The following is a 57671-nucleotide window of genomic DNA, read 5'->3' as shown; positions in this document are numbered from 1 at the left end:
TACTCTGCTGCAATGGTTTGGCAGCGAGTTTAAGCCTCACACCATTCGCAACCAGGAGCAGAATATTCAGGTGAGTTATCAGCTGGATTTTACCGGGCGCCTGCAACAGTTCCAAATCATGTTATTAGTGCTGTTTTTGCTGCCCTTTGTGATTGGCTGGCTGCCAATCCTGATGAGTAAAAGCAGTATTAACCGCAGTTACCGTCGCACTACCGCTGCGGTAAACGAGTTGATTGACCGCTTTATTACCGATCCGCAAAAAGCCGAGCCGGACTGGCAGAAAATTCCGCCTGAGTTTTCGGATATTAATACCGCCTTGCAAAAACTGGCCAACTATACCCGCAGTCAATATAACCAGATGGCCTCCAATGCCCATCAAATTGCCGAAGAAGCCTATAAAGACTCGGTTACCGATTTACCTAACCGCAATCGTTTTGTGCAGCACTACGAAGAAAATATCCGCCAGAATGAACAAAATGATTTTGGTGTTTTTGCTATCACCCGTTGTACCGAGTTACAAACCCTGAACCAAACCCGTGGTTATCAGGAAGGCGACAACTATGTGCGTGACGTGGCTGACATAGTGAAAAAACTGGCCGGTACTTATAAAGACTACCGTATTTACCGCTTGAACAGTTCTGACTTCGGCATTCTGCTGCCGCGTGTTACACCAAAAGAAGCAGAAAACTTTGCGCTGCAACTGCAAAGCCGGTTTAACGAATACCAAAAAACCTCTGAGCTGGACTCGGTGGCCTACACCGGGCTGGTAACCTATGAATCCGGTAAAGCGCTGGGGGAATTGCTGGCCGTTGCCGATACCTCCATCAGTCTGGCGCAAACCAAGCAGCCTAATGCCTGGCATTTACAAAAAGAATCGGTCGGGTTGGACATGGCCAATGGCAGCTATGGCAATCAAAACTGGCGTAATGTGATAGACGATGTGTTAACTAACCATCGTATCAGCCTGTTAGTACAGCTTATTCAGCCGTCTAACCGCTCTGCCAAAGCCTATTCCGAAATTCTGGTGCGGTTTAAAACCCAGGAAGGCCAGATCCTGCCTACCGCCTCTTTTCTGGCAATGGCCGAAAAGCTGGATCGTATAGTCGCGGTTGACCGCTTAATTATCGAGACTGCACTCACTACAATTAAAAACAAAAACTTACAGGATCAATATTTTGGCCTTAACCTGTCAGCCCGCTGCGTGCATGATGACCAGTTTATTATTTGGTTAGAACGCCGGCTGTTAAAAGATGCTCATATTGCGGCAAAGTTAATCTTTGAAGTGACCGAGTTTGGCTTACAACAAAACCTTAAAACCAGTAAACGCTTTATTGATATGGTACACCGCGCCGGCGCCCGTATTACGGTGGAAAAATTCGGTGTCGGTATTACCTCGTTTAAGTTTTTCCGCGATTTAAAGCCGGACTTTGTCAAAATGGACGGCAGCTATACACGCCACATTAACGAAGATAAAAATAACCAGTACTTTATGCGGCTGATGATAGACCTGGCGCATCGCATTGGCGTAGGTGTATTTGCTGAAAGCGTGGAAACCCAGGAAGAGAAACATATGCTGGAGTCGTTATTTATTGACGGCAACCAAGGTTACTACGTTGGCAAGCCGGCCCCCATTTAACCAGCTGCACCGCCGTGTATTAAAGCGGCGGTTGCTATAGCCTTACACTTTATCCGGTTGTGTCACAACCGGCTTAATTGCATAATATAGCCCTTCATTTTCCCTGAGCGATACGATGACTGAATTTCTGCTGTTGTTAATCAGTACCGTACTGGTGAATAACTTTGTGTTGGTAAAGTTTCTTGGCTTGTGCCCTTTTATGGGCGTATCGGGCAAGCTGGAAACCGCCATTGGTATGTCACTGGCGACAACCTTTGTCTTAACGCTGGCATCCTTGTGCAGTTATCTGGTCGATCATTATCTGTTAGCCCCGCTGGATTTACTCTATTTACGCACGCTGAGCTTTATTCTGGTGATTGCTGTGGTAGTGCAGTTCACTGAAATGGTGGTGCATAAAACCAGCCCTACTTTATACCGTTTGCTGGGTATTTTCTTACCGCTAATCACCACCAATTGCGCCGTGCTGGGTGTGGCCTTACTGAACGTTAACGAGCGGCATAATTTTGTCAATTCTGTGGTGTATGGCTTTGGCGCCGCCGTGGGTTTCTCGCTGGTATTAATTTTGTTTGCTGCCATGCGCGAGCGCTTAGCCGCCGCCGATGTGCCCCTGCCGTTTAAAGGCGCAGCCATTGCGATGATTACCGCCGGTTTAATGTCATTGGCTTTTATGGGCTTTACCGGGCTGGTGAAAGCCTGATGACACTGATGACTGCCCTTATTGCTATAGGTAGCCTGGCGCTGATCTTCGGTGCGGTACTGGGCTTTGCCGCCATTCGCTTTAAAGTAGAAAGCGACCCGCTGGTAGAGCAAATTGACGATATATTGCCGCAAACCCAATGCGGCCAGTGCGGTTATCCTGGCTGTCGGCCTTATGCTGAAGCTATCGCCAACGGCGATGACATTAATAAATGCCCGCCCGGTGGTGAAAGTACTATCCGCAAGCTCGCCGATTTAATGGGTGTTGAGGCAACACCACTGAACGAAGCCCAGACTGAGAGCGTAAAACGGGTGGCCTATATCCGTGAAGACGAGTGTATTGGCTGTACCAAGTGCATTCAGGCCTGTCCGGTCGATGCCATTGTTGGCGCGTCTAAATTAATGCATACGGTATTAGTTGATGAATGCACCGGCTGTGACTTGTGCGTTGAGCCCTGCCCGGTAGATTGTATTGATATGGTGCCGCTGGCGGCCACACCAGAGCGCTGGAAGTGGGATTTGGCCGCCATACCTGTAAAGATGGTGGAGTAAGATAATGCCGGGATTATTTTCGCAAATTCAGGCCGGCAAGGTGTGGGACTTTCACGGTGGTATTCACCCGCCCACGCGTAAACAACAAACCAGCCAGAAACCGATTGCCGTAATGCCGCTACCGGACCGGCTTTACCTGCCGCTGCGCCAACATATCGGTGTGGCCGGGCAAATTCTGGTGCATGTAGGCGAGCGGGTACTGAAAGGCCAGCCGCTTACCGCAGCCGATAATTCTATGGCCGTGCCGGTGCATGCGCCCACATCCGGCACTGTACTGAGTATTGAGCCGCATACCAGCCCGCACCCGTCTGCCCTGCCCGAGCTAACCCTGGTGTTGGCACCGGATGGTCTGGATGAGTGGCGCGCGCGCGCGCCGTTAAACCTGGTCAACTGCGACAAAATGGCGCTGCTTAGCCGCATTCAGGACAGTGGCATCGCCGGCATGGGCGGTGCAGGCTTCCCTACCCATTTAAAAACCGGGGTGTCGCAACCGGTAGACTATCTGATTATCAATGCCGTAGAGTGCGAGCCTTATATCAGCGCCGATGATTTGCTGATGCAGGAAGCGGCCACCACCATCGTCAAAGGCATTGATATTCTGTGTCATCTGCTGGAGCCCAAAGCGGTATTAATCGGCATTGAGGATGACAAACCTATCGCCTATGCCGCCATGCAGGCAGCCTGTAGCCAGCGTGAACATTATTACGTCCGGGCTGTGCCCACCAAATACCCGTCCGGTGGTGAAAAACAGCTTATTCAGCTGCTGACCAATAAAGAAGTGCCCAATGGCCGCCGCCCGATTGATATTGGTATTGTGATGCAAAACGTCGGTACTGCCTTTGCCGTGGCGCAGGCGGTGCTGGACGATCACCCGCTGATCTCGCGTATTGTTACTGTGGCCGGCGATACCTTAAGCCAACCGCAAAATGTACTGGCGTTGCTGGGCACACCGGTATCGGCCTTATTAGATGCCTGCGGCTTTGCCGCCGAACCACAGCAAAGAGTCATTATGGGCGGGCCGATGATGGGCTTTACCCTGCCTGATCTGAGCGTACCGGTAGTAAAAACCACTAACTGCATTTTAGCGCCGACAGCAGCAGAGTTGCCGGCGGCACAGCAGGAAATGGATTGTATCCGCTGCAGTGCCTGTGCCGATGCCTGCCCGGCCAGTTTATTGCCGCAGCAGCTGTTGTGGTACAGCAAGGCCAAAGACAGCGATAAGTTAAAACAATATAATCTGGCAGACTGCATTGAATGCGGTGCCTGCGCTTATGTATGTCCGAGTGAAATTCCGCTGGTGCAGTACTATCGCGTAGCTAAAGCCGATATTCGTGAACAGCAGCGCGAGGCATTAAAGGCCGAGCAAGCCAAAGCCCGGTTTGAAGCACGAAATGCCAGGCTGGAGCTGGAGAAACAACAACGGCTGGAGCGCAACCAACAATTGGCGGCCGCCAGGCAGCAGCAACAGCAACAAAGCGGTGGCAACAATGCTGTTGCTGAGGCACTGGCGCGGATTAAAGCCAAACAAGCACAAAGCGCCGTCGCTGATCAGCCATCTGCAGCTGATATTCAGGCCGAACGTGAGCAGAAAAAGCAGCAGGCCCGCGAGTATCAACAGCAAAAGGCACAGGCTGACACTGCCGGTGCTGGTGCTGATACCGGCACTGCTGCCGCCGGCGACAGCAAAGCAGCTGCGGTTGCAGCTGCTTTAGCGCGCGCTAAAGCCAAAAAAGCACAGCAACAGGCTACGCCTTTCTCAGAACATGCTGACTCAAAACAAGCTGATGCAGCACCCACTGACACAGCACAAGCCGCAGACAACAGCGCTGCATCAGTAACTGCGACGCCGGTACAAACGCCGGCGGCCGCTGATCCGCGCAAAGCCGCCATTGCCGCCGCTATAGCCCGTGCCAAAGCGAAGCAACAGCCGCAAAGCGCTGCCACTGAGCAGGAAGCACCGGTTACAGCAGCTACTGAGCAACTAACCGAAGCCGCAGCCGATCCACGTAAAGCCGCCATAGCCGCGGCTATTGCACGGGCCAAAGCGCGTAAACAAGCCGATAGCGAGAACTCATGAGTTTTAAAATTGCCAGCTCACCACACCAGCATAATCAGCGCAGCACTGCGCAGATCATGCGTATGGTTGTCCTCGCCTGCTTACCCGGTATAGCGCTGCAAGCGGTATTGTTTGGTTATGGCGTACTGCTGCAATTGGCGCTGGCCATTATTACCGCCTGGTGCAGCGAAGCCCTGGTGCTGAAGCTGCGTGGTAAAGCCGTGTTGCCACGGTTAAAAGATCACAGTGCCTTGTTAACGGCCGTGCTGTTGGCCATTGCTATTCCGCCCTATGCGCCCTGGTGGCTGATTGTTATCGGTACTGCCTTTGCCATCATTATGGTAAAGCAGTTATACGGTGGCTTGGGCCATAACCTGTTTAACCCGGCCATGGCCGCTTATGTGCTGTTACTGGTGTCATTTCCGCTGCAAATGACACAGTGGCTGCCGCCATTATCATTACAAAGCATTGAACTGGCGCCATGGGATGCAGTATGTGCGGTGTTCAGCCAATACAGCTGCAGCGGCTTTAGCCTAACCCAGCTACAAAGCAGTATTGACGGCGTAACCATGGCCACACCACTGGACACACTGCGCACCGGTTTAAGCCGCGGTTTAACCCTGGAAGAAAGCCTGCAAAGCCCGGTATTTTTTGCCTTTGCCGGTACCGGCTGGTTATGGCTTAATCTGGCTTATTTGGCCGGCGGCTTGCTGCTGATCCAGCAAAAAATTATCAGCTGGCGTATTCCGGTTGCTGTGCTTGGCAGCTTGTTTGTGTTATCGGCTATTGCCGCTCTGGCGGAGCCTGATACCCTGGCCGGGCCGCTGTTCCATCTGTTTAGCGGCGGCACTATGCTGGCAGCATTTTTTATTGCGACCGACCCGGTATCCGCCTCTACCACGGACAAGGGCCGGTTGTGTTACGGCGCCCTGATTGGCTTGCTGGTGTTTTTAATCCGTAACTTTGGTGGCTACCCGGACGCCTACGCCTTTGCCATCTTGCTGGCAAATATGGCGGTACCGCTGATTGATTACTACACCAGGCCGCGAACTTATGGCCACCGCACCCGGAGCGAACTGAAATGATCCGTGCTATCAGTAAAAATGCGCTGGCACTGGGTGCAGCAGCAGCAGTCTGTGTTGCCATACTCAGCCTGGTTAATCAGCAAACTGCACCGCGGATCAACGAACAGCGGCTGGCGGCCAAGCTGGCAATTTTATCTGAAGTGTTACCCGGTGTGGATGCCGGCCAGACATTATTGCAGGATTGCCTGCAGGTAACAGATGAGCAGTTGCTCGGTAAAGCCGCTGCCCAAACCTTGTATCGCTGGCGTCAGGATGGCGAGCTTAGTGCTTACATTATTGAAACCACAGCACCGGATGGCTACAGCGGCAATATTGATTTAATTGTTGCCCTTACCCCTGATGGCACTGTGTTGGGTAGCCGCGTGCTGGAACACAAAGAAACACCGGGCCTGGGCGATAAAATTGAAGCCAGGCGCTCACCATGGATTTTCAGCTTTAGCGGCAAAGCAGTAACTGATGACAACGCCGGCCGCTGGGCAGTACGCAAAGATGGCGGCGATTTTGATCAATTTACCGGTGCTACTATTACGCCGCGTGCGGTAATTAATGCCGTGCGTAATGCCGTGCTGTATGTGCAGCAACATCCGCAGCTGGCCACCCTGCCCGCCAACTGCAAGGGTTAATAAGGTACAACACACTGATGAGCCAATTTAAAGACTTAACCATCCAGGGCTTGTGGAAAAATAACCCGGGGCTGGTGCAATTACTCGGCCTGTGCCCGCTGTTGGCGGTTACCGCCACTGTGACCAACGCATTGGGCCTGGGCGCCGCTACCTTATTGGTGCTGCTTGGCTCCAATATCGCCGTGTCGCTGGTGCGTAACCATGTAGCCAGTGAAATTCGCATCCCGGTGTTTGTGTTAATTATTGCCAGCCTGGTGACTGTGGTACAGCTGTTGATGAACGCCTATACCTTTGGTTTGTACCAATCGCTGGGTATTTTTATTCCGCTTATCGTCACCAACTGCGCCATTATCGGCCGTGCCGAAGCCTTTGCTTCAAAAAACGCCGTACTGCCCTCGTCCATCGACGCCATTATGATGGGCTTGGGTTTTATGCTGGTGCTGCTGGTGCTTGGTGCTATGCGGGAAATACTCGGCCAGGGCACCTTGTTTGACGGTGCCGATTTATTGCTGGGCGATTGGGCCAAAGCGCTGCGCATTGAGTTATTTACGGTAGACAGCCACTTTTTATTGGCGATGTTGCCGCCAGGCGCCTTTATTGGTATGGGGCTGTTAATCGCGCTGAAAAACGTGATAGATAACAAACTTAAACAAAAACAGGCCATTGAAAAAGGCAGCATCGCCCGCGCCCGGGTTACCGGTGCGGCGCAATAAACTGCCGGATAACGCATGAATAAACAAAAACGTATCGAGATGCTAAGCCGGCTGCGCGCCGCTAACCCGCAGCCTACCACAGAGCTGGAATACAGCTCGCCGTTTGAGCTGTTAATCGCTGTGCTGTTATCCGCCCAGGCTACCGATGTGGGTGTAAATAAAGCCACCAAACTTTTGTTTCCGGTAGCGCGCACACCGCAAGCGATGCTGGATTTGGGCGTCGACGGCGTAAAGCACTATATCAAAACCATTGGTTTGTTTAATACCAAAGCCGAAAACGTAATTAAAACCTGCCGCATGCTGGTAGAGCTGCATAATGGTGAAGTGCCGGAAAATCGCGAAGCGTTAGAAGCCCTGCCGGGCGTGGGCCGCAAAACCGCTAACGTGGTGCTGAACACAGCGTTTCGCTGGCCTACCATCGCAGTAGATACACATATTTTCCGCGTATCTAACCGCACTAAACTGGCACCGGGTAAAAATGTCGACGAGGTTGAACACAAATTGCTTAAGGTGGTGCCAAGTGAGTTTAAACTCGACGTGCACCACTGGCTTATCCTGCACGGCCGCTACACCTGCGTCGCGCGCAAGCCGCGCTGTGGCAGCTGTATTATTGAAGATTTATGCGAGTTTAAAGACAAAACTGAAGCGTAACATTGCATTTTTCAGCAAAAAGTGGACATTACCCCTGCCTGCAGGCGCGAGCTTGCGAGCGTCCGGCAGCCGAAGGCTGCGTAGTGCTGCTCCTGGTTATGCACATGACCTAATATGTGCAGCCAATTTTGCAAGCTCAGCATCATCAGCTCGCTCACAATCATGCGTTGATAAAAAACCTTCGTACTTTAGAATGAATGGCCCCATGGTTCCGTCAATTGGTTTGAAATTAGAATCATCACCGGTACCATGCATAGGAATCAGCTTGCTATGTAAGTGATCTACTTCGTATCCTTCATAAACGATACCTGTTCGCGCCACACCATCAAGCGCCTTATCAAGCAACAGGGCAACTTTCTTGCTTGCCAAAGTAAGGTTGGCAACGACGCTGTCATCTTGTGCAAAGATATAACTCGAATAATGTTTCTTCGGTATCACCACCGTAAACCCTCTGGTATTTGGGTAAATCGACAAGAAAGCGAGATGCTCACTATCTTCCCAAACCTTATGGCACGGCGACGAACCAGCAACTATGTCACAAAAAATACAATTCATATCAGACCTGATAATGCATAACGCCCAGCTCAGCGGGCAATTGAAGCGCAGCGTAAATTGATCCGCTGCAGCTGCTTGTTATATTTTCTTACGTTTTGAAAACCAAAGATAATAATGGGCTGTGTGCCCTGACTTCAATTGATTCTCCAGATATCTATCTAAATCCGGAATTTTGTAGTCCTCGAAATCTCTGTCTTTAATTGATACAAGGTGATAAAACTCCTTCGGGAGTCTGTTGCAGCTATTATTTATGTCACCTATCACAGATTTGTGCATTCTAATAGCTTCATATTCATAAATTTCATGCGCCAATCCAAACTCTTCTTTTGTTTTAATAAACCCTTTGTCCACAAGTAGATCTATTTTTTGGTGCTCTGGATTAAAATACACATTACTCATTTCAAATATTATTGTCGAAATTTTCCTGGCTGGCGACAGCTCAGGGTTGACATGTATCTCTAATCTTCCATTTCTAGCATATGTATTTCCAGATTTAGCAGAAATGGAATCTTTAATGATATAGGTGCCGAATGCAGGTCTGGCTCTGATATCTTTGATCATTTCTCTGTATATAGAACTTTTTATGGTTAGCCACGCATCGATCTCATCGTTTGAACGCTTAACATAAAAATCACAATCAGCAAAACAAAAGGACGAAAAAAGTCCTATTACTGCCGAAATTAGAATTCTCATAAATCTGCCTTGAAAATATAACGCTTATTAGGCGGTTCAACCCGCTTTTAAACACGGGTTAACCTGCCTTTGTAAATTTAATGTACAGAACATTACACCGCTTCTTTAAAACTTACAACAACTTACAGGTACAGCTGATATTTTGTACTGCCGACAAATACGGGTTAATCCTCCTAACAAAGCACGAACCGGGCTTGGGCATTATATGTATGCAAACACAGCGATTTTCAGAAGTTGAGTACCAGGATGAATATCTGCTTTTAGTACAGAGCTATCCTGCATGGGCAGCAGAATATATTACCATTACCGCCTGCACTGCGAGTTTAAAGACAAAACCGACTAGGCAAATGGCGGCAAGATTACTTAAGCAAACCTTGCTTATTGCTACTAAAACCTAATCTGACGCCGGGATCAGTGAGCCACCGGCTTTAAGTAACGCGGCCAGCGACTGCGGCTCCATCGGAAAACCGAAGTAATACCCTTGTCCTTCGTCGCAATTCTCAGCCAGAAGGAATGCATACTGCTCTTGTGTTTCCACGCCTTCCGCTATCACCCGTTGATGCAAGCTTTTGCCCATGCTGATTACTGCCTGCACAATGGTGGCATCGTCTGGGTTGGCATTGAGCTGGTTGACAAAACACTTGTCGATCTTCAGGGTATTGATCGGAAACCGCCGCAAATAGTTCAAGCTTGAATAACCGGTTCCAAAGTCATCGATCGACAGCCTGATGCCCATGTCCGAAAGCGAATGCAGCACGGAGTTGGTCGACTCCACATCCCGCATCAGAATGCTTTCGGTCAGTTCTATTTCCAGAAGGTGCGGGTCCAAACCTGTGGTTTTGAGCGTTGCGCGGACATTTTCCAGAAATGCTTCCGAGCGAAATTCGAGCGCGGAGGTGTTGACTGCCACGGTAATGGCAGGCAGCCCTGCATTGAGCCAAAAACCCGCTTGTAAACAGGCTTCGCGCAGCACCCAGCGACCAATTGGCAGGATCAGACCACAGTCTTCTGCAATGGACACGAAGTGTCCTGGCAGCAGCAAGCCACGCTGCGGGTGTTGCCAGCGAATGAGCGCCTCCACGCCGACAATAGCACCAGTGTGCAGGTCTATTTTAGGCTGGTAGTGCAGCACAAATTCGTTTCGTTTCAGCGCCAGGTGCAGGCTGGCCTCGATAGATTGCCGCTCCACGGCCCGCTCGATCATTTCTTGCGCAAAAAATTTGTAATTGTTACGCCCGCTTTCCTTAGCGTAAAACATGGCAATGTCCGCATGTTTGAGCAAGACTTCCGCATCCCCGCCGTCAGCGGGATAAATAGCGATGCCAATACTAAAAGTGATATGAAGATCATGCCCGCCAACGTTATGGGGATGCGCCAACACCGTCAGGATCTTCCTGGCGGACAGCTGTGCACCATCCGGACCTTCAATGAAGGGCAGCAGCAACACGAATTCATCACCGCCTTGCCGACTAACGGTGTCCGAGACACGAACACTACTCAGCAGCCGCTTTGCTACCGACTGCAGCAGTTGGTCACCAACGGCATGTCCTAAGGAGTCGTTTATGTTTTTAAAACGGTCAATATCCATAAACATGACGCCGAGCTGTCGGCCTTGGCGATTTGCCGCTTCAATGGCCTGGCTCAGGCGGTCTCTTAGCAGCACTCGATTGGGCAAGTTGGTAAGCGCGTCGTGATGGGCCAAATGCTCAAGCTCAACTCTGACCTTTTCGATTTGTTCTGCTTGCCCTTGTGCGGCCAGGGTGGCTAAAACTAAGCGGGTGTTCGCTTCTTGCAGCATGGCGTTGTGCTCAGACGACTGCAGCTGCAGCTCCAGCTGTGTCAGTTGCAGCGCGTCCTCAAGCTTGGCGGCGATATCTTCGCGTGAACTGGTTTCTTCTTCCCGCGTCTGGGCGGCGCCTTCGCGCACCAACACCGTATGTTCACGTGCCTCAGAAGCGTTTTCGCGTGCCTCGGAAGCGTTTTCACGCGCATTCATTGTATGCTCTCGTGCAGCGACCAATTTTTTTCGGCACAGCAAGGCCGCTTCGTCGTCGCTTAGCGAATTTTTCCGCTTTGCTCTCTCATTTTCCAGGGGGGCACTATCCCCGGTGGCGCTGTCCCGGGTAGCGCTGGCCCGGCTGGCCGGAATAGGTTTCTTTTGCTGCTGAGTCAGATCCGACGGTGGCTTAGCGCCACCCCTGGCGACAGCGCGGCTTTTATTCTTTGTCATATCGGTCGATCCCGGGGCTACCTGTCGTGATGCCACTATAGTCAGATAAAACTTCGCCAATGACGATGCCGTCATCGGTAATCTCAAATAGTCGAATGTCTTTGCTGTGGGCACTGCTGCGCACCTTAACAACCGAGATGACGCGCTTAAATTGACCGGCAAGTTCAATGTAGCGTTGCATGATGATGGCGTCCGCCAGAAAAGCATTGCCAAAGGGACTGAAACGCAAATCGGTGTAGCGGTCTTCCAGTTCCGAGGTCATTAATATGGTGACGCGCAAGTCGGTCAATTCGGCAATCATCCGGTACAGGGAGGCGCGGAAGTTTTCGCTAAATTCAGGCGCCAGTGCCAGCTCAAATCCGGACAAAGAGTCAATGACCACGCGCTTTGCTTTCATTTTTTCAATCATTTTCAGCATGTCATGCAAGGTTTCGTCAATCGACAAATCCAGCGAGCGGGTGTTGATCACGCCCACGTCTCCCGACTCCACCAGCGAATACAGCCTCTTATTACCCAACAATTGGCTGGGACTTTTTTCAAAGGCCGCAATAACACCCGGCTCACCCTGGCGTACTCCTTCAGCGAGAAATTGGGTCGCCAATATGGATTTGCCGCACCCCGAAGGGCCTACCACCAGCAACGAATAACCCACCGGCAAACCGCCGCCCAGCATGTCATCAAGGCGGGGCGTTCCCACCGCCACCCGAGTCTCTGAGCCGGGATTCCCGGGAGCAACTTTGGTCGATATCGAGCCTTTGACAATAGCCCGTGGGAAAATCCGCACGCCATCATCATCAATGCGAAAGGTGTGCAAACCGGAGCGTTGCGCCTGGCCACGCATTTTGATCACCTGAATTTTTCGCAGCATTGAATTTCGATGCAAACTCTGTGACAGACATACAATGCCATCGGCCATGGCAAAAAGGGGGCTGGTCTCTGACTCCGGCAATACATATTCGCCGATCAAAAATGAAGTTGCCTGCCAACTGTTCATTTGTATACTCAGTTGTTGCACAAACTGCGGTAAGTCCAAATCACCTTGGGTATGTTCTTTTGCGGAGCGCGCCAGCGAGCGAAACGAATCGACAAAAATAAATTTTGGCGCATAGGCTTTGATTTTTTCGGCGATGTGCGACAACACCCGGTCAAAAGCGCCATCCAACAGCTCTGCTGACAGGTTGACGAATTGGATCGACTCCTCAATCTTGCTGATATCAAAAAATGCAAACTGCTGTTGATAACGCAGCATCTTCAATGCAGGTTCTCCGAGCACCGTGAAGTACAGTGCTTTGCTATCAGGAGTGGCCAGCGAGAACATCATTTGGTGGGCGAGCGTGGTTTTGCCGCTGCCCGGCGTGCCAACGATCAGATTGAACGAAAACTCCGGCAAGCCCCCACCCAACAGGTTGTCTAAACCGGGTACCTCTGTGCTTAGGCGGCGTATATTTGCTTTTTTAGTCATTTTTTAACTCCTTTTCGATCAGGAGACGCGTTTTTTCCCAAAGCAGATAGAAAAATACGGGTGGTAAGCTGCGCGCCGATAAGAGACTCCAAAATGGCAGTAAAATTGGCCAGCAGCAGGCCGTCTGCTGCACTGGCAAGCGCCGTCGTTTGGCTTTCCAGGCTTGCCCTTAAGGCGATGAATCGCTGCTCTGTTGCTGGCTGCCATCCGCTGCTCAACAGCCAGGGAAATGTCGACCGGGTAAGGATGACACTGCGTTCATAAAGTGAATTGAACCCTCCCTCACCAAGAATTGAAATCATATGGGCCGCTATCAGCTGCCACCGATCAATCGCGGTATCCAGCATTTTTTCTGCATCAGGTTCGGTCAATTCAATGATTAGCTGTCGCAGCGGCAAATCATGTATCTGCATAAAAAGTACCTATGGACCTCGCACGTGGCTGGATTAAACCTGTTCGGGTTCTGCAGCGTAGTGGCAATCGACTTGCACTTCTGTTCGCTATCGAACACTGGCGGCTTATTGAAGATTTGTGTGAGTTTAAAGAAAAGACGGAATAATAGAACAGCTGATTAAGCGAGAAGCGGATATTAGCGCTTTGCTAATTGACTGCGCCACAGCGCAGCTTTAGGCAGTCCAGTGAAAACCACGCTGTTTCTGGCCGGGACGAAACTAATCACCTTGTTATATTCCTTTAACCCCGGATACAAAATTATGGTAGGTCGACCAGTTTTGATCTTGCTCTATCTCGATCTCAACAGGATAAACTTTGTGACCGGAAAGTAGTTCGTTCAATTTTCCCATCCAACCCTCTACATCTTTGACATACCAAATCCATTCTTTGCGTCCGTTACCTGTGACTACCAGCATTAGATGACTAACACCATTTTGATCAAGTGAGTCAATCGCGTCCTCAAATGCAATCTGATCCGCATTTGTTTGAGAATCAGGCATGCCATTATTTGCATCTGACTCAAATGACCAATAAATATTTATTAGGGTTGGAAAGTCAGCCTCAGTTTGACCTTCAGGTACTTTTTCCATGCTTCGATAGATAATGGGCTTACCGTCTTGCTCTCCTTGAGCAGTGAAGTAAATGTTTTCAGCTACGGCTTCTGCCATAAACAAACTCCATATAAAAAATATCCTTAAAATCTTCAATGTATTTTGTTCCTATATAGGAATAGCGCATTGTTATACATTTACTGCACCGCCGAATTAAACACAATGGACAGGCTGCTGAGAATAACCGTGGAAAATGCGACAAATTGCATGCGCTTTTTAAATTTAGTTGGCTCCATCGCAAAACGCTGAGTCCGCTGCGCGCTTAACATAAAGAGTATTATTGACATCATAAGTAGCGCAGGAGCAATAAAAGGCCCGTTACCTATTAGTGCTGCAATTGCAGCTGATACAACAGCAAGTCCGAGAACAAGCCAAATAACTGTAAGAATTGGATTCTGAGCTGGTGCTAAATTGCTCACGCTAAACTCTCCAAAATGTATAACGCAAAGCACACGGGCGACGACCGCGATGCGGTTGGCGTCCCAGCGACCGAAGGCCGCGAGTGATGCGTCTTGTTAAGTGTTTACCGCCTTGCAGCCACTTCATAGTGGTTCCCCCCCACCCATACATGCAGAAACCCAGGGGCTTTACGAACATGAAGTGATGCGCATGGAAAGAATACAACCTGCTCCCAGCTAGGCCCCGGCGCACCGAGAATTCTGATCTGACCATACCCTCCTTCCAACACATTGATATGGTTTCCCTTTCCGCAAGACTCACATTCATACCAAAATGCGCCCATCTCCGGCCACGAGAAGGGACTCTTACCAAGAGCCTCTTCTATTTCAAACTTTTCGTGACAGCTAAGGCAGTTCATAGAGGACACTTAACGCACGCCTAAACGGCGAGCAACTTGTTGCGAGTCCAGCGGCCGCAGGCCGCGATGTTTAAGGCGCTTGTTAAGTGTTTGGATAATGCACATCACTTAAACCTTGCCGCACAAAACTGACATAAACCACGCTCATCCAAATTCATCACAGGGAACATATTCTCGAAGTTTGCTTTTGGAATATTATCAGGCGTTTTTGGATATCTGCCATACTGCCCGCAAGCTGCACACTGCCTAATCCATTTTTTGGTTCTCGGATCTTTCAAGAACCATTCTTGAGTTTTGGTTTCAGTTCTCATGACACTTAACGCACGCCTAAACGGCGAGCAACTTGTTGCGAGTCCAGCGGCCGAAGGCCGCGTTGTTTAAGGCGCTTGTTATACAACTAGTTTACGCAAATATCCGTAAAGTTGTGCCTGTAAAACGCCCAATCGTCAGAGAAGCAAATACGGCTAATTAACCTCATATAAACTTCTTCATATTTTTTATTTTGAGCCAATAAGTTAATTAAAGCCTTACCATATTCAGCAGCAGAGTCTTCTTTTTTTAATATGAATGTTAATTCTAAAGCCCCGTAATAAGCGTTTACTTTTTGACTGTAATCTAAAGCTTCATCAAGCTCAATTATTGCTAAATATGACTTATAAGATTGCTCAAAACTTTTCTCTGTCTTTAGTTTAAACGCTTCAACTAGCAGGTCATCGATGTCTATGTGTTGCTCGCTACTCGATGAAAATGTGATCAATAGACAAACAAGATTAATTAACCCGGATAATTTCTTCACGGCTATCCCTAGTTGTATAACGCTTATTGGGCGGGTCGACCCGCTTTTAAGCACGGGTTAACCTGTCTTTGTAAATTTAATGTACAGAACATTACACCGCTTCTTTAAAACTTACAACAACTTACAGGTACAGCTGGTATTTGTGCCGGCGACAAATACGGGCTAACCCGTCTAACAAAGCTTGAGCCGGGCTTGGGCTTTATATGCATACAAATACAGTGATTTTCAGAAGTTAAATACCAGCACGAATATCCGCTTTTGGTACTGAGCTATCCTTCCGGGGCTGCAGAATATGTTACCATTACCGCCTGCACTGCGAGTTTAAACACCAAACCGAACAGGAGTTTGTATGAGAATGCTACATACCATGCTGCGCGTGGGTAACCTGGAAAAATCCATCGCCTTTTATACTGAAGTACTGGGCATGAAGCTGCTGCGCCAGTCAGAAAACACCGAATACAAATATACGCTGGCGTTTGTTGGCTACGGCGATGAGAGTGAACACACCGTGCTGGAACTGACTTATAACTGGGATACCGACAGCTACGATTTAGGCAATGCTTATGGCCATATCGCGTTGGAAGTGGAAAACGTGTACGAGGCCTGCGATAAAATCCGTGCTAAGGGTGGTGTGATCAGCCGTGAACCCGGCCCGGTAAAAGGCGGTACCACCGAAATTGCCTTTGTGCGCGATCCGGATAATTACGCCATAGAGTTGATTCAGAAAAAGGCCAGTTACGATACGCTTTAATGCTACAAGTACATAAACAGTATAAAGCCAGCGTCAGCTGGCTTTAGTATTTTGGCTGAACGGCAAAATCTTCCAACCGCTGAATAATGGCTTCGGCATACACCGGCTGATATAGCTTGCGCATAGTGCCATCGCGATAGCTCTGCTCTAACGCCTGCTGCCAGCGGGCAATGCGTTCATCGGCAATATCACGGGAAAACGCCAGATAGCGTTTACGCCCGGATAAGTACTGCACCAGTATCAGCTCGTGACCAGCTTGCTGTACACTGGCGATAAATTCCGGCAGAGACAACTCACTCACTGCGGTTAAATCAACTCTGCCTAATAACAGCATATTCAGACAGTCGCCGGATTTGCTTGTTAATACCAGGGTTTTCCCTTCAATAAAACCCCGTTGTTTCAGCTCATCTACCGTAGCAGAATTACGATAACTGCAGGCCGTATAGTTAGCGGCTAACGCATTAAGATCCGGCCGCTCACCTACCCGCTCTTTTAAGCCATACAACGAAATTTGATAATGCTTTAGCGGGCCAACCCATTTAAACCAGTGTTCACGCTCAGCTGTGCGTACTGTTTCAAACAGCGCCGTATTTTCTGCGGTTCTGGCGATATTAAGCGCCCTGCCCCATGGCATCAATTGCATAGTACCGGGCTCGTCCAACCGCTGTTGCAAAACCCGGATCAGCTCTGCGGTAACACCGGTTATTTCGCCCTGCGCATTCAGATATTCTCCGGGCGGGTTGTGTTCAGTCAGCAAATGAAGCGGTTGTTGGGCAAGGCAGTAGCCCGAAAAAAACAGCCCCAACAACCATTTGTAACGTATTGAAAAAAAACGGTATTCAGACTTCATCTTGTACCACTGATAAACAGCATTGAATTCTTATAACAGTTTAATAACACAGCAATTGCTAAAAGAAAACCTAAATAATCATCATGATACAGATGTCAGACCAAGCAAGATCACTCCAGCGTAATAACAACTTTTTCATTTAATGACATAGCCAGATTATTATCATAGTAGGCCGCTTCGTTGATAAAGGTCGGGTATACCGTGCTATCACCGTCGTAATAAATTTCTGTGCCATCAAATAAGGTAAAGATTGGGTCGCCGGGATTAATCGGCTGATAGTCTCTGTCCTGCACATTTTTATGCACCATGCCCAAGCGCTCGCCTTTATCATTTACCGGCAGTTTAATGCTGTGTAAATAGCGAAAAGCTTCAGTCTGTTTGGGTAGCGGCGGCAAACTGTCGCTATTGTACAGCTCAACAAAGTCGAGGATATGCTGCGTCATACAATGCATCAGATCCAACACATCCTGGCGCAGCACCGATTGCGGTTGCGGGCCAACCTCGACCAGCACACCATAACGGCCCAGGGTACACATTAGTGCATGCTCTTCGGCGGCAAAGTGATCTTCATCGCGGGAGATAATAGCCTCCGGCATCCGCATTTTTACGTACGCTGCCAGCTTATTATAGAAATCGCCGGCCTGCGTCAGGATTAAGCAGGCGCCCATATTGCTGGTGGTGTTGTGTAAATCTATCAGCAGGTCAGTTTTGGCGTTGCCCTTGGGCCCCAGCTGCGCATTTAATACTTTAGCGCGGCTTTGTTCGTAGTTGGTCAGGTGCGGGTTAGCTAAATCGACATTTTTAAACTGGCGGTTTAAATCACTGTGCAGATAGCGCTTGTTAGCGTGATGCGCCTCCGGGTTAGCCCATACCAGTTCAGTATTAAAGCCGGCACGGCTGGCCAGCTGCGGTTTGGCCTGATACTGCTTAACTAAATAAATGCCCGAGAATTCATTACCATGCACGCCGCCAACAATGGCGACCTGTTTAATTTTATCCATAGTTTTGTCCATAACCGCTATTGTTGCGCCAATGTTGCGCCAAACCTGAGCTTAGCCTAATTCAAGAGCGTTATTATGACCAGTAGCGGATGGAAAAAGAATAGATTCAGAATTTAAATGCGAAAAATAAGCATATAAATGCAGTTTAAGCAGCGGGCTGTGCCAGGTTCAGATTGTTAGCCGATAATTGCACCAGTTCGTTATGCAAAATTTGCTGCGCCTGGCAGGTACATTTACCGCATTGGCTGCCCACACCGGTGCACATTTTCAGTTCACGCATGGTGGATACGCCTTCGGCCACTTTTTGTTTAATGGCTTTATCGGTGACAGCTTTGCATAAACATACGTACATAACAGCACTCCGCTAACAGAACGCCGCCATTTTAATATTATTAAGAACTATTATCAATAGTATTTGTGAAATGGAACCTGTCGTAATAACAACGCCGGCTAAAGCCGGCGTTGTTGGTTTGGTTAACTGCGCGCTTAGCTAGCGAAACAGCACTTTTTCTTGTTGGAACCAGTGCACACAAAAACCGATAGCAACAGTAGCCAGCACCAAAGTGGAACCAAAAATCAGTGCCAACATGGCGTAATCGGCGGTGCCTTTGATCAGCTCTTTAATCGCCAGCGCCACATTCATTATCGGCACCAGCGCAGTTTTACTGTTCAGCTCTACCCCCGGCAGCATGGCGGCTATCAACGGTAAAAAGATCAGTATCGACAGCGGGCTGATGTAGTTTTGCGCCTCTTTAAAGGTGCGGGCATAGATAGAAATAGCCAGCAACAAGGCAGCAAATACTGCGGATATTGGCAGCAACAGCGAGAAAATCAGCACCAGCTCAGTAATAGCGATAGCAGACATCGCCTCCTGTACTACCGCCATGCCACCCAGAGAGCCGATAATAGCGCCCCAGATACCAAAGCTTGCTACGGTAATAAGCGCGCCTACCAGCCCGGTCGTTAACACCGTGAAAAATTTACCCAGCACTATACTGACACGGCTGATAGGGCAAATTAACAGCGTTTCCAGCGTACCACGCTCTTTCTCGCCGGCGCCCATATCAATAGCTGGGTAAGAGGCACCCAGCAAACATAGCGGGATCAGGATATAGGCAATAACGGCACCAAATTTTTCACCGATGTTTTCGCGCTTATCAGCGGTATCCACTTTTTGCACATCGACCGGTTTAATAATGGCCGCCAGTTTGGTTTGATCAACGTTCAGCTGTGTCAACGTATCACGTTGCAGTTGCTCATTGAAATCCGCCAGCAGTTCAGAAAAGTAGCGATACATAAAATCAAATTGTGATGACTGGTTATAAATAATCTGCCACTGCGCCTGCTCTACTGCTGCGCGCTTAGCGGAGAAATCAGCAGGCACTACTATTGCTACATCAAACTCGTCGTTACGGATAGCTGCGACTAAATCTGCCTCAGCAGTTTTGTCGGTTTTAATCTGCCTGAAGTTTTTATGATAAAACAGCGCATCAGCAAACTGCGGTGCCTGCTCTGCGTTCACAATCACATAACGGTGCTCTGCCTGCATAGCGGTGTTGGTGGTGCTGGACAACACCAGCCCCATTACAGCAAAAATTACCGGGAAGATAAAAATCGGTAGCAAGATAACAAAGATCAGCGTTTTTTTATCACGCATTAACTCTGTAAGTTCTTTCAGATAGACTTGCCACATTTATGCTGCTCCCTGCTGTTGTGTGCTTACACTGCCGTGTAATACTGACAAAAACGCCTCGCGTAAATCACCATTACCGGCTAAAGCTTTAAACTGATGAATATCACCGGAAAAGGCGCTGATGCCTTTATCAATAACCACTACCCGATCACACAGTGCCGCCACTTCATCCAGATGGTGAGTAGAGAAAATCACCGGTGTACCAGCGGCTTTTAAACCTTTGATAAAATCCAGCACGGTTTGCACTGTCATAATATCCAGCCCGGTGGTGGGCTCATCCAGAATTACTACTTTAGGGCTGTGCACCACGGCACGGGCAATAGCGGTTTTTTGCTTCATCCCGGTCGACATATTATCAGCGCGGCGGTTAGCAAAATCATGCATATTTAACAGGGTAAACAGCTCGTCAATGCGCTGCTTTAATACCGCCTCTTTCATGCCGTGCAAACGGCCAAAATAGGCAATATTTTCAAACGCGGTCAGCTTGCCATACAGGCCGGTATCGGCGGATAAAAAGCCGATTTGTTGCCGGGCTTTTACCGGCTGTTGCAACACGTCCACGCCGTTTAACAGCACTGAGCCGGCATCAGGTTTTAATGCGGTAGACAACATCCGTAAGGTGGTGGTTTTGCCGGCACCATTTGGCCCCAGCAGCCCCAGCACTTCACCGGCGCCACAGCTGAAGCTGACATTGCGCACCGAGTGAAACGCCTCTTTGCTGTAACGCACATCTTGTTTTTCGGTATCGGATAACTTGCTGTTTTTACCAAGCGCAAACGCCTTGGCCAAATCCTGAATATCAATCATGCAACTGTCCTGTTGTCGGGGCTTTAGCGCTGTCGCTGCGGCCGGAAATAGTCAGTATTGTGGTAAAACCCCGCTGTTTCATTATCGTTATACCAGCGCGGTACGCCCAGTAACGGCAAAGGCGTTAGCTGTTGATTATCAAGAAGTACCGCCTCGTTAGCAATTTGTTCATGCAATTTCGCATCAACAAAACTGTAAGCAGCTGTTAAAGGCCAGCGGCTGAAGCCGTCCGGCACATTAATAAATAACGCTTTGGCCGTTAAACCAATAAAAGGCGTCGTCGCCATTTCATACATGGCATGGCCGAAAATCATTGGCCGCACGCCATGCCACCAGTCGCTACGCTGCTGCACAAAGCTTTGCTGCCACTGATGCGTGCGCAGTAACGCAGCATGTTGCTGTTTATCCGCTTCAAGACAAATCACTACGCCACACTCGTCAAACAGCGTTAACTTATTACGCAGCTTACTGCGCTGCTGCAAGCCATAACGGCCGATTTCGGCCATATGCAGCTGATTTAGCAGCGCCTTGGTTTTGGGATATAAACACCAGATTAAGGCGCCAAAAAAGTCATGCCAGTTGTCTTTGCGGGTTGGAATTTGCCTGGTTGCATAAATATACTCTTCGTAATAGCGGCCATCCTGCTCCAGTGCGGCATTGTCGACAAAGCTTATGCCCGACAGCGGCAGGCACTGATTAAGCCAGCTAATATCAGGGTAATGTGTTAACTGGTCAAAACGGAAACACTGACATAAATCAGCAAATATCGGGTTGCTAACCAGCAACGCTGCGTTCCAGTCTGCCGGTGGCGCAAAGCGGATTTTTACTTCAGTTTTTTGCATAAGCTGTCTTTTCTGTTGCTGTAGCTGAAAACCCTCAGCATAAATTACTTCCAAAAAGCGCGAAAAAGCGCTTGCAATTTTAGCATGGCGTGGCACATTCAGGGGGTGCGTTTAGACGTACATACTGCCAAACAATGTGTTTAAACCAGTCGGTTTATTCGAATTAATTTAATAGAGGTTATCATGTGTTCGATATTCGGGGTGCTTGACATCAAAACTGATGTTAAAGCCTTGCGCCAACAGGCGCTGCAGTTATCCAAGTTATTACGTCATCGTGGCCCGGACTGGTCCGGTGTGTGGAATAACGACAATGCCATTTTAGTGCACGAGCGCCTGGCGATTGTAGATACTGAAAATGGCGCCCAGCCCCTGATTAATGATAATCGAAATCACATTCTGGCAGTGAATGGTGAGATCTACAATCATAAGCAGCTCGAAAAAGCGCTGGCAAGCCCTTATCCATTCAAAACCAAGTCAGACTGTGAAGTGATATTACCGTTATACCTGGAGCACGGCGCTGATTTTATTGATCAGCTGCAAGGCATGTTTGCCTTTATTTTGTATGATGCCGAGCAAAACCGTTACCTGATTGCGCGTGACCATATCGGTATTATTCCGCTGTACTACGGTTACGACGAGCACGGCCAGCTGTTTGTCGCGTCCGAGCTAAAAGCCCTGGTGCCGGTATGTAAGCAAATTAAAGAGTTTCCGCCAGGCCACTACTTTGACAGTAAAATTGGCGAGCTGCGCAAGTACTATCAGCGTGACTGGCAAAGCTATGATGCGGTAAAAGACAACCCTGCCAGTTTAACTGAGTTAAAAGCCGCGCTGGAGCACAGTGTTAAAAGCCACTTAATGTCAGATGTACCCTATGGCGTACTGTTGTCCGGTGGGCTGGATTCGTCACTTATTTCAGCTATCGCCCAGCAATTTGCCAAGCGCCGTGTAGAAGATAACGATGAGTCTGAAGCCTGGTGGCCTCGCCTGCACTCTTTCGCGGTCGGCCTTGCCGGTTCACCGGACTTAATAGCCGCGCAAAAAGTGGCCGATGCTATTGGTACCGTGCATCACACGGTGCATTTTACCGTGCAGGAAGGCTTAGACGCCCTGCGTGATGTGGTGTATTTCCTTGAAACCTATGATGTGACTACCATTCGTGCTTCAACACCTATGTATTTGATGGCACGTAAAATTAAAGCTACCGGCATTAAAATGGTGCTGTCGGGTGAAGGCTCGGACGAGCTGTTTGGCGGCTATTTGTACTTCCATAAAGCCCCCAACGCTAAAGAGTTTCATGAAGAAACCTTACGCAAGCTTGACCGCTTACATATGTTCGACTGCAACCGCGCCAACAAGGCGATGTCGGCTTGGGGCATTGAAGCACGCGTGCCGTTTCTCGACAAAGACTTTATGGATGTTGCCATGCGCTTAAACCCACAGCAAAAAATGTGTGGTGGCGGTAAAATGGAAAAACACATTCTGCGTCAGGCCTTTGATGGCCTGCTGCCGGATGAAATTTTATGGCGCCAGAAAGAGCAGTTCTCTGACGGTGTAGGTTACAGCTGGATTGACAGCTTAAAAGCCCATGCCGAAAAAGAAGTCACTGATCAGCAAATGGCCACCGCCAGCTTCCGCTTCCCGGTGAACACCCCGGACAGCAAAGAGGCTTATTACTACCGCGTGATCTTTGAAGAACACTTCCCGCATGCCGGCGCTATTGCCTGCGTACCGGGCGGCAAGTCTGTGGCCTGCTCAACGCCCGAAGCACTGGCTTGGGATGCGAAAATGGCACAAATGACTGATCCGTCCGGCCGTGCCGTACGCGATGTGCATACTCAAGCTTATTAAGCGCTAAGCTAAAACAAAAGGCCACGCAATTGCGTGGCCTTTTTTATCCGCGCAAGCCTTACTGCTCTTGTTGCACTTGCGCTATGCGGGTATCAATTTTACGCTCTTTGCTGCGAAACAGGTTTTTCACATCTTCCAATATTACATACAGCGCCGGGATCAATACCAACGTAATAATAGTGGCGAACAAAATACCAAACGCCAGCGACACCGCCATCGGTACCACAATTTTTGCCTGCAAGCTCTTCTCCAGCACTATCGGCGCCAGGCCGACAAAGGTGGTAAGCGAGGTAAGTAATATCGCGCGAAAACGCTGTGCACCGGCCTGCGATACTGCCTGGCGGATAGACAAGCCTTCCTCGCGCGCACGGTTAACAAAGTCGACCATGACCAGCGAGTCGTTTACCACTACCCCGGCAAGCGCCACCAGGCCAAAGATCGACATAATGCTCATACTCAGGCCAAGCACCATATGCCCTACCACAGCGCCGACCAAACCAAACGGGATCACGCTCATAATAATCAGTGGCTGGCTGTAAGATTTCAGCGGCACTGCCATTAAGGCATAAATACAGAACAGCGCAAATACCCCGGCTTTTAGTAAATCAGCCTGAGCATCCATTTCATCCTGACTGGCACCATCGAGCTCGCCGGTTACGCCTTCATATTTGTCGGTGATCTCTTTGATCACTTTGTTTTTCATCTCGCCAACAACCTTGCCCGGTTCCACAGTGGCTTTATCCGCCGCGGCGGTGATAGTAACAGCACGTTCACCATTGACACGGTTAATAGCACTGAAACTGGGCTGCATGGTGTAGCTGGCAACCTGAGCAAACGGAATTTCACCGCCATCGGCGGTACGAATGCGCATATTCTCCAGGCTACCGACAGAGCTGCGTTCAGTACGCGGATAACGCACCATCACTTTTACTTCTTCGCCATCACGCTGCACGCGCTGCGCTTCTGCGCCGTAAAAGCCATAGCGCACCTGGCGCGCCACATCGGCCAGAGTTAACCCCAATATATGCGCCTCGGGTTTTAACTGCAGTACGATCTCATCATTGCCGCCCAGCAGGTTGTCTTCAATATCATACACCCCGGCATACTCGCCTAAACGGGCTTTTAACTCCTCCGTGGCTAACTTCAGGTTATCCAGATTAGTACCGCGCAATTGCAAGGCGATATCGGCCCCGCCACCACCACCGGTTGAGGCGTTAATTTTAAAGGCTTTTAAACCCGGAATTTCCGGCATTTCATCGCGCCAGCGGTTGGCAATTTCAAAGCCATCAATTTCGCGACCTTCGCTTTTTTCCAGCTCTACCACCAACTGGCCACCGGTATCGCTTTCAAGAAACATCAGCCGATGCTTAACAATATCCTCGTCGTACTCGGCATTGAGTTTTTCGTTGGCGCGTACCAGTGCAGCTTCGGCTTCGCGCATGGCATTTACTGTTGCCTGGTTGGATGAGCCTTCCTGCATGGTCAGGTTAGCGTTGATAAAGTCACTGGGAATATTCGGGAAAAATACCCAGCGCACCAGACCGCCACCCAACACACCAAACATCAGGATCAGCATGGCAAAAAACGCTGCCATAGTGATATAGCGATACTGAATACACCGCTCTACAAAAGGCTGATAGGTTGTGGTAACAAAGTGGTTCATGCCGGCAGCGACCTTTAACCGTATCGCTTTGAGTACATTGCTACCACCACGGCCAAGGCTGTAAAACACTCCGCGGCGGTCAGGATCCCACGGCTTGGTATCCATATTAACGATGTGCGCCGGCAGGATCATTTTCGATTCGACCAAAGAGAAAATCAGACACAGTACCACTACCCAGGCAATAGAACCCCAGATTGGCGCCTGAGCACCGCCCACCATCAACATCGGTACAAACGCAGCAATAGTGGTTAACACACCAAAGGTGGCCGGCATGGCCACTTTTTTTGCCCCGGCGATAACGGCTTCGGCAGATTTACCGCGTTTTTCAATTTCGCTGTAGGCACTTTCGCCGATAATAATGGCGTCATCCACCACTATACCCAGCACCAAAATAAAGCCAAACAAGCTGATCATATTGATCGACACGTTAAACAGCGGCAACGGCAGCATCGCCATAGCGCCGAGGAAACACACCGGAATACCAACCATTACCCAAAACGCAATGCGGAACTCGAGGAACAGCGTTAACGCTAACAGTACCAGGAAGGCCCCCATCAGCAGGTTATTGCTCATCAGGTCCAACCGGCCCTGCAGGTAGTAACTGGAGTCGCCCCAGTGGGCAATAGATACCGAGGGCGGCAATTCTTTTTGCTTACGTTCCACGTAGGCTTTAACCGTCGCGGCAATTTTTAATGTATTGTCATCGCCCACAGCGTCCACCCGAATGGACACCGAATTTTTGCCATCGAAGGTGGATAAATCTTCCCGTTCAATAAAGCCGTCATTAATGGTGGCGATATCTTTTAATGCTAAGCGGGTGCCATCGGCAAAGGTCAGCAGCACTATGTCTTCAAAATCCTGCGCAAAGTAAGCCTGGCCTTTGGTACGCAGCAAAATATTGCCGCTTTCTGATTTAATCGAGCCACCGGGTAAATCGACCGAACTGCCGCGAATAGCGCTAACAACCTGGTCAAAGGTCAGGCCGTATTCTTTTAGCTTGAGCTCAGACAGCTCAATAGCAATTTCGTAGTCGCGTGCACCAACCACATCAACTTTGCTGATGCCGGGCAGCTTTTTCAGCTCATCGCGCACATCTTTTGACACCTCTTTCAAGGTGCGCTCATCGGCATCACCATATAGCGATAACCACATCACGTTACTTTGAAAGCGTACACGGTATACCACCGGCTTTTCGGTTTGCTCCGGCAAGGATGAAATGGCCGAGACCTGGGTTTTTATCTCATCCATTACCTCTTGTATATCGTAGTTACCGGCAATCTCGGCACGCACCGTTGCCAACCCCTCAACCGCAGTAGAGCGGATGCGCTTAATACCGTTAACGCCACGCAGGCTTTCTTCAATTTTCTCAATAACCCCACTTTCCACTTCCTGTGGTGCTGCCCCCAGGTAGGGCACACGGATGTTAACCTGCTCCAACACAATTTCCGGAAAAATCTGCTTCTTAATGGTAAAAAGCGAGGCCAAACCGGCCACCAGAATAATCGCCATCAATAAATTAGCCGCCACACTGTTGCGGGCAAACCAGGCAATAATGCCCTTATTGGTATCCATGCCTTACTCCTTAACCTGGCTGGTCAGCACTGCAGCATCAGTTTTTTCCGCATCTTCTGCCACCTGCACTGCTTCATCAGCAGCAACCCGCACCAGGGTGCCGGCCAGCGGGTTGGCGATAGCCGAGGTGGCCAGCCTGTCGCCTTCTGCAAAGCCGGAGCGGATATAAGCCGAGTGTTCATCTGTGCGTTCTGTTACTACCGCACGGAACTGCAACTGGTTATCTTTATCCACCACCAGTACCTGCTGCTGTGCTAACAGTAAATGCCGTGGCACCACAACCACCTGCTCGGTGGCATCGCCGAGTATCTGCGCCTGGACAAAACGACCGAAGCGCAATGGCGCTTGTTTTTTACTCAGACGCTGGTAAGGGTCGGTCACTTCAGCCACGGCATAAATAACCCGGCTGCGCGCATCCAGTAAGCCTTCGGTACGCACCAGCTTTGCCGGCCATTGCATAATTCGGCCGGCTACTGCGGCGGTTAAAATCACTTCCGGTTCAATGCTGTCGTCAGTGAAATCCGGCACTTGTAAAAAGGCTAAATCGTTGTCGGTCAGCGGCAGACGAACTTCAGCCACGTCGGTGCCGTAAATCATGCCGACACTGGTACCACGGCTGATAAACTGCCCGAGGTTAGCATCGCGGCTTTTTACCATTCCCGAATAAGGCGCACGAATTTCAGTACGGGCCAAATCGCGCTGTGCGCGCTCTAATTCGGCTTCAGCTGAGCGCACTGTGGCCAACGCGCCCGCCAGTTGTGGCCGGCGTAAGCCTAACTCAGGTGCTTTACCGGCAGTAAAGGAGCGCCACTCTTCTTCAGCAACACGGCCACGGGCTTTTTCTTCTTCTAATGCCGACTGCGCATTGGCCAGGCTGGCCTCTGCCGCTTTAACGTTAGTTTGATAATCTGCCTGCTCCACCCGCACTAACAAATCACCTTTGTTAAAAAAACCGCCTTCAACAAAATTGTCTGCCACGGCAACAATACGACCGTTAACCTCAGAGCTTAAGTTGGTTTCTAACTTCGGTTGCACCGTGCCTTGCGACTGAATGCGATAGACTAAATCTTGTGGCGCTATTGCATCAGCATTTACCAAAATAGCCGGGCGTTGTTCTTCTTTTTTCTCCGGCGGTTTGCGCATGCTGGTTAAGCTCATTGCTGCCACCACGGCCACGGCGATAATGACCACCGGAATAGCGATTTTTATAATTTTTGCTGCCATATCTTCATCTTCCACAATGCTGTTTTACCGCCGACATACTAAAACGTCGCCGGATGAAAGTAACGCGGTGAATGTTACGCTTTGTATCAGTCCGGGTATAAGTGTAGGTAACAATAAGCCAAAATACTCTGTGCCGGGCCAGCTAACTTTACTGTGCTGACATAACCAGATGCTTGCAGTTGCTGGCGCGCAGCATAATTCAGGCAATACTAATGCAAAATTTGCCGGCGGTTATCTCAGCGCGGCCGGATAAAGTACATAATATCTTGTTACAACTACGGCGATGCTATGCTGCAGAGAGCGAAAATCAGCTTTTGTTATATCAACCTTTAAAAGGGTTATTTGCGCAACCGCAGAAAATTCCCTAAGGTGATTTGAAAAACAAAGTGGTCATTATTTCATCACAAAGACACGACATGATAGACAAGGTTATACCGTTTTGAGCACACATTAAGGGAAACATTATGAGCATCAATAAACAGTATTTGAAAACTAAACCATTGTGCAAAGTCACCTTTACGCTTCCGGCGCACCGGTTGGACAATATTGACCAGGTGGCATTACTGGGTGAGTTTAATGACTGGGATCCGGCTGCGTTACCGATGAAAAAAAGCAAAAGCGGCGATTTTACCGCAACGCTGAATTTAGAAAAAAATAAAGCTTATCAGTTCCGTTATTTGGTTAACGGTGGGACCTGGCTGAATGATGATGCCGCTGACGGTTACCAGCCGTCGCCGGTGTCTTATGATCACAACTCAGTAGTGCGGTTGTAACCTACAGCAACGGGCAGCGCGGGCTGCCCGTTTCGTGCCTCGCTATATCACAACTTTATATCGCAGCTTTGCCCTGCATTTTTGCCCGGCACTTATGCTCAGCACTTTTGCAGTACTAAACACCCCACCGAGTAACCGGCGCCAAAGGAACACAAAATAGCGTATTCGCCGGAGTTAATACCTTGCTTATGTTTATGAAAAGCAATTACAGACCCGGCTGAAGCCGTATTGGCATAGGTATCCAGTACCAGCGGCGCCTCTTCCGGCAGCGGATCCCGGCCAAGAATTTTCTTCGCGGCAAAAATATTCATATTGATATTGGCCTGATGCAACCACAGCCGTTTCAGTTGCTCCGGTTGAACCTGCTGCAGCGCCATTTCTGCCTGAATTACCTCTGCCACTATCGGCAGCAGCTCTTTAAACACTTTACGGCCCTGCTGTTTAAAATAAGGCATCAGCGGATCAATTTCGTTGAAACAATGTTCGGTGTAACCAACATCACAACGGATATTATTAGAAAACTCGGTTTTCAGCCGCATGCCGTTTATGCGATATGCATTATCTGCTGTGCAGCTGTCTTCGGCTTCAATAATGGTGGCGGTACACACATCACCAAAAATAAAATGACTGTCGCGGCTGCGGTAATTCACCTGTGGTGAGGCAAATTCCGGATTCACCACCAGCACCACTTTAGCAGTACAACCCCGAATGGCGTTTACCGCGTTGCTGATAGCAAAGGTAGCAGAAGAGCAGGCTACGTTCATATCAAAGGCATAGCCGGCGGCGCCCAGTAACTGCTGCAGTTCAATTGACAACGCCGGATAAGGCCGCTGCATATTGGACGCTGCACAGATAATCAGATCAATATCGGCTGCGGTTTTATTCGCCTGCGCCAGTGCTTCACGTGCGGCCGACAACGCCATTTCTACCATTTCCGGTGGTTGTTCTTCATTGCGACGGGGAAACAACGGATGCATCACATCAGCATCTAAAATGCCGTCTTTGTACAACACATGGCGCGCTTTGATACCGGAGGCTTTCTCAATAAATTCACTGCTGGAGTGCTCCAGTGCCTGGACATCACCGGAAGCAATAGCCCCGGCTTGCTGCGCATTAAATTGATCAACATACAGATTGTAACTGGCCACCAACTCTTCATTGGTAATAATCTGCTCTGGCGTAAACAAGCCTGAGCCACTGATAACAACACTTTTCATAGTACTGCCCTTGTCAGATCGCGGTTTTACTACCGCTTTTACAGTGGCTGCAGTATAACTGAAGTTCTGCCTTCAGTTGTACCATGCTGTTGTATTATCCCCGTATTACTGAGTCTATTCAGTCTCGATTTATGCAACACGGTGTACATTAGCAAGCTCTGTGCGCCATAATAGCGCCGGCATTCACTTTTCTTTCATTTTCTTAATACGGGATTTTTCCATACCGATGCAAACCCCGGGGTTCCTGACAACTGCTGTGCTGGCAGCCATACTAAGCATAAGTTCCCCCGCTCGTTCGGCAGAGCCATATCAGTTTAAAATCAATGGTGTAAGTGGTGCTTTGCGCGACAATATTGAAATTTATCTGCAAAAATACTCTGATGCAGATAATACGCCCGGTGTGCGTTTTCAAACTACCCTACAGCAGGAAATTCATACCGCATTGCAAGCTTTGGGCTATTACCACAGCGAAATTACGCTGACTCACGACGAAGCCAAAGCTGAATTACTGCATATTACTGTAACAGCCGGTGAGCCGGTACGCATTCACCAAAGCGATATACAAGTGTCCGGTGATGCTGCAACAGACTCTGATTTTAACGCTCTGCTGGCGGCGCAAGCGCCCAAGCAGGGCCAGATACTGCACCACGGCGCTTATGATGGCTTTAAGAGCGCATTGAAAAGCCTGGCGCTGCGTAAAGGCTACTTTGATGCCGACTTTGATTTGGCGCGGCTTGAGGTAGCGCCTGAGCTAAACCAGGCTTTTGTCCACCTGCACTTTAACTCAGGTACACGTTACAAATTTGGTGCTGTCAGTTTTAGCGGTAATCAAATAGCCGAGCCCGGCTTGCAATCTTTAGTGCCCTTTAATGAGGGCGATTACTACCTGGCCAGTCAGTTAGGAGAATTTAATCAGGCGCTGGCGACTACCGGTTGGTTTTCTTCCATACTGGTGGAAGGTGATACCGCACAGATGCAGGATTTCAGCCTGCCAATTAACGTGGCGCTGGAGCCCGAGCGGCGCAATATTATAGAAACCGGTATCGGCTATTCAACTGATGTGAAAACACGGCTGAAACTAAACTGGAATAAGCCCTGGCTTAATAAAGCCGGCCACAGCCTGAGTACCAAGCTGGCCTTGTCTGAGATAGAGCAAAGTGTTGAGGCTGCATACAAGTTGCCACTGGCCAGTGTTGCCAACGACTTTTATCAGGTACAGCTCGGTTTTAAGAATCGCGATAATCAGGACACCGAGAGCCGCGAATCTAACCTGGCACTGGAGCGCCACTGGTTACTGAAAAGCGACTGGTATCGCACCGCCTCGGTCCGCTGGTTGTATGAGGATTTTGTTCAGGCCGATCAAAATGACAGCATCAGCCTGATTATGCCCGGATTAAGCTACAGCCGCACCAAACAGTCAGGCGGCCCGATGCCCTCTTCTGCCAACCGCTTATTGCTGGGTGTTGAGGTATCAGACGAAGCCTGGGGCTCTGATGCCAGTTTTGTCCGTTTGCGTAGCCGGATTGGCTGGATTGGCAGTGCCGGCGATGACCATCGTTTTGTTACCCGTGTGGATGCCGGCGCCATCCTGATGGAAGGCTTGTCACAATTGCCACCGTCATTGCGCTTTTTTGCCGGCGGTGATAACAGCATCCGCGGTTATGGCTATGAAACTGTATCGCCGCGTAACAGCGAGGATGAACTGACCGGTGGCCGTTATATGGTTACCGGTGCGCTGGAATACCAATACCGCGTTAAAGGTAATTGGTGGCTGGCGGCTTTCAGTGATTATGGTAGTGCCTGGGATGACAAACCCGACTGGGTGCAAGGTGTAGGTTTGGGCGTGCGCTGGGCTTCCCCTGTTGGTCCTGTACGGCTTGATTTTGCCTGGGGCCTGGATGAGCCGGGCAAAGGTTTCCAACTGCACCTGGCACTGGGGCCGGAATTATGAGCTGGCTCACCACTAAGCGTTGGCTGAAACGTTGCTTAAAATGGCTGCATTGGACATTGCTGCTGCCTTGCCTTGTGCTTGTCGCCTTACTGTTTACCTTGCTGTACACCTCTGCCGGGTTAAGCTTTAACCTTTGGCTGGCACAGCATTTTGTCAGTGGTTTTACAGTAGAGCGCAGCGAAGGCAGCGTGCTGGGCGGTAATACGCTGTACGGCCTGCGTTGGCAAGATGACGTCATAAACCTGAGGTTAGAACAAAGCACGCTGCAGATTAACAACGGCTGTTTTTTACGTTTAACACTCTGTGTCGAACAACTGACATTGCAAGGCATGCAGCTTGAAATCGCCGATACAGATAATCCGCCAGCAACAGACGCCCCCGGCTCCGGTTTATGGTTGCCGTTTGCCATTGATATTACGCAACTGCAGCTGAACGATGCCAGCGTGCTGGTTGCCGGTAGTAAATTAAGCTGGCAACAGTTTACGACCGGCGCTCAGCTGTGGGGCAGCAAAGTACAACTGAATCAGCCACACTGGCATCAGGTAACCCTGGCTCTGCCTGAAACTGCGGATAGCGCGGCACATGCTGACTTTGCCTACAAGGCGCCACAGCTGACTGATATTACTTTGCCGCTTAGTCTGTTTATTGACCGCTTCCGCCTGACTGATTTCACCCTGCAACAACCACTGCCGCAGAGTATCAGTGAGCTCTCGTTCAGCCTGCAACTGCTGCCGGAGCAAATTAATCTGACTCAGCTGGATATTAAGCACCCGCAGGCAACACTGCATGCCTCCGCCCGGTTAGAGCCGAATGGCAATTATCCGCTAAAAGCAGATATACGGCTGCTGCTGCAAGATACAGAGCTGGCCGGGCAGCGGCTACGCGTTACGCTGGATGGCGATCTGAGTGATTTACAGCTGCAAGCCTATGCCAGTGAGCTGCTGGATGCTGAAGTGTCCTTGTGGCTTAATTTGCTGGACAACGCCCTGCCATTGCAAGCCAATTTAACGGCGGCACAGCTGCAATGGCCGCTTAGCGCTGAGCCGCAAATACAGCTTAGCCAGTTGCAAGTGGAGGCAAGCGGCAACCTGGAACAACTGCGCTTTGCCGCAGGCTCAGCATTAAGCGGTAAACAAGTGCCGCCAACTACCGTGCAATTAAACGGCTACAGCACTTTGCATGGTGCAACATTGGAAAACTTAGCCGTTAACACCCTTGGCGGTGAGCTTAGCGCCAAAGTGGAGCTGGATTGGCAACAGCAGCTAAGTTGGCTTGGCAGCGTACAGTTAACGCAAATTCAACCAGGGCAGTTCTGGCCGGACTACAGCGGTGAGCTAGATGGCAATATCCAGCTTAGCGGCAACGTTACACAGCAAGGTGGTTGGCAACTGGCGCTGCCACAACTGCAGCTTAACGGTACCTTGCGTGACTACAAACTGTTGCTTGAAGGCAGCCTCACTGCCGGCGACGACACCGGCCTGGGTGATTACCGGCTGGATACACCCGGCCTGACCTTACGCCATGGCCAAAACCAGATCCAACTGACCGGCGCAGTGGATAAAGACTGGCAGATGGCGATGAAGATTGCCATTCCCACGCTGGCGCAAACCATAAGCGGTGCCAACGGTGAGATCAGCGCTGACTTAACACTAAGCGGTAAACGCGACACGCCACAGCTTAAAGGCATGCTTGAAGCCAACGCTCTGCAGTGGCAGGATGCCAGCCTGGAGCGGTTAACGCTGGATACGGATCTGAGCTTAAACAGCGGGCAGGATCTGACAACGGCAGTATCATTACAAGCCAGCAACGGCAAATACCAGCAGCAAAGTGTTGACGAGCTTAGCCTGACCTTGAACGGCACGGCATTACGCCATCAGCTGACGTTGCAGCTGGCAAGTACTGAGCACAATGCCGCTATTGACATGACCGGCAGCCTCAAACCTGATGAATATTGGCAAGGCAGCCTGGTATCCGCGCACTTGGACAGCCTGTTGGGTCCCTGGCAGCTGGCTGACAGCACAGAGTTGGAATACCGCTTTGCCGATGCGCGGTTAACCGTACAACCGCACTGCTGGCAACAGGCACCGGCTAATTTGTGCGCCGTTAAACCACTAAAACTAAGTGCAGAACATATAGCGCTGGACCTTAGATTGCAGCAATTTGCGCTGGCGGCACTGGGTGACTTTTTGCCGGCACAGATGCTGTTACAGGGCAATGTTGATGCCCGGGTTAGCGCCAACTGGCAACAAGGCCAACAGCCGCAAGCACAGGTTAAACTCAATGGCGGCAGTGGCAAATGGCAGTATCAAACAGAACAAACCCTGGAACTGGGCTGGCACAACTGGGCGCTGGATGCCGTATTGGCTGAAAATACCCTTAACAGCAGCTTACAGTGGCAATTTGATAATGGCGCCAGCTTACAAACAGAAGCCTCTATTACTGATGTACAGTCTTCTTCGCGTAAGCTGGAAGGCACACTACTGCTGCAAAAATTCAGCCTGGCCTTTTTACAGCCGCTGCTGGAGCAAAGCAGTGAACTTGCCGGCATGCTCAACAGCGACTTACGTTTTAGCGGCGACTTAACCAACCCGGCCATTAACGGCAACCTGGCACTGAGCGGCTTTAAACTGGCCGGCAAGCAGGCGCCGCTTGATGTGACTGATGCCAACGTAGAACTGCAGTTTGTCGGGCAACAAGCCACGCTGGAAGGCCTGGTCAGCACCAGCAAAGGCCAGATTAATCTTGCCGGCGATGCACAATGGCCACAAACAGATAACTGGCAAGCGGCATTGAAAGTAAAAGGCGATGAGCTGAGCTTGCAAATCCCTCAGGCACGGCTGCAAATAGCGCCGGATCTAACCCTGAGCGCCAAACCCGGGCTGACGTCACTTAGCGGCACGGTGCAAATTCCTTTTGCCCGCATCAGCATTGACAGCTTGCCGCAAACCGCTATCGCATTATCAGATGATCTGGTGTTGCTGGATGAAGAGCTGCAGCCAGTACCCACAGAAGAAAAAACTGCCTTTGCCCTGCAAACCGATATTAATGTTGTGCTTGGCAGACGGGTGCAATTGTCAGCTTTTGGCCTGGAAACCCGGCTCAGCGGTAACTTAAGAGTGCGCCAACAGCCCAAGCAGCAACCCACGGTGAATGGCGATGTCAGTCTGCAAAACGGTACCTTTCGCGCCTATGGCCAGGACTTACTGATCCGTCAGGGTAAAATGAGTTTTAACGGCCCATCCGACCAGCCTTTTTTAAACGTCGAAGCTATCCGCAACCCGGCCAATATGGAAGATGATGTGATTGCCGGCATTCGGGTTACCGGCCCGGCTGATGCGCCAAACATCAGCATTTTTTCCGAGCCGGCCAAACCCCAGGCTAATGCGCTGGCCTATCTGCTGATGGGCCGTGATATCGGCAGTGATTCCGGCAGTGCCGGCTCTGCACTGACCACCAGCCTGATTGGTATGTCAATCTCCTCTACCGGAGCTGTAGTGGGCGAATTAGGTGAAGCCTTTGGCGTACGCGACCTGACGCTGGACACCGCAGGCGCCGGCGATAACTCTCAGGTAACGGTAAGCGGTTATTTATCGCGCGATCTACAGGTAAAATACGGTTATGGCATTTTTAATGCTGTCGGCGAATTTACCCTGCGCTACCGCTTAATGCGTAATTTGTACCTGGAGGCAGTAAACAGTTTGGATAACGCCGTTGATTTACTCTACAAATTTGAGTTTGATTAATCAGCTTTAAGCAACAAATGCTGATAACGGCCCAGCGAGGCATAGGGCTCAGTGCGGTTGTACTGCAGCTCTAAAGCCAGTAATTGCTCAAAGTGGCTTTGTTGCTGGCTGCGATCACGCAAATAATCATGAAAACAGCGCACCCCGGTTTTACTCAGCAAGCTAAAGCCGGCCTGCTCACACCAGTGCTGCACGTCCTGCGGCACTAACGGATGCTGAGGGTTTAAACTGACCTTTTTCTTTACCTGAAAATCTGCCGCGACATAATCAAAGTTACCAAACAAAATATTGCCAAAGCGTTTGGCCTCCTTGTTATAAAACATCAGCGATAATATGCCGCCGGGTGCCACCAAGCGACGCAACTGAGCAATAGCCAACTCAGGTTGTGCCAGCCATTCCAACATGGCATGACATAACACCAACGAATACTGCTGTTGATGTGTCGCCGCAAGCTCCGACAGCCCTATCTGTTGCAAGCTAACATTGTTCAGCCCATGTTCTTCAGCCTGCTGCTGCGCTATGTGCAACATTTCTGCGGAAATATCGGTCAGATGCACACTGTGTCCCTGCGCAGCCAAGGTCAGGGCTAACTGGCCCTGGCCTGCACCAACGTCGAGGATCTGACAAGGTTGCTGTAGCAGATCAAGCTGTGCCAAATCGCGCAGCAGCACTAACTGCCGCAGTCTGCCTTTAGTACTGCCATAAATATTGCGGCTGAATTTGGCGGCAATATCATCAAAACTACGATCGGTTTTTTGCTTCATGCCGGGTTATCAATATCAATAAATTGCACCTCAAGGCCAAGCTGCTGTGAAATAAATTCACCCAACGCTTTGACACCATAACGCTCTGTCGCATGATGGCCGGCGGCAATAAAATGAATACCCAGCTCACGCGATAAATGAATAGTTTGCTCTGACACTTCACCGCTGATAAATAATTGCGCACCGGCAGCAGCGGCCTGCTCAATATAGCCCTGGCCACCACCGGTACACCATGCCAGCTTGCTGACATCGTGGCTGCCTGCGGCATGTAACAGCACTTGCCGGCCCAGCACCTGCTCTAAACCGGCGGCAATCTGTTGTACCGGTACAGCCTGTGTCAGCTCACCCTGCATCAGCACGCCAATGGGCTCTACTGCAGCAACAGCAGTAATATGTTGCGCCTTAAGTAAGCGTCCTAACTGCGCGTTGTTGCCAAGCACCGGGTGCACGTCCAGCGGTAAATGATAGGCCAGCAAATTGATATCATGGCGTAATAACGTTTGCAGACGCTTCTTCTTAATGCCGGTTACCGGCGCGGTTTCGTTTTTCCAAAAGTAACCGTGATGCACCAATATTGCATCAGCGTTCACCGCAACAGCCGCATCCAGTAATGCCTGGCTGGCGGTAACACCGGTAACTACCCTGGCAATGCGGGCTTTGCCCTCTACCTGCAAACCGTTGGGGCAATAATCGCGAATTTTTTCACTTTGTAACTCGGTATTCAGAAATTTAACTAACTGGTCGCGATCTATCATCTACTGGTTTTCCGCCGCTGTTGATAGCGGTATTGTACTGCAACAGGCAAAAAAATCAGGCACATTTGTCTAACAGTGGCAAAATGTTGTATAAATAGCGGGCTAGTTGCTTAAATAATGTCTGTTAAGGATCCGTATGAGTAAATTGGACAAAGATCAGGTTGTTGCTGATTTTACCGCAGCCTACAAAGCTGCATTTGGTAAAGCGCCGCAACTGGAACAAAAACCAGGCTGGTTCAGCGTAGATGGTGGTAAGAATATCCGTCTGGCAGAGCTGGCTGAATTAGGCGCCAGCTACAGTGCTGAAAAAGGTGCTGCCAAAAGTGCCGCCAAAGCCAAACCGGCAGCAGAAAAGAAAGCAGCTCCGGCCAAAGCGGCAGCCAAACCTGCGGCGGCAAAACCGGCTAAAGCGGCGAAAACCAAGAGTAGCGGTAATGGTCAGTCTGCAGCAGCAGTCTGGACAACGCGACTGGGTGACAAACAACGTCAGCCAAGAGGTTGTCGTTAAACAGCGTCAGTCTGGCTGTGTTATTGCAGCCAGACGCGTTTTTGCTTCAATCCACTGCCCCATAAACTTAGTGCTACGGTAGTTATGATGCCTCAGCATTAGCCCGGTAAAGTTTGCCTGGCGGTGACTCTCAAGCTCCTGCTTTACCCCGCTAAATTGCTGCCAGATCCGTTTCTCATGTTGTAACAAAGCAAACTTTTGCTGCACGATATGCAGTCCTGTTAGCTGTGCCTGCAGCCAAAGCTCAGGTTGTTGATACAAACTTACTGCCGCCATAGCAATACTGTTGCTATCGTCTGCTATTACACCGCCCCAGTCGCCCTGCAGGGTCATACCTTCAGCCCCGGTTTCAGTGGTCACATTGGGTGTGCCGCAGCGCATAGCATCGAGCAACTTGCCTTTTAAACCGGCACCAAAGGCCAAAGGCGCCAAACATACCCGGGCTTGCTGCATAACGGCTAACGCATCTTCAGCCCAGCCTTTAATTAAAAAGCCCTGCTTTGGATTATGCAGTGCTGTGGCTTTTGGCGGCGGGTAGGCACCGTAAATATGTAATTCTGCCTGCGGCAGCTGTTGGCGGATCAATGGCCAGATTTCCTGCTTTAACCACAATACGGCATGCCAGTTAGGGGCATGACGGAAATTGCCGATGGCAATAAAATGCTGCCGGGCGTCATAATCCGGCGCCGGCAGCAGCGGCAATTCATCAAGCAAAAACGGACAGTAGCAGAGTAACGCCGGCGGCACCCGGTAGTGCTGTTGCAGTAACTGCAGTTCAAACTCTGAAATTACCAGCGTCAGGTCGCAGCGATAAATAGCCGCAATTTCGCGCAGTGCCAATTCAGAGTTCAAATCTTCAATCGCTACAGCCTTGCCGGCTTTAAAACACTGCTGCCGTGCATCGCGCAGCGCATGACAATCCTCCATATCCAATATCCGCAGCGCCAGCGGACACGCCTGCTCTACCCGCCAGCCAAACTGCTCCTCAAGCATAAAGCGGTCAAACATTACTGCTTGCGGTGCCTGTTGCTGCAACCATAGCTCAAAGCTGCTGTCATTCAGCCGGATACTGTGTTCTGTTACACCAAGTTCAGTCAGCGGATAACGGTGCGGCCCGGGCTCAGCTGCGCTGGCAAAGCTGACCTGCCAGCCCTTGGCCAAAAACAGCTTAATTAAGCTCAGCATACGATACCCGGCTGCAGAGGAGTTTGGCTCCGGCCATACATAGCCAATAATCACCAACATTGGCAGCGCACTTTGTGACATAACCGCTCCGGAAAAAACCAGCATTCTACCTATAATTCCCGCCGGCGAACAGCTTGGCAGCTGTGCATGTCATGCTAAGATGGCTTGTATTTTCGCAAGGTAAATTGATATGACAACCACCCATTACTCCGCAGTTGAAGAGCTGTTACATGCTATCAGCCATGGCATAGGCGCTGTACTCAGTGTTATTGCGCTGGTATTAATGTTACTGGTGTCGGTGCAGGCCGGCGACAACTGGCATCTGGCCAGCAGCATTATTTACGGCGGCAGTCTTATCCTGCTGTACTGCAGCTCCACCTTGTATCACTCGATTCACAGCATTGAGATAAAACGCCGGTTGCGCCAGCTGGATCACGCCGCAATTTTTATTCTGATAGCCGGTACCTACACGCCCTTTACGCTGGTAAATTTACGTGACAGCTGGGGCTTGTGGCTGTTCGGCTTGATCTGGGCTGTCGCGGTGGCCGGCGTCATTATTGAACTGGCTACCGGACTAAAATACAAAAAATTGTCACTCAGTTTATATCTGGGCATGGGCTGGTTGGTTATTCTGGCGATAAAACCTATGCTGGAAAATGTAGCCCCGGGCGGTATGTGGCTGCTGGTTGCCGGAGGGTTGAGTTATTCCTTTGGGGTGATTTTCTACGCCTGGAAACGCTTGTTTTTGCATCATGCCATCTGGCATCTGTTTGTATTGGCAGGCAGCATTTTACATTTTTTATCAGTGTACTATTACGTACTGCCGGTTTAACGGCAAAAAAACAGGCCGGAGCATTCCGGCCTGTTAATATCGGCGTTATCAGTACTGATAACTGAAGGTTACGCCACTAAAGGCGGAGTAAGCACGGATGCCAACATGCCAGGTGCCGGTTTGCGGGTTGTTAATGGTACAGACTTCATTATTACCATTCAGGTATGGCCGGCAATTGTAAGCCGTTGTGGTAGGCTCGCTGCCATAACGCACATACAAGTCAGCATCACCTGTGCCACCGGAAATCTGGAAGGTCACTGCCGATACACCTGATGGGATCTGGTAGCTGCCTCTTAACCATTGGCCACTGGTTGCCGACAAGTTAGGGAAAGTAGCACCACCACCCGGAGGTGGTTCGCCGCCACCTGAGCCATCACAGCCATTGTTGGTCAGGTAATCATGTGCAGCTTTGGCCTTCACTATACCCCAGCCATAAGATGTATCACGTCCTGCTGCACCACGATCTTCTGCAGTGGCATTCAGTGCGCTGCGGATCTCTGCAGCAGTACAATCCGGATGATTACTCCACACCAGCGCCGCGACACCGGCAACATGAGGTGAAGCCATCGACGTACCACTGATGCTGTTGTAGCCACCGTTGTTCCAGGTTGAGTTGACACTCACACCGGGGCCGGCAATTTCAACCTGTGAGTTACGTTGCGAAAAGCTGGCTAAAGATGCAGAAGAGTTTACTGCCGCCACTGACACAACTGCATTGTAGGATGCAGGATACGAGAAGCTGGTGTTGCCGCCGTTACCTGCTGCGGCCACTAACAACATGCCACCATTGTAAAAGTTGGTCATAGCGGTATTTTCTGTTTGGTTGGATGAACCGCCACCCAAACTCATATTTACCACTTTCGCGCCGGCATCTTTACAGGACTGGATAGCAGTAATCAGGTTTGACGCCGTCGTCCAGTTGCCGGAATTGTTGAAGATTTTAACAATATGCACGCCAGCCTGGCCGGAACCGATAACCCCCACTACGCCACTATTGTTGTTCAGTGCCACCATAGTACCGGCAACATGGGTACCATGGCCGTTACCATCCTGGTACCAGTTACCATGGCCGGAAAACGAATAGCCGGTTACACCTGAGCTTTGTAAATCTTCATGGCCGGAGGTATAGCCGGTGTCTATTACACAAACTTTGGTGTTGCCGGCACTGCCATCACTTACCTGGTTAGCCTGCACCATGGTAATACCATAAGGCGTAGTTTGTGCCATCGGCGTGATCACATCCATTAAGTAGCGCTTATGATCTTCTTCGATGTATTCAACATTAGGATCGCTTTGCAACAATTTGCGCTGCTTTGCTGTTAACTCCGCCACACTGGCATGCACGGATTTAAGATGCGATAACGCATTAACATTAGCTTTTTGTAAAATCTGCTGTGCCCGCAATGTCGAGAACTCTGCCCGCTTAGCGCTGCCGTCTACACTCATTTGAGCAACCGGCTCTTTAAATTTAATAATGTAGCGGGTGGCTTTGTCGTCAGCCAATTCAGCAAGGCTAAGTTTTGGTTCTGGTTTTTTCATGCCTTCGGCAACAGCAACAGAAGTCAGGCTTAGTGCAAAACAACCGGCAGAAGCGGCTGCCAGTATAGTCATCATCTTTTTCATTATATTACCCTTGGTTAATTTTTATGGTCCTTGTTGTAACTGCGGCATCCTGCTGCTTAAAAAATAACCACCTCACTACCAAAACACCATTACAATAGCATTATAAATTCTTTACAAATGTATGAGATAAACCCATATCAGGAAAAATAGATAACTATCAGAAACAAATTGATTTATTCGGGAACAAGACACCAGAGAAAAACATTAAGTTACTTATGTTAATGTTTTGGCGGCATTATGCGGGTGTTAAACACAAGGCTAATTTAAACCAAAAAATACTGCCCTCCCCCGGGGTTGTGCTGAAACTGATCTGCCCCTGGTGATTTTCAATTATTTTTTTACAAATGGCCAAGCCCAGTCCGGTGCCCTCTTTTAAGCGGCTGTCAGAACTGTCGGCCTGAGAAAATTTCTGAAAAATCCGCGATTGAAACGCCGCAGGTATACCTGCACCGCAATCTTCTACTTCAAAGCGGACATCATGCTCGTTACTGCTTAATCTGACCACAACCACAGACGCCGGCGGTGAAAATTTAACTGCATTAGAAATCAGATTATCCATCACCTGGCGCAAGCGCAACGTATCTGCCTGCACCCACAAAGCTTCGCTGCCCGCTGCTGGTTCAAATACCAGATTTATTTTAAAGCGCGCAGCATAAGGCTGCATGGCAGACACGGCTTGTTGCGCCAGTTCAGATAAATTAACTTTAGCCAGATTAAGGGTAAAGGTGCCGGCAGCAAACTTTTGCAAATCGAGCAAATCATTAATCAATTGCGCCAGCCGCTCGCTGTTGCTTTGTGCAGTTTGCAGCATGTTGTTATAAACCGCGGTGTCCGGCGTGACCACTTTCTGCGCAATCAAGCCTATGGCACCGCGTATTGCGGTTAAGGGTGTGCGCAGTTCATGACTAACGGTTGCAATAAACTCGTCTTTGAGTTTATCCAAGCGCTTTAATTCACGGTTCGTTTTTGCCAACTCATCTAAACTTTGCTCCAGTTGTTTAGTGCGTAACGACAAGGTAACCGAGCTTTCCTCCAATGCACGGGTGCGTTCTGTTACCCGGGTTTCCAAAATCAATTGTGCTTTGGCTTTATTTTCCATTGCGCCTTGTAGCAAACGATTAATTTGCCGGATATGCCGCAACCGGTACTGATGCAGCAACCACAACAGTGCCAGTAGCATTAATACGACTATCAACAATACGCTGCGTTGCTGCCACCAATGCGGCAACACTAAAACAGTAGCCACCTGCTGCTCGTCGCTAAATACGCCATGGTTATTAGAGGCTTTGAGCCATAACGGATAAGTGCCCGGCGCAAGATTAGCATAGTAAGCAGTATTGCCCTGTGCCTGCACCCAGTCCTGGTCAATGCCTTCAAGCTGGTAGTAGAACCTGTTACGCAGTGGATCCTGAAAATCCAGAGCGCTGAATTCAAACATCATAGTGTGCTGTGTCGGCAGAATCTCTATCAATGGCCAGCTGTGCTGATGCGGCCTGAATTGCCGGGGCTGCTGATCTATCATTAGCGACGACAGTACCGGCAGGGGTTGTTGCCGGTTACTTTGCAGCGACTCCGGCTTTACCACCACTAAACCGGCCACAGCGCCAAAGTAAAGTTTATGCTTGCCGGCATATACGGCATTGGCATTCAGCTCAGAGCTGACCAAACCATCCTGACTATTGTAATGAATAAAGCGCTGCGTCGGGTCCGGGCGAAAACTCAGGCCATTTGCAGTCATGAGCCACAACTGTTGTTCATCCATTTGGTAGCCGCCTAAAACATTATTTGCCGGCAGGCCATCTGCAGTAGTAATAAGTTGGCGCCTTCCGGTTGCACGATCGTACAGTACCGCGCCCTCACGGGTGCACACCAGCAACTGCTGCGCATACTGCCTGACACAATGCACATCATCATGCGGCAGCTGCAACCTGGTGTGCTTGCTACTGCTGTGCTGAATAATATTGCCGTCGGTTAAATCTATTTGGTACAGCCCGCTGTAGCGGGTAGCCACCCATAGTTGTTGATCGGCACTGACAAACACATTTTGCACGGCATCGCCCACCCGTGTACGGGCAAGATCTTTCAGCCAGTGCCGGGTGTGCCCGGTCTGAGGTTGCCAGGCAACAACGCCCTCGCCCCATAAACCAAGATAAAAAGTGCCGTCATTCGCAATGTGCAAATCTCTGACATTACGGTTAACAACACCGGCCAGGACAAAGGGTGTATCAACCCTTTCCAGGGCCGCATTATTGTGCAGAAACAAGCCGGTGTCAGTTGCGATATAAACATGCTTATCCGGCGTTTGGGCAATAGCATTTACCCGGCTGTCGGTCATAATCTGCTGATAACTGCCGTTGCCGCTGCCAGTATTGGTATCGAGCAATATCACTTTATCCGTGCTGCCCAACCATAGCTGCTGTGCAAACTTAAAAACTGCCGTCACCGAAAAGTTTTTACCGGCAAAGGCCGGCGCATAATCAGCAATACCACTAAAGGATTTGCTGGTAATAATACTGCGGTAAACCCCGCCTTCGCGCGATCCCAGCCAGAGAACACCGGTTCTGTCCTGCAATATACTGCGCACATTAACCTGGGCTAGCCGGGCGACGCCGGTTAAGGCTGCAGCACCGGCTGGTGCAGCCATATCAAAACGATGCAATCCGGTATAGCTGCCGATCAGCAAGTCATTATTACTGCGATCAAACGCCAACACGTTAATAAGCAAGGATCCTGTTCCGATAATAGCAGCGTCACTTAATTTATCGTTTGCAAAAGAATACTGATACAAGCCGCTGCGGCTGCCAATCCACAGTTTGCTGCCATCCGCCAACAAAGCCCGGATTTCATTGGCACGGCTTAAACGGTCTGCCCCGGGCACTAATTCAACCACCTTACTTAAGCCACTATCAGCTTGCCAGCGGTGCAAGCCGGCAGAGGTACCAATCCAGATACTGCCATCCTCTGATTGGCTCAGGCTCCAAATACGCTGATCAATCAATGGCTGTGCGGCATCTGCAGCACCTACAGTGATGATTTGAAAATCCGTCGTTATTTTGCTTAAGCCAGTTGCCGTGCCCACCCAGATATTGCCGGCGTTATCCTGCAACAACGCTTGTACCAGATCACCGGCAAGGCCATCTGCACTGGTAAAACGGTGTAATTCGCCGCTGTGTGCATCGATAACGGATAACCCCAGCCCCCAGGTGCCGGCCCAAAGCCGATCTGCATTATCAAATATGATAACGCCGACATCGGGAGTTTGATGTTGTAATTGCTCAGCAGCAGTTAACAGCGAGAACGAAGCAAAACGATAACCGTCGAAACGCAATAAACCGGAATTGGTTGAACCCAGCCAGATAAAACCGGTTTGATCCTGATTAACACTGTAAACAGTGGCATTAGGCAAGCCGTCATCAACGCCGATGCGTTGAAAACGTTCAACAGACAGTGCAACGTTGCTTACCAGCAGTAACAAGACTGTGATGAGCTGCACTATGAAAATGGTCCATTTTTCGCGGTAGTGCAATACAACCTCGGGTTTGGTTGCGGTATGAACTGAAAAGCTGATTTAAACAATAGCATAGCAAGCAATGCTTTACAGTACAGTTCAGATTAAATGTCCGGCACTACTTTCGCTTGGGGTTGCATTCTTTTAGAATCGTCGCCATTACCGCTTTTAACTATGTAGTTCCCGGAGAAATGAATGTCTGACACCAAACACAGTCGCCTGCTTATCTTAGGTTCAGGCCCTGCCGGCTATACCGCTGCAGTGTACGCCGCCCGTGCTAACCTGAACCCGGTGCTGCTTACCGGTATGCAGCAAGGCGGCCAGCTGACAACGACCACAGAAGTGGAGAATTGGCCCGGTGATGCCCACGGTTTGACCGGTCCGGCCTTAATGGACCGGATGCGTGAGCACGCTGAAACCTTTAACACTGAAATTGTGTTTGACCATATTCACACAGTAAACCTGCAACAGCGTCCCTTCACGCTAACCGGTGACAACGGTGTGTACAGTTGCGATGCGCTGATTATCTGTACCGGTGCTTCTGCTAAGTACCTGGGTTTACCATCCGAACAAGCCTACAGCGGCCGCGGCGTATCTGCTTGTGCAACCTGTGACGGTTTCTTTTACCGCAATCAGAAAGTAGCCGTTGTTGGTGGCGGTAATACAGCGGTAGAAGAAGCATTGTACTTATCTAACATTGCTGCAGAAGTGCATTTGGTGCACCGTCGCGACAGTTTTAAAGCAGAAAAAATTCTGGTCGATCGCTTAATGGCTAAAGTGGCCGGCGGTAATATTGTGCTGCACACCCACCGTGAACTGGATGAAGTGCTGGGCGATGAGATGGGTGTAAACGGCGTACGGTTAAAGTCGACCAAAGGTGAAGCAGACGAGCAACTGGCGCTGCAGGGCGTGTTTATCGCCATTGGCCATCAGCCTAACACCGACATTTTTAAAGGTCAGCTTGAGATGAATGGCGGCTATTTAAAAGTGCAGAGCGGCAGCGAAGGCAATGCTACGCAAACCAGTATTGAGGGCGTATTTGCCGCCGGTGACGTGTCTGATCATATCTATCGCCAGGCCATTACCTCTGCCGGTACCGGTTGTATGGCAGCACTGGATGCAGAGCGCTATCTGGATGCGCTGAGTAAGTAAACCGGTTCGGCTATGGCCATTTACCTGCCTGAGCTATCTGCGCACGATGTCAGTTTTCCACCACTGCATCGTGCGCTGAGCAACCCCGACGGTTTGCTGGCAATGGGCGGCGATTTATCGCCGTCCCGCCTTATCAGCGCTTACTCACAAGCCATTTTCCCCTGGTTTAGCGAAAGTGATCCCCTGCTGTGGTGGAGCCCGTCGCAACGCGCCATTTTTGCCCCGGATACGCTGAAGCTTAACCGTACCTTGAAAAAACAGCTCAAGCGCTATCAGCTGCATTTTAGTGTTAACACTGCTTTTGCGCAGGTGATGGCACACTGTGCTGCGCCAAGAGCAAAACAACCCGGCACCTGGATCTTGCCTGAAATGCAACAAGCTTATCAGCAGTTACATCTGCAAGGTCACGCGCACAGTATTGAGGTATGGCAGCAGGATACATTGGTTGGCGGCTTATACGGTGTGCTGGTGGGCAACCTGTTTTGTGGTGAATCGATGTTTAACTTACTGCCGGATACTGCCAAGCTGGCACTGGTTGCTCTGCAGTACCATTTACAGCAGGTAGCGCCCGGCTGGATTGACTGCCAAATGCCCAACCCGTTTTTACTACAACTGGGGGCTCAGAGTCTGCCGCGCGCAGATTATGTCAGCTTGTTACACCGTTCTGCTGCGCAGCAAATACCAGCTTCACACTGGCAAGCAGGCTCACTGATACTGGAGCTAACCAATGCATGAGCTGCGCTTTGGCCTCACTGCACCGGCACAATGCAGTTACCTGGCGCCGCAACAGGAGCAACTGGTGTTTTTGCTACCCGAACAGCCGCTTGACGCTGCGCTATATCAGCAACTACTGCAACTGAATTTTCGCCGCAGTGGTGAACAGGTTTATACCCCGCACTGCCCGGCCTGCCGCGCCTGTCATTCTGTACGCATTAGTCATACAGACTTTAAAGCCAGCCGCGGCCAGCGCCGCATGCTGAATAAAGCTGCGCGTGCCGGTTGGCACTATAAACTTCGTGACGCTATCAGCACAGATTACTTCGCGTTGTTTTCCGCCTATATCAGCCATAAACACGCCGACAGCAGTATGTTTCCGCCAACACGGCCACAACTTGATGCCATGCTCGGTTGCAGTTGGTTAAAAGTGCGCTATCTGGAGCAGTACTATCAGCAACAACTGGTGGCCGTTAGTATAGTAGACGAAACTGCAGACGCTTACTCGGCGGTATACACCTTCTTTCATCCTGATGTCAGTGCTTTCTCGCCCGGCCTGCTGGCCATCTTGTATTTACTGCAATGTGCAGCACAGCAGCAAAAAAACTGGCTGTATCTGGGGTACCAAATTGATGAGTGCCGGAAAATGGCCTATAAGGCGGCTTTTTTACCCCAGCAGCGGTTTATTCAGGGCGAATGGCACTCATTTGGCTAAAAAAGCGCTTGTCGCTTTACTTATGCTGATGATTTCGGCACAATCTGCGCAGTTTTTTTATGGTTCACCCAAATTTAAGAGGCAAGTGCGCTGAATGGCGAAGGAAGACGTAATTGAAATGCAAGGTACCATTTTGGATACCCTGCCAAATACCATGTTCAAAGTTGAACTGGAAAACGGCCATGTCGTTATCGCTCATATTTCAGGTAAAATGCGTAAGAACTACATCCGTATTTTAACCGGCGATAAGGTAACCGTTGAGTTAACACCATACGATTTAAGCAAAGGCCGTATCGTGTTCCGCCAGCGTTAAGCCGGCCCAAATAACCTGACAGCTAATACAAACCCGGCCAATGCCGGGTTTAGTGTTTTAACCAGAGCTATAACAGCCAACTTAATCTGCCAGTGCGGCTTCTTTTGTGGTCTGGTAGACAAAGCTCAGCTGATCATTGAGCAAATCGACACGTACATCTCCGCCATGCATCAGACGACCAAACAAAATTTCATTCGCCAACGGCTTTTTCAGCTGCTCCTGAATAACCCTGGCCATCGGCCGTGCGCCCATGGCATGGTCATAGCCTTTATCTGCCAGCCATTGCCTTGCGGCGCTGCTCAGCTCCATTGACACCTGTTTTTTATCCAGCTGCACCTGCAAATCACAAACAAACTTATCGACAATTTGCAGAATAATGTCAGCCGCCAAATGTTGAAACCAAATAATACCATCCAGCCGGTTTCTGAATTCCGGACTAAAGGTACGGTTTATTTCCGACAACGCATCATGGCTATGGTCCTGTTGTTTAAAGCCAATCGATTTACGGATGGTTTCCTGCACCCCAGCATTGGTGGTCATGACCAACACTACATTGCGAAAATCAATTTTGCGGCCGTTGTTATCAGTTAAGGTACCGTGGTCCATCACCTGCAGCAAAATGTTATAAATATCGCTGTGTGCTTTCTCGATTTCATCCAGCAACACCACTGAATACGGATGCTTCGATACCGCATCAGTCAGCAAGCCGCCCTGCTCAAAGCCGACATAGCCTGGCGGTGCACCAATTAACCGGCTGATCGCATGGCGTTCCATATACTCGGACATATCAAAACGCAGTAACTCAACGCCTAATGCTTTTGCCAGTTGCTTGGTTACTTCGGTTTTACCCACACCCGTCGGGCCGGCGAACAGGAAGTTACCTATTGGTTTTTCTTCGTTACCCAAACCAGAGCGTGATAAACGGATGGCCGAGGTTAATACTTCAATCGGTTCGTTCTGACCAAACACTACTAACTTTAAGTTACGGTCCAAATTAGCCAGTACATCTTTATCTGACGCCGATACCGACTTCTCCGGAATACGCGCCATCTTGGCAATCACATGCTCAATCTCCGGCACGTTAATCACTTTTTTCCGTTTAGACAATGGCAGCAAGCGCTGACTGGCACCGGCTTCGTCAATAACGTCTATGGCTTTATCCGGTAAATGCCGCTCGTTAATGTATTTAGCAGACAACTCTGCCGCAGCCCGAATGGCCTTTTGCGTATAACGCACATTGTGATGCTGCTCGTAGCGCTCTTTTAACCCCAGCAGAATACGGGTGGTGTCCTCTACGCTGGGTTCCGCCACGTCAATTTTCTGGAAACGACGCACCAGAGCGGTGTCTTTTTCAAAAATGCTTTTAAATTCCTGATAAGTGGTCGAGCCCATGCAGCGCAAACGGCCACTGGATAACAGCGGTTTAATCAAATTACTGGCGTCCATTACGCCACCGGAGGCCGCACCGGCACCGATGACGGTATGAATTTCATCGATGAACAAAATGGCGTCTTTTTCCCGCTCCAGCTCTTTCAGTAAAGATTTCAGCCGCTTTTCAAAATCACCGCGGTATTTGGTACCGGCCAACAATGCCCCCATATCCAGCGAATATATAGTGGCATTGGCAATCACTTCCGGCACTTCGTTATGCACAATACGGTACGCCAGGCCCTCGGCAATAGCGGTTTTGCCAACACCGGCTTCCCCCACCAGCAGTGGGTTGTTCTTCTTACGCCGGCACAATACTTGTATCGCCCGTTCCACTTCATGCTCACGGCCAATCAGCGGGTCGATGTGGCCATTTTTGGCCTGCACATTCAGGTTTGCGGTGAAATTTTCCAGATACTTGCTGTCATCAGCAACCGTTTCGGTGCCTTCTTCCTGTGTATGCTCGTCATGCTGTTCAAGTTTTTCGGTTTTGGTTACACCGTGTGAAATAAAATTCACCACATCCAGCCGGGTAATATCAATTTTCTTCAACAGGTATACGGCTTGCGATTCCTGCTCGCTGAAAATAGCCACCAGTACATTAGCTCCGGTCACTTCAGACTTGCCGGATGACTGCACATGAAACACCGCACGTTGCAATACACGCTGAAAACCCAGCGTAGGCTGAGTATCACGCTCTACCTCACCGTCCGGCAGCACCGGTGTGGTGGAATCGATAAAGCTGGCCAACTCCAGCCGCAGTTTTTCTATATTGGCGCCACAAGAGCGCAGTGCATCACCGGCTGCAGGGTTATCCAGCAACGCTAATAATAAATGTTCTACCGTCATATATTCATGACGACGCTCACGCGCGAACCTGAAAGCCAAATTCAGAGTTAACTCAAGATCTTTATTTAACATACACCACTCCTAATCCACCTGAGTAACGACACCAGAATCATGCAAAGACTTACCTTATGCGCGCTCCATGGTACATAGCAGCGGGTGTTGATGTTCCTTCGCGTACTGCATCACCTGCTGCACCTTCGTTTCCGCGATCTCCGCGGTAAAAACGCCACAAATTCCTTTACCCTCATAATGCACTTTTAACATCACTTCGGTTGCCTGTTCATACTGCATATTAAAAAAGCGACTCAAAACATCGATAACAAAATCCATCGGAGTATAGTCGTCGTTATGCAGTACCACTTTATACATCGGCGGCGGCGCCACACGTTGCCGTGTTAACTCCTCCAAACCACCATGTTGTACGTTGTCTTCTTTATTGCCGCTCATAAACTATAGCCACGCCTGTGTATTCCATCAAAGGAGCTTTAGGTTAATTATTGGTAAATTTTAAGTTTAATTTTGCAAATAACTTGACTACATGCTCAAATTATCTACATTAGTTGTTGGGATCAACAACAATCCCACCATCGAGACTAAGAATACAGAATTTAGCTAACTTAGAGAAGGAAGTAAGTTGTATGGCTACCGGTAAAGTAAAATGGTTCAATAATGCCAAAGGATTTGGATTTATTCGTGAAGATGGCCGTGATGAAGATATCTTTGCTCATTATTCAACCATTAGCATGGACGGCTACCGCACGCTAAAGGCCGGACAAGATGTCGAGTTCGACTTGTCTGAAGGCCCTAAAGGTTTACACGCCGTGAATATTAAAGTGCCCGACGACCTGATAGAGTAATTATTCGCACGACCGATATTCGCATAGTGCTAAGCTAATTGACGGCACAAAAAAGCAGGCGTAATGCCTGCTTTTACTTTTTGTTTAACACCGGTTTAACTTAAGCGTTGGCTAACGCCTGGTTAAAAGTGTTGCTTGGGCGCATAGCTTTAGCGGCCAGCTGCGGATTAGGTTTGTAGTAACCACCAATATCCACTGCCTTGCCCTGGGCACCGTTTAACTCAGCGATAATAGTCGCTTCCTGCTGCTGCAGCACTGTGGCCAGCTTAGCAAAACGGGCCTGTAGCTCTGCGTCAGCGGTTTGCGCAGCTAAAGCTTCTGCCCAGTACATCGCCAGGTAGAAATGGCTGCCACGGTTGTCCAGCTCGCCCAGCTTACGCCGTGGTGACTTATCGTTATCTAAAAACTTCGCCGTTGCTGCATCCAGTGCATCAGCCAACACTTTGGCTTTATTATTACCGGTTACCTGGCTTAAATGCTCCAGTGACGCCGCCAGTGCTAAAAACTCGCCCAGCGAATCCCAACGTAAATAATCTTCTTCGATAAACTGTTCTACGTGCTTAGGGGCAGAGCCGCCAGCGCCGGTTTCAAACAGGCCGCCACCGTTCATCAACGGCACCACTGACAGCATTTTAGCACTGGTACCCAGCTCTAAAATCGGGAATAAGTCGGTTAAGTAATCGCGCAGTACGTTACCGGTTACCGAAATAGTGTCCAGCCCCTGTTTCATGCGTTGCAGCGACAAGCGGGTGGCCTCTACCGGTGCCAAAATTTGGATATCCAGGCCACTGATATCATGCTCTTGCAGATAGGCTTTAACTTTAACAATCAGCTGAGCATCATGCGCCCGTGCACTGTCTAACCAGAACACCGCCGGAGTATTACTTAAGCGTGCGCGGTTTACCGCCAGTTTTACCCAATCACGAATTGGCGCATCTTTTACCTGACACATACGCCAGATATCGCCTTGTTCAACCGCGTGCTCAAACACGACAGTACCTTTGCTATTCAGTACCTGAACTTTGCCGTCAGCAGCAATTTCAAAGGTTTTATCGTGCGAGCCGTACTCTTCCGCTTTTTGTGCCATCAAACCTACGTTAGGCACTGAGCCCATAGTGCGTGGATCGAAAGCACCGTTTTTGCGGCAAAAATCTATCGTTTCCTGATAGACACCGGCGTAACAACGATCCGGGATCATCGCTTTGGTGTCTTTTAACTTACCATCCGGGCCCCACATCTGGCCTGAGCTTCTGATCATCGCCGGCATAGAGGCATCGATAATCACATCGCTTGGTACATGCAGGTTGGTAATGCCTTTATCAGAATTCACCATCGCCAGGGCAGGTTGGGCAGCGTAGCAAGCTTTAATATCAGCTAATACTGCTTCCTGTTTAGCCTGCGGCAGCGTGGCAATTTTGGCAAACATATCGCCGGCGCCGTTATTTACGTCTACACCCAGTTCAGCAAACAGCGCCGCATGTTTTTCAAACACCGGTTTAAAAAACACCGTAACCGCATGACCAAATAAAATCGGGTCTGACACCTTCATCATAGTGGCTTTTAAATGCAGTGATAACAGCACATTTTGTTGCTTAGCTGCAGCAATTTCTTGCTGGTAAAAAGCGCGCAGTGCATTTTTGCTCATGGTAGCAGCGTCAATCACTTCGCCGGCCAGAACAGCCACTTTTTCTTTTAATACCGACACAGTGCCGTCGTTTGCCAGCAATTGAATTTTCAGTGTATCGGTATCGGTAAAGGTAGCCGATTTCTCGCTACCGTAAAAATCGCCCTGTGTCATATGCGCCACATGAGATTTAGAATCTGCGGCCCAGGCACCCATACTATGCGGGTTTTTCTTTGCGTATTGTTTAACAGATGCCGGCGCTCGGCGGTCTGAGTTACCTTCACGCAGTACCGGGTTTACCGCACTGCCTTTAATTTTGTCATAGCGCGCTTTAACATCACGCTCTTGTTCAGTTTTTGCTTCAGCCGGATAGTCCGGTAGCGCATAGCCTTGTTGTTGTAATTCTTTAATTGCCGCTTTTAACTGTGGAATAGAAGCGCTGATATTCGGCAGCTTAATAATGTTGGCGTCTGGCTGATTCGCCAGCTTGCCCAGCTCAGTTAAGGCATCGTTAATGCGTTGCTCAGGCTTTAAGAAATCCGGAAAGTTGGCAATAATGCGGCCGGACAGAGAAATATCACGGGTTTCTACCGCAATACCGGCAGCAGCTGAAAATGCCTGCACTATAGGCAGTAGAGAATAGGTCGCCAACGCCGGCGCTTCATCCGTTTCAGTGTAGATAATTTTTGCAATTTCTTTTGACATGTTAGTTCCTGTAATGTGTTTGCGATCAGCTGGCTTATGCTGGCCAGTTCGCACCTTCATCCGGGCGATGTTGATGTTTTAAACGCATTTGTTGCAAAGCGGCGCTAGTATAGCAGCATGACATTCAATAAAATAGGCAGCCTGCCGCGCAACCGGGCGGCTTATCTCTGCTGCAATTTTAAGCAGATAATGCGCATTGTTAAGCAATACTGACAGCAACTGTAAAGCAGCAGGATACTATGAATTTCAGCAAGAAAAAGACAGAGAAACCTGTGCCGGGCAGACAGAATTTACAAAATAATCCATATACGAAAAAACGCAATGCGACCAAAGTCGCGCATCCGGTAATAGTGCTGTTTAACAAACCCTTTGACGTATTGTGCCAATTTACCGACAACAGCACGCCAGCGCGCACTACCCTGGCAGATTTTATCCCGGTTCCGGAGGTATATGCCGCCGGTCGGCTCGACCGTGATAGCGAAGGCTTGTTGTTATTAACTAACTGCGGCCAAACCCAGCACCGGATCAGCGACCCTAAACACAAAATGGCCAAAACCTATTGGGCGCAGCTCGACGGCAATATCAGTGACGACGCCCTGGCGCAATTGACGGCAGGGGTGCAACTAAATGATGGTTTAACGCTACCTGCTATCGCACAGCGTATGGCGGAACCTGAGATCTGGCCGCGCCAGCCCCCTGTGCGTCAGCGCGCCAATATTCCTACCAGTTGGATAAGTCTGACGATTACTGAAGGCCGTAACCGTCAGGTAAGGCGGATGACCGCCGCTGTCGGATTTCCCACTATACGTTTAATCCGCGTGCAAATAGGTGACTGGACTCTTACTGATTTAGCGCCTGGCCAATACAAAGTGTTAGCGCTGAAATAAGGAAAGTACGAACATCATGAGCAGAGAATTACTGCACCTTACTGTTGCCGCCATAGTGTGTTTTGAGCATAAGTTTTTGCTGGTAGAAGAAATTGACAAACTCTCCGGCAACCGAGTACTGAATCAGCCTGCCGGCCATGTTGAACAGGATGAGGATTTACTTAGCGCTGTAAAGCGCGAACTGTTTGAGGAAACCGGCCTGATGCTTGAGCCCTCTGCCTGGCTGGGCATTTCGCAATTAACCGCAGCCAATGGCCATCGCTATGTACGGTTGAATTTTGTCTTTGAACCCGATAGCTTGCCAGCCCGCTACCAGCCACAAGACAGCGATATTCTGGCGCTGCACTGGTACAGCGCCACTGAGCTGCCACAAGCCTTGTTACCGCTTCGCAGCCGCCTGGTCAGCGACGCTATTGCCTTGTACTGTGAAGGGGTTCGCCTGCCGTTATCGCTAATTCAACCGCCGCGATAACATGCGCAGCCGATAAATTTAATGTATAATCCGCGCCTTGTTTTTTTAAGCCTTCAAAAGTGCAGTGCTATGCCAGATACCCGCTCAGCTGACAGCTCAGCAAACAGCAGTAAAAAAGTCATCGTCGGCATGTCCGGCGGCGTAGATTCTTCCGTCTCAGCCTATCTGTTGTTACAGCAGGGTTATCAGGTTGAAGGCCTGTTTATGAAGAACTGGGAAGAAGACGACAACGACGAATACTGTGCTGCCGCTGAAGATATGCGCGATGCTCAGGCAGTATGCGACAAACTGGGTATAATGCTGCACAAAGTAAACTTTGCCGCTGAATACTGGGATAACGTATTCGAGTATTTCCTTGCCGAATATAAAGCCGGTCGCACCCCTAACCCGGACATTATGTGCAACAAGGAAATTAAGTTTAAAGCCTTTTTAGAATTTGCTGCCGAAGCCCTGGGCGCTGACTATATTGCCACCGGCCACTATGTGCAACGGCGCTATGTGAATGGCCACTGGCAGCTTCTGCGCGGGCTGGATAACAACAAAGATCAAAGCTATTTCCTCTACACCATCGGGGAAGAACATGTGGCACAAACGCTGTTCCCCGTTGGTGAGCTGGAAAAGCCGGCGGTACGCGCCATTGCTGAACAGCAAGGTTTAGTTACCCACGACAAAAAAGACAGTACCGGTATTTGCTTTATCGGCGAGCGTAAATTTAAAGATTTTCTGCAGCAGTATTTACCGGCGCAACCCGGCGATATTGTTTCAGTGGATGGCGACACTATCGGCCGCCATGAAGGTCTGATGTACCACACCTTGGGCCAGCGTAAAGGCCTGGGTATCGGCGGCCTGCGCGATGGCGGCGACGAGCCCTGGTATGTGGTGGGCAAAAATCTCGACACCAATCAGCTGATTGTTGCTCAGGGCCATGATCATCCGGGGTTACTGTCTAAAGGTTTAGTGGCCAGCCAGTTGCATTGGACCGACCGTAAAGGCCCGCAGCAAGCGCTGCGTTGCACGGTAAAAACCCGTTATCGGCAAACTGATATTCCCTGTAATTTAACTCCCAACGCCGACGGCACGGTAACGGTACTGTTTGATAGCGCACAAAAAGCAGTGACGCCGGGCCAGTCGGCGGTGTTTTATCTGGACGACGTTTGCCTTGGCGGCGGCATTATTGATCTGGCATTGAACTGATATGCAATATTCTCTTTCTACCCAAATTATAGCGCTGGCCGGTTTGTGTCAGGCGCTGAAGTTAGTACAAAGCGTGGCGCGCAGCACCGACACAGATAAAGCGGCGTTGTCTGTCATATTAAACAGTGTCGCCGTTATTGATGCGCAGGAGCCGCTGCAAATTTATGGCGACTCAGTCGCTAATTTGCAAACCGGCTTACAACTGATTGTGGATCAATTGGGTGATAAACCACAGAAAGATGTCGAGCTGACCCGCTATATCGTCGGCGTGTTAGCGCTGGAGCGCAAACTGCATAAAACGCCGGCTAATATGAACAAACTCGGTGGCAAATTGCAGCATTTGGAACGCCAGTTGCAGCATTTCAGTATTACCGATGACAATATGCTGGCCAATCTGGCCGACATCTACAGCGACTGTATCAGCAGTTTAGGCGGTCGCATTCAAATTTATGGCCAACCGGATTTATTAAAACAACCCTCTGTACAACACAAAGTACGGGCATTGTTATTGGCGGCTGTCCGCTCTGCCGTTTTATGGCGTCAGGCAGGTGGTAGCCGGCTGAATTTTATCTTTAAACGTCGCAAGTTAGTGGCGCAAGCACAACAGATGCTGGCGCAACTACCCTCATCAAGCTTATAGGAGCCTGTATGCAACTGAATGCCCTTACCGCTATTTCTCCCGTTGACGGGCGCTATGGCAGCAAAACCACCGATTTACGTAACTATTTCAGTGAGTTTGGCTTAATTAAATACCGGGTGATGGTAGAAGTACGTTGGCTGCAGCAGATGGCTGCCACAGCAGGCATTGCCGAAGTTCCGCCTTTGTCGCCGGAAGCCAACCGTGTTTTAAATGACATTGTCGACAATTTCAGCTTAAGCGATGCTGAGCGGGTAAAAGAAATTGAGCGCACCACTAACCACGACGTTAAAGCCGTAGAATATCTGCTGAAAGAAAAAGTGGCTGCAAACAGCGAACTGGCGGCAATAAGCGAATTTATCCATTTTGCCTGTACCTCAGAAGATATTAACAACCTGTCGCACGGCCTGATGTTAAGTGAGGCCCGCGCGCAAGTATTACTGCCGCAATGTGATGCGTTGCTGGACGCGATTAAGCAGTTGGCCAATGAGCATAAAACGGTGCCGATGATGGCGCGCACCCATGGCCAACCCGCCTCACCCACTACCATGGGTAAAGAAATGGCTAACGTTTACAAACGCTTACAGCGTCAGCGTGATCAAATCGCCAAAGTAGAAATCCTCGGCAAGTTTAATGGTGCTGTCGGTAACTACAATGCACACTTATCGGCGTATCCTGACCTTAACTGGCATCAGCTGTCAGAGCAGTTTGTTACCGGTTTAGGCCTGAGCTGGAATGCCTTTACCACCCAGATTGAACCGCATGACTATATTGCTGAGCTGTTTGACGCCGTAGCACGCTTTAACACCATTCTGCTGGATTTTGATCGGGATGTCTGGGGTTATATTGCGCTGGGTCACTTTAAACAGCGTACTATTGCCGGTGAAATCGGCTCATCAACCATGCCGCACAAAGTTAACCCTATCGACTTTGAAAACTCCGAGGGCAACCTGGGCATCGCCAATGCACTGTTTAACCATTTGTCGGCGAAGTTACCGGTATCGCGCTGGCAGCGTGATCTGACTGACTCTACTGTACTGCGCAACTTAGGTATGGGTTTTGGCTATACCTTAATTGCCTATCAGGCAACGTTAAAAGGCATCAGTAAACTGGAAGTGAACGAAGCTAATCTGCGCGCAGAGTTAGATGCGAACTGGGAATTGCTGGCAGAGCCGGTACAAACGGTGATGCGTAAATACGCGATTGAACAGCCGTATGAAAAACTAAAAGAGTTAACCCGCGGCAAACGTATTACCCAAGCCGATTTACATCTGTTTATTGACAAACTGTCACTACCGGACCAGGTAAAAGCACAGTTAAAACAGCTGACACCGGCTAATTATATTGGTGCGGCGGTAGAAATTACCGACAGCCTTAAATAACGG

General features: G+C 49.7%; 50 protein-coding genes (1 of these 50 cut by a window edge). 25 read left to right on the top strand and 25 right to left on the bottom strand.

Going from position 1 to position 57671, the window contains the following annotated elements:
- From Q8O77_RS14510 to nth, 8 genes are all read left to right on the top strand, one after another.
- Positions 1–1636, top strand: the 3' portion of a protein-coding gene (locus tag Q8O77_RS14510; RefSeq protein ID WP_305554585.1) for an EAL domain-containing protein. The gene continues 290 nt to the left of window position 1, outside the view; only the last 1636 of its 1926 coding nucleotides appear in the window; the start codon falls outside the window, past its left edge; it ends in the stop codon at positions 1634–1636.
- Positions 1637–1751: 115 nt separating this feature from the next.
- Entirely contained in the window at positions 1752–2333 is a 582-nt protein-coding gene (rsxA, locus tag Q8O77_RS14505; protein ID WP_305554582.1) for an electron transport complex subunit RsxA, read from the top strand.
- Positions 2333–2884 carry an electron transport complex subunit RsxB gene (rsxB, locus tag Q8O77_RS14500; RefSeq protein WP_305554579.1) on the top strand — a complete coding sequence of 184 codons (552 nt, stop codon included), beginning with the start codon at positions 2333–2335 and terminating at the stop codon, positions 2882–2884. The genes rsxA and rsxB overlap by 1 nt, the downstream gene beginning before the upstream one ends.
- Before the next feature lie 4 nt (positions 2885–2888).
- A complete protein-coding gene (gene rsxC, locus Q8O77_RS14495) occupies positions 2889–4961 on the top strand; it encodes an electron transport complex subunit RsxC (protein WP_305554576.1) in 2073 nt (690 codons plus the stop codon).
- Positions 4958–6025 carry an electron transport complex subunit RsxD gene (gene rsxD, locus Q8O77_RS14490; RefSeq protein WP_305554573.1) on the top strand — a complete coding sequence of 356 codons (1068 nt, stop codon included), beginning with the start codon at positions 4958–4960 and terminating at the stop codon, positions 6023–6025. Before rsxC ends, rsxD begins: the two co-directional genes overlap by 4 nt.
- Positions 6022–6648: an electron transport complex subunit RsxG gene (rsxG, locus tag Q8O77_RS14485; RefSeq protein ID WP_305554570.1), complete on the top strand. Its 627-nt coding sequence runs from the start codon at positions 6022–6024 to the stop codon at positions 6646–6648. Before rsxD ends, rsxG begins: the two co-directional genes overlap by 4 nt.
- Positions 6649–6665: 17 nt before the next feature.
- Entirely contained in the window at positions 6666–7361 is a 696-nt protein-coding gene (locus tag Q8O77_RS14480) for an electron transport complex subunit E (RefSeq protein ID WP_305554567.1), read from the top strand.
- A gap of 15 nt (positions 7362–7376) precedes the next feature.
- A complete protein-coding gene (gene nth / locus Q8O77_RS14475; protein ID WP_305554564.1) occupies positions 7377–8012 on the top strand; it encodes an endonuclease III in 636 nt (211 codons plus the stop codon).
- A 96-nt stretch (positions 8013–8108) separates the two neighbouring features.
- Here the strand turns inward: nth and Q8O77_RS14470 are convergent, their stop codons facing one another.
- From Q8O77_RS14470 to Q8O77_RS14435, 8 genes are all read right to left on the bottom strand, one after another.
- Positions 8109–8567 carry an HIT family protein gene (locus Q8O77_RS14470; protein ID WP_305554561.1) on the bottom strand — a complete coding sequence of 153 codons (459 nt, stop codon included), beginning with the start codon at positions 8565–8567 and terminating at the stop codon, positions 8109–8111.
- 78 nt (positions 8568–8645) lie between these two features.
- The gene (locus Q8O77_RS14465) at positions 8646–9260 is read right to left on the bottom strand and encodes a hypothetical protein (protein WP_305554558.1); all 615 of its coding nucleotides are present in this window, start codon (positions 9258–9260) and stop codon (positions 8646–8648) included.
- Between the two features lie 394 nt (positions 9261–9654).
- Positions 9655–11490 carry a bifunctional diguanylate cyclase/phosphodiesterase gene (locus Q8O77_RS14460; RefSeq protein ID WP_305554555.1) on the bottom strand — a complete coding sequence of 612 codons (1836 nt, stop codon included), beginning with the start codon at positions 11488–11490 and terminating at the stop codon, positions 9655–9657.
- On the bottom strand, positions 11477–12952 hold the full coding sequence (locus Q8O77_RS14455) for an ATPase domain-containing protein (RefSeq protein WP_305554551.1): 1476 nt from the start codon (positions 12950–12952) through the stop codon (positions 11477–11479). The genes Q8O77_RS14460 and Q8O77_RS14455 overlap by 14 nt, the downstream gene beginning before the upstream one ends.
- Positions 12949–13365, bottom strand: coding sequence for a hypothetical protein (locus tag Q8O77_RS14450; RefSeq protein ID WP_305554548.1), 417 nt, complete (start codon positions 13363–13365; stop codon positions 12949–12951). The genes Q8O77_RS14455 and Q8O77_RS14450 overlap by 4 nt, the downstream gene beginning before the upstream one ends.
- 270 nt (positions 13366–13635) lie before the next feature.
- Positions 13636–14073 carry a DUF695 domain-containing protein gene (locus tag Q8O77_RS14445; RefSeq protein ID WP_305554545.1) on the bottom strand — a complete coding sequence of 146 codons (438 nt, stop codon included), beginning with the start codon at positions 14071–14073 and terminating at the stop codon, positions 13636–13638.
- Between the two features lie 80 nt (positions 14074–14153).
- Positions 14154–14435, bottom strand: a complete 282-nt coding sequence (locus tag Q8O77_RS14440) for a hypothetical protein (protein WP_305554542.1) — start codon at positions 14433–14435, stop codon at positions 14154–14156.
- A 795-nt stretch (positions 14436–15230) separates the two neighbouring features.
- Positions 15231–15629, bottom strand: a complete 399-nt coding sequence (locus tag Q8O77_RS14435) for a hypothetical protein (protein ID WP_305554539.1) — start codon at positions 15627–15629, stop codon at positions 15231–15233.
- Positions 15630–15978: 349 nt separating this feature from the next.
- On the opposite strand from Q8O77_RS14435, the gene gloA reads away from it, so the two are divergent.
- Positions 15979–16380: a lactoylglutathione lyase gene (gloA, locus tag Q8O77_RS14430; protein ID WP_305554536.1), complete on the top strand. Its 402-nt coding sequence runs from the start codon at positions 15979–15981 to the stop codon at positions 16378–16380.
- Positions 16381–16423: 43 nt separating this feature from the next.
- Here the strand turns inward: gloA and Q8O77_RS14425 are convergent, their stop codons facing one another.
- The 6 genes from Q8O77_RS14425 to Q8O77_RS14400 all read right to left on the bottom strand — a co-directional run bounded on the left by Q8O77_RS14425 (position 16424) and on the right by Q8O77_RS14400 (position 21573).
- Entirely contained in the window at positions 16424–17230 is an 807-nt protein-coding gene (locus Q8O77_RS14425) for an ABC transporter substrate-binding protein (RefSeq protein WP_305554533.1), read from the bottom strand.
- Between the two features lie 110 nt (positions 17231–17340).
- The gene (locus tag Q8O77_RS14420; RefSeq protein WP_305554530.1) at positions 17341–18231 is read right to left on the bottom strand and encodes an aspartoacylase; all 891 of its coding nucleotides are present in this window, start codon (positions 18229–18231) and stop codon (positions 17341–17343) included.
- A gap of 145 nt (positions 18232–18376) precedes the next feature.
- A complete protein-coding gene (locus Q8O77_RS14415; RefSeq protein WP_305554527.1) occupies positions 18377–18583 on the bottom strand; it encodes a bacterioferritin-associated ferredoxin in 207 nt (68 codons plus the stop codon).
- Between the two features lie 138 nt (positions 18584–18721).
- Positions 18722–19924, bottom strand: a complete 1203-nt coding sequence (locus Q8O77_RS14410; protein WP_305554524.1) for an ABC transporter permease — start codon at positions 19922–19924, stop codon at positions 18722–18724.
- Positions 19925–20731: an ATP-binding cassette domain-containing protein gene (locus tag Q8O77_RS14405; protein WP_305554521.1), complete on the bottom strand. Its 807-nt coding sequence runs from the start codon at positions 20729–20731 to the stop codon at positions 19925–19927. It lies immediately after the preceding gene.
- Between the two features lie 23 nt (positions 20732–20754).
- Positions 20755–21573, bottom strand: coding sequence for a DUF3025 domain-containing protein (locus tag Q8O77_RS14400; RefSeq protein ID WP_305554518.1), 819 nt, complete (start codon positions 21571–21573; stop codon positions 20755–20757).
- A 183-nt stretch (positions 21574–21756) separates the two neighbouring features.
- On the opposite strand from Q8O77_RS14400, the gene asnB reads away from it, so the two are divergent.
- Complete coding sequence (gene asnB, locus Q8O77_RS14395; protein ID WP_305554515.1) at positions 21757–23421, top strand: asparagine synthase B; 1665 nt, start codon at positions 21757–21759, stop codon at positions 23419–23421.
- A gap of 58 nt (positions 23422–23479) precedes the next feature.
- On the opposite strand, the gene Q8O77_RS14390 is transcribed toward asnB, so the two are convergent.
- Positions 23480–26656, bottom strand: a complete 3177-nt coding sequence (locus tag Q8O77_RS14390) for an efflux RND transporter permease subunit (RefSeq protein WP_305554512.1) — start codon at positions 26654–26656, stop codon at positions 23480–23482.
- Positions 26657–26659: 3 nt separating this feature from the next.
- Complete coding sequence (locus tag Q8O77_RS14385; protein WP_305554509.1) at positions 26660–27880, bottom strand: efflux RND transporter periplasmic adaptor subunit; 1221 nt, start codon at positions 27878–27880, stop codon at positions 26660–26662.
- A gap of 464 nt (positions 27881–28344) precedes the next feature.
- On the opposite strand from Q8O77_RS14385, the gene Q8O77_RS14380 reads away from it, so the two are divergent.
- Positions 28345–28653 (top strand): isoamylase early set domain-containing protein, encoded by a 309-nt coding sequence (locus tag Q8O77_RS14380; protein ID WP_305554506.1) that lies wholly within the window; start codon positions 28345–28347, stop codon positions 28651–28653.
- Between the two features lie 98 nt (positions 28654–28751).
- Here the strand turns inward: Q8O77_RS14380 and Q8O77_RS14375 are convergent, their stop codons facing one another.
- Positions 28752–29870, bottom strand: a complete 1119-nt coding sequence (locus Q8O77_RS14375; RefSeq protein ID WP_305554503.1) for a beta-ketoacyl-ACP synthase III — start codon at positions 29868–29870, stop codon at positions 28752–28754.
- Positions 29871–30096: 226 nt separating this feature from the next.
- Here Q8O77_RS14375 and Q8O77_RS14370 point away from each other — a divergent pair, with 226 nt between their 5' ends.
- Together Q8O77_RS14370 and Q8O77_RS14365 are read left to right on the top strand one after the other, a co-directional pair.
- Positions 30097–31821 (top strand): autotransporter assembly complex family protein, encoded by a 1725-nt coding sequence (locus Q8O77_RS14370; protein WP_305554500.1) that lies wholly within the window; start codon positions 30097–30099, stop codon positions 31819–31821.
- The gene (locus Q8O77_RS14365; protein WP_305554497.1) at positions 31818–35564 is read left to right on the top strand and encodes a translocation/assembly module TamB domain-containing protein; all 3747 of its coding nucleotides are present in this window, start codon (positions 31818–31820) and stop codon (positions 35562–35564) included. The genes Q8O77_RS14370 and Q8O77_RS14365 overlap by 4 nt, the downstream gene beginning before the upstream one ends.
- Here the strand turns inward: Q8O77_RS14365 and Q8O77_RS14360 are convergent.
- Positions 35561–36328 (bottom strand): methyltransferase domain-containing protein, encoded by a 768-nt coding sequence (locus Q8O77_RS14360; protein WP_305554494.1) that lies wholly within the window; start codon positions 36326–36328, stop codon positions 35561–35563. The two genes, Q8O77_RS14365 and Q8O77_RS14360, sit on opposite strands and share 4 nt — an antisense overlap.
- Positions 36325–37083, bottom strand: coding sequence for a Nif3-like dinuclear metal center hexameric protein (locus Q8O77_RS14355; protein WP_371133484.1), 759 nt, complete (start codon positions 37081–37083; stop codon positions 36325–36327). Before Q8O77_RS14355 ends, Q8O77_RS14360 begins: the two co-directional genes overlap by 4 nt.
- Positions 37084–37219: 136 nt before the next feature.
- On the opposite strand from Q8O77_RS14355, the gene Q8O77_RS14350 reads away from it, so the two are divergent.
- A complete protein-coding gene (locus tag Q8O77_RS14350) occupies positions 37220–37591 on the top strand; it encodes a hypothetical protein (protein ID WP_305554491.1) in 372 nt (123 codons plus the stop codon).
- A 6-nt stretch (positions 37592–37597) separates the two neighbouring features.
- Here the strand turns inward: Q8O77_RS14350 and Q8O77_RS14345 are convergent, their stop codons facing one another.
- A complete protein-coding gene (locus Q8O77_RS14345) occupies positions 37598–38857 on the bottom strand; it encodes a glycosyltransferase (RefSeq protein ID WP_305554488.1) in 1260 nt (419 codons plus the stop codon).
- Positions 38858–38966: 109 nt separating this feature from the next.
- Here Q8O77_RS14345 and Q8O77_RS14340 point away from each other — a divergent pair, with 109 nt between their 5' ends.
- Positions 38967–39608, top strand: coding sequence for a hemolysin III family protein (locus Q8O77_RS14340; RefSeq protein WP_305554485.1), 642 nt, complete (start codon positions 38967–38969; stop codon positions 39606–39608).
- Positions 39609–39656: 48 nt separating this feature from the next.
- Here the strand turns inward: Q8O77_RS14340 and Q8O77_RS14335 are convergent, their stop codons facing one another.
- Together Q8O77_RS14335 and Q8O77_RS14330 are read right to left on the bottom strand one after the other, a co-directional pair.
- Positions 39657–41231, bottom strand: coding sequence for a S8 family serine peptidase (locus tag Q8O77_RS14335; RefSeq protein WP_305554482.1), 1575 nt, complete (start codon positions 41229–41231; stop codon positions 39657–39659).
- A 235-nt stretch (positions 41232–41466) separates the two neighbouring features.
- Positions 41467–44724 carry a sensor histidine kinase gene (locus tag Q8O77_RS14330; protein ID WP_305554479.1) on the bottom strand — a complete coding sequence of 1086 codons (3258 nt, stop codon included), beginning with the start codon at positions 44722–44724 and terminating at the stop codon, positions 41467–41469.
- 210 nt (positions 44725–44934) lie between these two features.
- Between Q8O77_RS14330 and trxB the strand changes: the two genes are divergently transcribed.
- The 4 genes from trxB (at position 44935) to infA (ending at position 47633) form a co-directional block, all read left to right on the top strand.
- A complete protein-coding gene (trxB, locus tag Q8O77_RS14325; RefSeq protein WP_305554476.1) occupies positions 44935–45891 on the top strand; it encodes a thioredoxin-disulfide reductase in 957 nt (318 codons plus the stop codon).
- A 12-nt stretch (positions 45892–45903) separates the two neighbouring features.
- Positions 45904–46626: a leucyl/phenylalanyl-tRNA--protein transferase gene (gene aat, locus Q8O77_RS14320; protein ID WP_305554473.1), complete on the top strand. Its 723-nt coding sequence runs from the start codon at positions 45904–45906 to the stop codon at positions 46624–46626.
- The gene (locus Q8O77_RS14315; RefSeq protein WP_305554470.1) at positions 46619–47320 is read left to right on the top strand and encodes an arginyltransferase; all 702 of its coding nucleotides are present in this window, start codon (positions 46619–46621) and stop codon (positions 47318–47320) included. The genes aat and Q8O77_RS14315 overlap by 8 nt, the downstream gene beginning before the upstream one ends.
- Before the next feature lie 94 nt (positions 47321–47414).
- A complete protein-coding gene (gene infA, locus Q8O77_RS14310) occupies positions 47415–47633 on the top strand; it encodes a translation initiation factor IF-1 (RefSeq protein WP_019676586.1) in 219 nt (72 codons plus the stop codon).
- 81 nt (positions 47634–47714) lie between these two features.
- Here infA and clpA read toward each other — a convergent pair whose 3' ends face one another.
- Positions 47715–49982 carry an ATP-dependent Clp protease ATP-binding subunit ClpA gene (gene clpA, locus Q8O77_RS14305; RefSeq protein WP_305554463.1) on the bottom strand — a complete coding sequence of 756 codons (2268 nt, stop codon included), beginning with the start codon at positions 49980–49982 and terminating at the stop codon, positions 47715–47717.
- A gap of 54 nt (positions 49983–50036) precedes the next feature.
- A complete protein-coding gene (gene clpS / locus Q8O77_RS14300) occupies positions 50037–50357 on the bottom strand; it encodes an ATP-dependent Clp protease adapter ClpS (RefSeq protein ID WP_305554461.1) in 321 nt (106 codons plus the stop codon).
- 191 nt (positions 50358–50548) lie between these two features.
- On the opposite strand from clpS, the gene cspD reads away from it, so the two are divergent.
- Positions 50549–50767 (top strand): cold shock domain-containing protein CspD, encoded by a 219-nt coding sequence (gene cspD / locus Q8O77_RS14295; RefSeq protein ID WP_173499766.1) that lies wholly within the window; start codon positions 50549–50551, stop codon positions 50765–50767.
- A 100-nt stretch (positions 50768–50867) separates the two neighbouring features.
- Here the strand turns inward: cspD and Q8O77_RS14290 are convergent, their stop codons facing one another.
- Positions 50868–53096: an NADP-dependent isocitrate dehydrogenase gene (locus tag Q8O77_RS14290; protein ID WP_305554454.1), complete on the bottom strand. Its 2229-nt coding sequence runs from the start codon at positions 53094–53096 to the stop codon at positions 50868–50870.
- 350 nt (positions 53097–53446) lie between these two features.
- Between Q8O77_RS14290 and Q8O77_RS14285 the strand changes: the two genes are divergently transcribed.
- From Q8O77_RS14285 to purB, 5 genes are all read left to right on the top strand, one after another.
- Entirely contained in the window at positions 53447–53983 is a 537-nt protein-coding gene (locus Q8O77_RS14285) for a pseudouridine synthase (protein WP_305554864.1), read from the top strand.
- 16 nt (positions 53984–53999) lie between these two features.
- Complete coding sequence (locus Q8O77_RS14280) at positions 54000–54455, top strand: NUDIX domain-containing protein (protein WP_305554451.1); 456 nt, start codon at positions 54000–54002, stop codon at positions 54453–54455.
- Positions 54456–54524: 69 nt separating this feature from the next.
- Positions 54525–55649, top strand: a complete 1125-nt coding sequence (gene mnmA, locus Q8O77_RS14275) for a tRNA 2-thiouridine(34) synthase MnmA (protein ID WP_305554448.1) — start codon at positions 54525–54527, stop codon at positions 55647–55649.
- A 1-nt stretch (position 55650) separates the two neighbouring features.
- Entirely contained in the window at positions 55651–56289 is a 639-nt protein-coding gene (gene hflD, locus Q8O77_RS14270; protein WP_305554446.1) for a high frequency lysogenization protein HflD, read from the top strand.
- An 8-nt stretch (positions 56290–56297) separates the two neighbouring features.
- Positions 56298–57668 (top strand): adenylosuccinate lyase, encoded by a 1371-nt coding sequence (gene purB / locus Q8O77_RS14265; protein ID WP_305554443.1) that lies wholly within the window; start codon positions 56298–56300, stop codon positions 57666–57668.
- Positions 57669–57671 lie beyond the last annotated feature (3 nt).

The sequence above is a fragment of the Rheinheimera sp. genome (genome assembly GCF_030690345.1).
GTDB lineage: Bacteria > Pseudomonadota > Gammaproteobacteria > Enterobacterales > Alteromonadaceae > Alishewanella.
The sequence above is the reverse complement of the archived record's forward strand: the minus strand, read 5'-3'. Positions and strand labels throughout refer to the sequence as shown.

What these genes read in the sequence shown, in the direction of transcription:
- rsxA (WP_305554582.1), top strand. Translation starts at nt 1,752, where the DNA reads ATGACTGAATTTCTGCTGTTGTTAATCAGTACCGTACTGGTGAATAAC.
- rsxB (WP_305554579.1), top strand. Translation starts at nt 2,333, where the DNA reads ATGACACTGATGACTGCCCTTATTGCTATAGGTAGCCTGGCGCTGATC.
- rsxC (WP_305554576.1), top strand. Translation starts at nt 2,889, where the DNA reads ATGCCGGGATTATTTTCGCAAATTCAGGCCGGCAAGGTGTGGGACTTT.
- rsxD (WP_305554573.1), top strand. Translation starts at nt 4,958, where the DNA reads ATGAGTTTTAAAATTGCCAGCTCACCACACCAGCATAATCAGCGCAGC.
- rsxG (WP_305554570.1), top strand. Translation starts at nt 6,022, where the DNA reads ATGATCCGTGCTATCAGTAAAAATGCGCTGGCACTGGGTGCAGCAGCA.
- Q8O77_RS14480 (WP_305554567.1), top strand. Translation starts at nt 6,666, where the DNA reads ATGAGCCAATTTAAAGACTTAACCATCCAGGGCTTGTGGAAAAATAAC.
- nth (WP_305554564.1), top strand. Translation starts at nt 7,377, where the DNA reads ATGAATAAACAAAAACGTATCGAGATGCTAAGCCGGCTGCGCGCCGCT.
- Q8O77_RS14470 (WP_305554561.1), bottom strand. Translation starts at nt 8,567, where the DNA reads ATGAATTGTATTTTTTGTGACATAGTTGCTGGTTCGTCGCCGTGCCAT.
- Q8O77_RS14465 (WP_305554558.1), bottom strand. Translation starts at nt 9,260, where the DNA reads ATGAGAATTCTAATTTCGGCAGTAATAGGACTTTTTTCGTCCTTTTGT.
- Q8O77_RS14460 (WP_305554555.1), bottom strand. Translation starts at nt 11,490, where the DNA reads ATGACAAAGAATAAAAGCCGCGCTGTCGCCAGGGGTGGCGCTAAGCCA.
- Q8O77_RS14455 (WP_305554551.1), bottom strand. Translation starts at nt 12,952, where the DNA reads ATGACTAAAAAAGCAAATATACGCCGCCTAAGCACAGAGGTACCCGGT.
- Q8O77_RS14450 (WP_305554548.1), bottom strand. Translation starts at nt 13,365, where the DNA reads ATGCAGATACATGATTTGCCGCTGCGACAGCTAATCATTGAATTGACC.
- Q8O77_RS14445 (WP_305554545.1), bottom strand. Translation starts at nt 14,073, where the DNA reads ATGGCAGAAGCCGTAGCTGAAAACATTTACTTCACTGCTCAAGGAGAG.
- gloA (WP_305554536.1), top strand. Translation starts at nt 15,979, where the DNA reads ATGAGAATGCTACATACCATGCTGCGCGTGGGTAACCTGGAAAAATCC.
- Q8O77_RS14425 (WP_305554533.1), bottom strand. Translation starts at nt 17,230, where the DNA reads ATGAAGTCTGAATACCGTTTTTTTTCAATACGTTACAAATGGTTGTTG.
- Q8O77_RS14420 (WP_305554530.1), bottom strand. Translation starts at nt 18,231, where the DNA reads ATGGATAAAATTAAACAGGTCGCCATTGTTGGCGGCGTGCATGGTAAT.
- Q8O77_RS14415 (WP_305554527.1), bottom strand. Translation starts at nt 18,583, where the DNA reads ATGTACGTATGTTTATGCAAAGCTGTCACCGATAAAGCCATTAAACAA.
- Q8O77_RS14410 (WP_305554524.1), bottom strand. Translation starts at nt 19,924, where the DNA reads ATGTGGCAAGTCTATCTGAAAGAACTTACAGAGTTAATGCGTGATAAA.
- Q8O77_RS14405 (WP_305554521.1), bottom strand. Translation starts at nt 20,731, where the DNA reads ATGATTGATATTCAGGATTTGGCCAAGGCGTTTGCGCTTGGTAAAAAC.
- Q8O77_RS14400 (WP_305554518.1), bottom strand. Translation starts at nt 21,573, where the DNA reads ATGCAAAAAACTGAAGTAAAAATCCGCTTTGCGCCACCGGCAGACTGG.
- asnB (WP_305554515.1), top strand. Translation starts at nt 21,757, where the DNA reads ATGTGTTCGATATTCGGGGTGCTTGACATCAAAACTGATGTTAAAGCC.
- Q8O77_RS14390 (WP_305554512.1), bottom strand. Translation starts at nt 26,656, where the DNA reads ATGGATACCAATAAGGGCATTATTGCCTGGTTTGCCCGCAACAGTGTG.
- Q8O77_RS14385 (WP_305554509.1), bottom strand. Translation starts at nt 27,880, where the DNA reads ATGGCAGCAAAAATTATAAAAATCGCTATTCCGGTGGTCATTATCGCC.
- Q8O77_RS14380 (WP_305554506.1), top strand. Translation starts at nt 28,345, where the DNA reads ATGAGCATCAATAAACAGTATTTGAAAACTAAACCATTGTGCAAAGTC.
- Q8O77_RS14375 (WP_305554503.1), bottom strand. Translation starts at nt 29,870, where the DNA reads ATGAAAAGTGTTGTTATCAGTGGCTCAGGCTTGTTTACGCCAGAGCAG.
- Q8O77_RS14370 (WP_305554500.1), top strand. Translation starts at nt 30,097, where the DNA reads ATGCAAACCCCGGGGTTCCTGACAACTGCTGTGCTGGCAGCCATACTA.
- Q8O77_RS14365 (WP_305554497.1), top strand. Translation starts at nt 31,818, where the DNA reads ATGAGCTGGCTCACCACTAAGCGTTGGCTGAAACGTTGCTTAAAATGG.
- Q8O77_RS14360 (WP_305554494.1), bottom strand. Translation starts at nt 36,328, where the DNA reads ATGAAGCAAAAAACCGATCGTAGTTTTGATGATATTGCCGCCAAATTC.
- Q8O77_RS14355 (WP_371133484.1), bottom strand. Translation starts at nt 37,083, where the DNA reads ATGATAGATCGCGACCAGTTAGTTAAATTTCTGAATACCGAGTTACAA.
- Q8O77_RS14350 (WP_305554491.1), top strand. Translation starts at nt 37,220, where the DNA reads ATGAGTAAATTGGACAAAGATCAGGTTGTTGCTGATTTTACCGCAGCC.
- Q8O77_RS14345 (WP_305554488.1), bottom strand. Translation starts at nt 38,857, where the DNA reads ATGTCACAAAGTGCGCTGCCAATGTTGGTGATTATTGGCTATGTATGG.
- Q8O77_RS14340 (WP_305554485.1), top strand. Translation starts at nt 38,967, where the DNA reads ATGACAACCACCCATTACTCCGCAGTTGAAGAGCTGTTACATGCTATC.
- Q8O77_RS14335 (WP_305554482.1), bottom strand. Translation starts at nt 41,231, where the DNA reads ATGAAAAAGATGATGACTATACTGGCAGCCGCTTCTGCCGGTTGTTTT.
- trxB (WP_305554476.1), top strand. Translation starts at nt 44,935, where the DNA reads ATGTCTGACACCAAACACAGTCGCCTGCTTATCTTAGGTTCAGGCCCT.
- aat (WP_305554473.1), top strand. Translation starts at nt 45,904, where the DNA reads ATGGCCATTTACCTGCCTGAGCTATCTGCGCACGATGTCAGTTTTCCA.
- Q8O77_RS14315 (WP_305554470.1), top strand. Translation starts at nt 46,619, where the DNA reads ATGCATGAGCTGCGCTTTGGCCTCACTGCACCGGCACAATGCAGTTAC.
- infA (WP_019676586.1), top strand. Translation starts at nt 47,415, where the DNA reads ATGGCGAAGGAAGACGTAATTGAAATGCAAGGTACCATTTTGGATACC.
- clpA (WP_305554463.1), bottom strand. Translation starts at nt 49,982, where the DNA reads ATGTTAAATAAAGATCTTGAGTTAACTCTGAATTTGGCTTTCAGGTTC.
- clpS (WP_305554461.1), bottom strand. Translation starts at nt 50,357, where the DNA reads ATGAGCGGCAATAAAGAAGACAACGTACAACATGGTGGTTTGGAGGAG.
- cspD (WP_173499766.1), top strand. Translation starts at nt 50,549, where the DNA reads ATGGCTACCGGTAAAGTAAAATGGTTCAATAATGCCAAAGGATTTGGA.
- Q8O77_RS14290 (WP_305554454.1), bottom strand. Translation starts at nt 53,096, where the DNA reads ATGTCAAAAGAAATTGCAAAAATTATCTACACTGAAACGGATGAAGCG.
- Q8O77_RS14280 (WP_305554451.1), top strand. Translation starts at nt 54,000, where the DNA reads ATGAGCAGAGAATTACTGCACCTTACTGTTGCCGCCATAGTGTGTTTT.
- mnmA (WP_305554448.1), top strand. Translation starts at nt 54,525, where the DNA reads ATGCCAGATACCCGCTCAGCTGACAGCTCAGCAAACAGCAGTAAAAAA.
- hflD (WP_305554446.1), top strand. Translation starts at nt 55,651, where the DNA reads ATGCAATATTCTCTTTCTACCCAAATTATAGCGCTGGCCGGTTTGTGT.
- purB (WP_305554443.1), top strand. Translation starts at nt 56,298, where the DNA reads ATGCAACTGAATGCCCTTACCGCTATTTCTCCCGTTGACGGGCGCTAT.